The organism is Nonomuraea turkmeniaca, from assembly GCF_005889735.1.
GTDB lineage: Bacteria > Actinomycetota > Actinomycetes > Streptosporangiales > Streptosporangiaceae > Nonomuraea > Nonomuraea turkmeniaca.
Map to the genome: position 1 here is coordinate 1 of NZ_VCKY01000004.1, position 56,429 is coordinate 56,429.

At 71.5% G+C, this 56,429-nt stretch carries 48 protein-coding genes (1 of these 48 running past the window's edge); 21 read left to right on the forward strand and 27 right to left on the reverse strand.

Features of this window, described 5'->3' with window-relative positions; translation table 11 throughout:
- A partial coding sequence (locus ETD86_RS01805; protein ID WP_138664300.1) for an MFS transporter occupies positions 1-496 on the reverse strand: 496 nt, incomplete at its 3' end.
- A 75-nt stretch (positions 497-571) separates the two neighbouring features.
- Between ETD86_RS01805 and ETD86_RS01810 the strand changes: the two genes are divergently transcribed.
- Together ETD86_RS01810 and ETD86_RS01815 are read left to right on the forward strand one after the other, a co-directional pair.
- Positions 572-1,192 (forward strand): TetR/AcrR family transcriptional regulator, encoded by a 621-nt coding sequence (locus ETD86_RS01810; RefSeq protein WP_246147514.1) that lies wholly within the window; start codon positions 572-574, stop codon positions 1,190-1,192.
- Positions 1,193-1,389: 197 nt separating this feature from the next.
- Positions 1,390-1,776, forward strand: a complete 387-nt coding sequence (locus tag ETD86_RS01815) for a DUF2255 family protein (RefSeq protein ID WP_170222828.1) — start codon at positions 1,390-1,392, stop codon at positions 1,774-1,776.
- On the opposite strand, the gene ETD86_RS01820 is transcribed toward ETD86_RS01815, so the two are convergent.
- Positions 1,744-4,428, reverse strand: coding sequence for an ATP-binding protein (locus tag ETD86_RS01820; protein ID WP_211369774.1), 2,685 nt, complete (start codon positions 4,426-4,428; stop codon positions 1,744-1,746). The genes ETD86_RS01815 and ETD86_RS01820 overlap by 33 nt on opposite strands.
- Before the next feature lie 197 nt (positions 4,429-4,625).
- Between ETD86_RS01820 and ETD86_RS01825 the strand changes: the two genes are divergently transcribed.
- Genes ETD86_RS01825 through ETD86_RS01835 form a run of 3 tightly spaced genes read left to right on the forward strand, consistent with a single transcriptional unit; the run spans position 4,626 to position 7,810 of the window.
- Positions 4,626-5,984, forward strand: coding sequence for an MFS transporter (locus tag ETD86_RS01825; RefSeq protein ID WP_170222829.1), 1,359 nt, complete (start codon positions 4,626-4,628; stop codon positions 5,982-5,984).
- 20 nt (positions 5,985-6,004) lie between these two features.
- Positions 6,005-7,360, forward strand: a complete 1,356-nt coding sequence (locus ETD86_RS01830; RefSeq protein WP_246147517.1) for a carotenoid oxygenase family protein — start codon at positions 6,005-6,007, stop codon at positions 7,358-7,360.
- 12 nt (positions 7,361-7,372) lie between these two features.
- On the forward strand, positions 7,373-7,810 hold the full coding sequence (locus ETD86_RS01835; protein WP_138664304.1) for an SRPBCC family protein: 438 nt from the start codon (positions 7,373-7,375) through the stop codon (positions 7,808-7,810).
- 494 nt (positions 7,811-8,304) lie between these two features.
- Here the strand turns inward: ETD86_RS01835 and ETD86_RS01840 are convergent, their stop codons facing one another.
- The 5 genes from ETD86_RS01840 to solA all read right to left on the reverse strand — a co-directional run bounded on the left by ETD86_RS01840 (position 8,305) and on the right by solA (position 13,394).
- Positions 8,305-8,580 carry a hypothetical protein gene (locus tag ETD86_RS01840; protein ID WP_138664305.1) on the reverse strand — a complete coding sequence of 92 codons (276 nt, stop codon included), beginning with the start codon at positions 8,578-8,580 and terminating at the stop codon, positions 8,305-8,307.
- A 28-nt stretch (positions 8,581-8,608) separates the two neighbouring features.
- Positions 8,609-10,495: a multicopper oxidase family protein gene (locus tag ETD86_RS01845; protein WP_138664306.1), complete on the reverse strand. Its 1,887-nt coding sequence runs from the start codon at positions 10,493-10,495 to the stop codon at positions 8,609-8,611.
- Positions 10,496-10,500: 5 nt separating this feature from the next.
- Entirely contained in the window at positions 10,501-10,746 is a 246-nt protein-coding gene (locus ETD86_RS01850; RefSeq protein ID WP_138664307.1) for a hypothetical protein, read from the reverse strand.
- A 113-nt stretch (positions 10,747-10,859) separates the two neighbouring features.
- Positions 10,860-12,206, reverse strand: a complete 1,347-nt coding sequence (locus ETD86_RS01855) for a lanthionine synthetase LanC family protein (protein ID WP_138664308.1) — start codon at positions 12,204-12,206, stop codon at positions 10,860-10,862.
- Between the two features lie 84 nt (positions 12,207-12,290).
- Complete coding sequence (solA, locus tag ETD86_RS01860; protein ID WP_138664309.1) at positions 12,291-13,394, reverse strand: N-methyl-L-tryptophan oxidase; 1,104 nt, start codon at positions 13,392-13,394, stop codon at positions 12,291-12,293.
- A gap of 326 nt (positions 13,395-13,720) precedes the next feature.
- Here solA and ETD86_RS01870 point away from each other — a divergent pair, with 326 nt between their 5' ends.
- Entirely contained in the window at positions 13,721-14,881 is a 1,161-nt protein-coding gene (locus ETD86_RS01870; protein WP_138664310.1) for an acyl-CoA dehydrogenase family protein, read from the forward strand.
- A 185-nt stretch (positions 14,882-15,066) separates the two neighbouring features.
- On the opposite strand, the gene ETD86_RS01875 is transcribed toward ETD86_RS01870, so the two are convergent.
- Positions 15,067-16,029, reverse strand: a complete 963-nt coding sequence (locus ETD86_RS01875; protein ID WP_138664311.1) for a LysR substrate-binding domain-containing protein — start codon at positions 16,027-16,029, stop codon at positions 15,067-15,069.
- Between the two features lie 85 nt (positions 16,030-16,114).
- Between ETD86_RS01875 and ETD86_RS01880 the strand changes: the two genes are divergently transcribed.
- Positions 16,115-17,125: a YeiH family protein gene (locus tag ETD86_RS01880; protein ID WP_138664312.1), complete on the forward strand. Its 1,011-nt coding sequence runs from the start codon at positions 16,115-16,117 to the stop codon at positions 17,123-17,125.
- A gap of 69 nt (positions 17,126-17,194) precedes the next feature.
- Here the strand turns inward: ETD86_RS01880 and ETD86_RS01885 are convergent, their stop codons facing one another.
- Positions 17,195-18,502, reverse strand: coding sequence for an alpha/beta fold hydrolase (locus ETD86_RS01885; protein WP_211369763.1), 1,308 nt, complete (start codon positions 18,500-18,502; stop codon positions 17,195-17,197).
- A gap of 121 nt (positions 18,503-18,623) precedes the next feature.
- On the opposite strand from ETD86_RS01885, the gene ETD86_RS01890 reads away from it, so the two are divergent.
- Positions 18,624-18,893 carry a metal-sensitive transcriptional regulator gene (locus ETD86_RS01890; RefSeq protein ID WP_138664314.1) on the forward strand — a complete coding sequence of 90 codons (270 nt, stop codon included), beginning with the start codon at positions 18,624-18,626 and terminating at the stop codon, positions 18,891-18,893.
- A 14-nt stretch (positions 18,894-18,907) separates the two neighbouring features.
- On the opposite strand, the gene ETD86_RS01895 is transcribed toward ETD86_RS01890, so the two are convergent.
- Both ETD86_RS01895 and ETD86_RS01900 read right to left on the reverse strand, forming a co-directional pair.
- Complete coding sequence (locus tag ETD86_RS01895; protein ID WP_211369764.1) at positions 18,908-19,171, reverse strand: glycoside hydrolase family 6 protein; 264 nt, start codon at positions 19,169-19,171, stop codon at positions 18,908-18,910.
- A gap of 63 nt (positions 19,172-19,234) precedes the next feature.
- A complete protein-coding gene (locus tag ETD86_RS01900; protein WP_138664316.1) occupies positions 19,235-20,080 on the reverse strand; it encodes a metallophosphoesterase family protein in 846 nt (281 codons plus the stop codon).
- Between the two features lie 184 nt (positions 20,081-20,264).
- Here ETD86_RS01900 and ETD86_RS01905 point away from each other — a divergent pair, with 184 nt between their 5' ends.
- The 3 genes from ETD86_RS01905 to ETD86_RS01915 all read left to right on the forward strand — a co-directional run bounded on the left by ETD86_RS01905 (position 20,265) and on the right by ETD86_RS01915 (position 23,683).
- Positions 20,265-21,794, forward strand: coding sequence for an alpha-N-arabinofuranosidase (locus ETD86_RS01905; RefSeq protein WP_138664317.1), 1,530 nt, complete (start codon positions 20,265-20,267; stop codon positions 21,792-21,794).
- 101 nt (positions 21,795-21,895) lie between these two features.
- Positions 21,896-22,885, forward strand: coding sequence for a LacI family DNA-binding transcriptional regulator (locus ETD86_RS01910; protein ID WP_138664318.1), 990 nt, complete (start codon positions 21,896-21,898; stop codon positions 22,883-22,885).
- A gap of 102 nt (positions 22,886-22,987) precedes the next feature.
- Complete coding sequence (locus tag ETD86_RS01915; RefSeq protein WP_342779210.1) at positions 22,988-23,683, forward strand: enoyl-CoA hydratase/isomerase family protein; 696 nt, start codon at positions 22,988-22,990, stop codon at positions 23,681-23,683.
- A gap of 71 nt (positions 23,684-23,754) precedes the next feature.
- Here ETD86_RS01915 and ETD86_RS01920 read toward each other — a convergent pair whose 3' ends face one another.
- The 5 genes from ETD86_RS01920 to boxC are packed head-to-tail and all read right to left on the reverse strand — an operon-like array spanning position 23,755 to position 29,161.
- Positions 23,755-24,603, reverse strand: coding sequence for an amidohydrolase family protein (locus ETD86_RS01920; RefSeq protein WP_211369765.1), 849 nt, complete (start codon positions 24,601-24,603; stop codon positions 23,755-23,757).
- A gap of 8 nt (positions 24,604-24,611) precedes the next feature.
- On the reverse strand, positions 24,612-24,944 hold the full coding sequence (fdxA, locus tag ETD86_RS01925; RefSeq protein ID WP_138664321.1) for a ferredoxin: 333 nt from the start codon (positions 24,942-24,944) through the stop codon (positions 24,612-24,614).
- Positions 24,945-24,969: 25 nt separating this feature from the next.
- Positions 24,970-25,947 carry an NAD(P)/FAD-dependent oxidoreductase gene (locus ETD86_RS01930; RefSeq protein WP_211369766.1) on the reverse strand — a complete coding sequence of 326 codons (978 nt, stop codon included), beginning with the start codon at positions 25,945-25,947 and terminating at the stop codon, positions 24,970-24,972.
- Positions 25,944-27,482 (reverse strand): benzoate-CoA ligase family protein, encoded by a 1,539-nt coding sequence (locus ETD86_RS01935; protein ID WP_138664322.1) that lies wholly within the window; start codon positions 27,480-27,482, stop codon positions 25,944-25,946. Before ETD86_RS01935 ends, ETD86_RS01930 begins: the two co-directional genes overlap by 4 nt.
- A gap of 2 nt (positions 27,483-27,484) precedes the next feature.
- The gene (gene boxC / locus ETD86_RS01940; protein ID WP_138664323.1) at positions 27,485-29,161 is read right to left on the reverse strand and encodes a 2,3-epoxybenzoyl-CoA dihydrolase; all 1,677 of its coding nucleotides are present in this window, start codon (positions 29,159-29,161) and stop codon (positions 27,485-27,487) included.
- 127 nt (positions 29,162-29,288) lie between these two features.
- Here boxC and ETD86_RS01945 point away from each other — a divergent pair, with 127 nt between their 5' ends.
- Complete coding sequence (locus ETD86_RS01945) at positions 29,289-30,212, forward strand: PaaX family transcriptional regulator (protein ID WP_138664324.1); 924 nt, start codon at positions 29,289-29,291, stop codon at positions 30,210-30,212.
- An 81-nt stretch (positions 30,213-30,293) separates the two neighbouring features.
- On the opposite strand, the gene boxB is transcribed toward ETD86_RS01945, so the two are convergent.
- From boxB to ETD86_RS01960, 3 genes are read right to left on the reverse strand one after another with little or no spacing between them, the layout of a single operon-like run.
- On the reverse strand, positions 30,294-31,772 hold the full coding sequence (gene boxB / locus ETD86_RS01950) for a benzoyl-CoA 2,3-epoxidase subunit BoxB (protein ID WP_138664325.1): 1,479 nt from the start codon (positions 31,770-31,772) through the stop codon (positions 30,294-30,296).
- The gene (gene paaZ, locus ETD86_RS01955) at positions 31,769-33,334 is read right to left on the reverse strand and encodes a phenylacetic acid degradation bifunctional protein PaaZ (RefSeq protein ID WP_138664326.1); all 1,566 of its coding nucleotides are present in this window, start codon (positions 33,332-33,334) and stop codon (positions 31,769-31,771) included. Before paaZ ends, boxB begins: the two co-directional genes overlap by 4 nt.
- Complete coding sequence (locus ETD86_RS01960) at positions 33,331-34,188, reverse strand: 3-hydroxyacyl-CoA dehydrogenase family protein (protein ID WP_138664327.1); 858 nt, start codon at positions 34,186-34,188, stop codon at positions 33,331-33,333. Before ETD86_RS01960 ends, paaZ begins: the two co-directional genes overlap by 4 nt.
- Positions 34,189-34,482: 294 nt before the next feature.
- On the opposite strand from ETD86_RS01960, the gene ETD86_RS01965 reads away from it, so the two are divergent.
- The 5 genes from ETD86_RS01965 to ETD86_RS01985 are packed head-to-tail and all read left to right on the forward strand — an operon-like array spanning position 34,483 to position 39,035.
- Positions 34,483-35,676, forward strand: a complete 1,194-nt coding sequence (locus ETD86_RS01965; protein WP_138664328.1) for an ABC transporter substrate-binding protein — start codon at positions 34,483-34,485, stop codon at positions 35,674-35,676.
- A complete protein-coding gene (locus tag ETD86_RS01970) occupies positions 35,673-36,545 on the forward strand; it encodes a branched-chain amino acid ABC transporter permease (RefSeq protein ID WP_138664329.1) in 873 nt (290 codons plus the stop codon). Before ETD86_RS01965 ends, ETD86_RS01970 begins: the two co-directional genes overlap by 4 nt.
- An 11-nt stretch (positions 36,546-36,556) precedes the next feature.
- Positions 36,557-37,561, forward strand: a complete 1,005-nt coding sequence (locus tag ETD86_RS01975; protein ID WP_138664330.1) for a branched-chain amino acid ABC transporter permease — start codon at positions 36,557-36,559, stop codon at positions 37,559-37,561.
- The gene (locus tag ETD86_RS01980) at positions 37,558-38,331 is read left to right on the forward strand and encodes an ABC transporter ATP-binding protein (RefSeq protein ID WP_138664331.1); all 774 of its coding nucleotides are present in this window, start codon (positions 37,558-37,560) and stop codon (positions 38,329-38,331) included. The genes ETD86_RS01975 and ETD86_RS01980 overlap by 4 nt, the downstream gene beginning before the upstream one ends.
- The gene (locus ETD86_RS01985) at positions 38,331-39,035 is read left to right on the forward strand and encodes an ABC transporter ATP-binding protein (protein ID WP_211369767.1); all 705 of its coding nucleotides are present in this window, start codon (positions 38,331-38,333) and stop codon (positions 39,033-39,035) included. The genes ETD86_RS01980 and ETD86_RS01985 overlap by 1 nt, the downstream gene beginning before the upstream one ends.
- Positions 39,036-39,169: 134 nt before the next feature.
- Here the strand turns inward: ETD86_RS01985 and ETD86_RS01990 are convergent, their stop codons facing one another.
- The 4 genes from ETD86_RS01990 to ETD86_RS02005 are packed head-to-tail and all read right to left on the reverse strand — an operon-like array spanning position 39,170 to position 43,482.
- Positions 39,170-40,378, reverse strand: a complete 1,209-nt coding sequence (locus ETD86_RS01990; RefSeq protein ID WP_138664332.1) for a hypothetical protein — start codon at positions 40,376-40,378, stop codon at positions 39,170-39,172.
- A 29-nt stretch (positions 40,379-40,407) separates the two neighbouring features.
- Positions 40,408-41,676, reverse strand: coding sequence for an ABC transporter substrate-binding protein (locus ETD86_RS01995; protein ID WP_138664333.1), 1,269 nt, complete (start codon positions 41,674-41,676; stop codon positions 40,408-40,410).
- A gap of 28 nt (positions 41,677-41,704) precedes the next feature.
- Positions 41,705-42,529 (reverse strand): carbohydrate ABC transporter permease, encoded by an 825-nt coding sequence (locus ETD86_RS02000; protein ID WP_138664334.1) that lies wholly within the window; start codon positions 42,527-42,529, stop codon positions 41,705-41,707.
- Entirely contained in the window at positions 42,529-43,482 is a 954-nt protein-coding gene (locus ETD86_RS02005) for a carbohydrate ABC transporter permease (protein ID WP_246147520.1), read from the reverse strand. Before ETD86_RS02005 ends, ETD86_RS02000 begins: the two co-directional genes overlap by 1 nt.
- A gap of 247 nt (positions 43,483-43,729) precedes the next feature.
- Here ETD86_RS02005 and ETD86_RS02010 point away from each other — a divergent pair, with 247 nt between their 5' ends.
- Together ETD86_RS02010 and ETD86_RS02020 are read left to right on the forward strand one after the other, a co-directional pair.
- Complete coding sequence (locus tag ETD86_RS02010) at positions 43,730-44,773, forward strand: LacI family DNA-binding transcriptional regulator (RefSeq protein ID WP_138664335.1); 1,044 nt, start codon at positions 43,730-43,732, stop codon at positions 44,771-44,773.
- 108 nt (positions 44,774-44,881) lie between these two features.
- On the forward strand, positions 44,882-47,941 hold the full coding sequence (locus ETD86_RS02020) for a prenyltransferase/squalene oxidase repeat-containing protein (RefSeq protein ID WP_170222830.1): 3,060 nt from the start codon (positions 44,882-44,884) through the stop codon (positions 47,939-47,941).
- A gap of 15 nt (positions 47,942-47,956) precedes the next feature.
- Here the strand turns inward: ETD86_RS02020 and ETD86_RS02025 are convergent, their stop codons facing one another.
- The 4 genes from ETD86_RS02025 to ETD86_RS02040 all read right to left on the reverse strand — a co-directional run bounded on the left by ETD86_RS02025 (position 47,957) and on the right by ETD86_RS02040 (position 54,479).
- A complete protein-coding gene (locus ETD86_RS02025) occupies positions 47,957-50,203 on the reverse strand; it encodes a glycosyl hydrolase family 95 catalytic domain-containing protein (RefSeq protein WP_138664337.1) in 2,247 nt (748 codons plus the stop codon).
- Complete coding sequence (locus tag ETD86_RS02030) at positions 50,200-52,956, reverse strand: glycosyl hydrolase family 95 catalytic domain-containing protein (protein WP_211369768.1); 2,757 nt, start codon at positions 52,954-52,956, stop codon at positions 50,200-50,202. The genes ETD86_RS02025 and ETD86_RS02030 overlap by 4 nt, the downstream gene beginning before the upstream one ends.
- 250 nt (positions 52,957-53,206) lie before the next feature.
- On the reverse strand, positions 53,207-53,503 hold the full coding sequence (locus ETD86_RS02035; RefSeq protein WP_138664339.1) for a hypothetical protein: 297 nt from the start codon (positions 53,501-53,503) through the stop codon (positions 53,207-53,209).
- Between the two features lie 145 nt (positions 53,504-53,648).
- Positions 53,649-54,479 carry a TIGR02452 family protein gene (locus ETD86_RS02040; protein ID WP_138664340.1) on the reverse strand — a complete coding sequence of 277 codons (831 nt, stop codon included), beginning with the start codon at positions 54,477-54,479 and terminating at the stop codon, positions 53,649-53,651.
- Positions 54,480-54,738: 259 nt separating this feature from the next.
- Here ETD86_RS02040 and ETD86_RS02045 point away from each other — a divergent pair, with 259 nt between their 5' ends.
- A complete protein-coding gene (locus ETD86_RS02045) occupies positions 54,739-56,325 on the forward strand; it encodes a flavin monoamine oxidase family protein (protein ID WP_342779212.1) in 1,587 nt (528 codons plus the stop codon).
- A gap of 14 nt (positions 56,326-56,339) precedes the next feature.
- Positions 56,340-56,429 carry the 5' portion of a Rid family hydrolase gene (locus tag ETD86_RS02050; protein ID WP_138664342.1) on the forward strand. Its footprint extends 540 nt past the window's final position, so 90 of the gene's 630 nt are visible here — the first part of the coding sequence; the start codon lies at positions 56,340-56,342; its stop codon lies beyond the right edge, outside the window.

Below are 56,429 nucleotides of genomic sequence, written 5' to 3' on the forward strand. Positions count from 1 at the left end.
CCACCCCGCCCAGCAGCGGCCCGGTGAGCTGGCCCACCCCCGCCAGAGCGGACACCTTGCCCCGCTGGAGGATCGGCACCTGGTCGGGAACGGTGGCGATGGCGGTGGCCAGCGCGGCGGTGAACGACAGCTGGGCGGCCGCCCAGCCGATGACCAGCCCGGCCAGGGAGTCCTGCAGGGACAGGAAGGCCAGCGACGCGGCGCAGACCAGCGCGCCCCCGATGATCCAGGGCCGCCGCCTGCCCAGCCGGGCACGGGTCCGGTCGGACAGGGCACCGAACAGCGGGTTCGCGATCATCGTGCAGACGGCGCCGACGGCGAACACCACCGCCAGGGACGCCTCCTTGTGCGCCGGATCGAGGCGCGCCACATGGGAGGGCAGCAGGATCTGGTTCCCGACGGTCATCGCCATGATGACCCCCATCTGGGCCAGCGCCAGCAGGGACATCCAACCGGCGGATACCCGGGTGACGGGCGTGATGCCCACGTCGGTCATGCGTGTCCCTCCCGAAGGGCCCGAAACATGAGAGGGTGCCACGTTAGAACATGACAGGGTGTTATGTTAAGGCGCGTGGACAATCCAGGCCTCCGGCGGCGGCCGGTCCAGAAACGCAGCATCGACCGGGTCGAACGCATCCTCGACTCCTGCGCGCAGCTTCTGGACGAAGTGGGCCTCGACGCGCTCACCACGCTCGAGGTGGCCAGGCGCGCCGGCGTGCCCAACAGCACCATCTACCAGTTCTTCGACGGCAAATCCGGCGTCCTGCGCGAGCTGGCGCTGCGTAATCTCGAGCTGCTGCTGGTGCGGCTGCGCCGCAGGATGGCGGAGGAGGACACCCTCACGTGGCCGCGTGCGGTGGAAATCGTGCTGGCGGAGACGGTCGAGATGCGCAGGACCGTCCCCGGCTTCACCGTGGTCGACTTCGCCGACACCCGGCCCGGCGGGGCGTCGTTCCTGCCGCCCGGCGAGGCGAAGGAGGGCGGGGACGTGCTGGCCGAGCGGCTCTACCACTTCGCGCTGGACGAGGCCGGGCTGCCGCCGTTGCCCGACCCGTACCGCGTCATGCGGCTGGCCATCCAGGCCACGGGGGCGGCACTCCGGCTCGCCTTCACCGACTGCCGGGAGGGCGACCCCGCCATGATCGAGCAAGGCCGCAGGCTGCTGCGCGCCTACTTCGCCGACCTGGCCTGACCCGGCCGGAGAACGCGTCGCCGTTCACGTGGTCGGGCGTGGCGCCCGGGAAACAGGACGCGCCCCGCTCGACATCGAGCAGTGTGGCCCACGCCGGGTCGGGCGGTCGGCGAGGCCGTGTGGTGCCCGTGCGCGAGCCCTCGAATACGTGAACATCACCGATGCCGTCCACCGCCCGGCCGCGGGAGCCTCAGGGCGTGAACGAACTGTCGGAGCGGTCCGAGATCGTGATGTGGGTGCGGCGGGCGGACGGCTCGTGGTCGAGCAGGCCCATTTGGGTGGTGGTGACCGGCGGCGACGCGTACGTACGCGCCGCCTTCGGGGCCCGCAGCGCCTGGCACCGGGAGGTACGCGGCGGCGCGCAGGTGGCGGTCCAGGTCGACGGGGCGATCCTCCCCGCCCGCCTGGAGGCCGTCAGCGACCCCGAGCTGGTCGAGCGGGTCTCCGCGTGTTACCGCGCCAAATATGCCCTGAGCTGGCCCGGCCCCGTGGAGGCGATCGTGATCAGCGAGATCGCGGCCACGACGATGCGGCTGCGGGTCGAGACCGCGTCACAGATCGAGATCCCGGAGCTGCCTGCGTGAGGTGATGCCGAGCTTCCTGAAGATGTTGCGCAGGTGCGCGTCGACCGTGCGCGGGCTGATGAACAGCCGGGCGGCGACCTCCCTGGACGTCTCGCCGCCGGCCACCAGCCGGGCGATGTGCGCCTCCTGCAGGGTGAGCTCGTCGTCGGCCGCGTTGGCGCGGCTGCGTACGTGCTCGCCGGTCGCGCGCAGCTCCGTCGCCGCGCGGGTCGCGAACGCCTCCATGCCGATGTCGGAGAACATCTCATACGACGCGCGCAGCCGCTCGCGGGCCTCGCGCCGCCTGCCCTCGCGCCGCAGCCACTCCCCGTAGACGAGGTGCGCCCGCGCGCGGGAGACGGTCGCGGGGCAGCCGTCCAGGTGCTCGACGGCCGCACGGTACGAGTCCTCGTCGCCGGTGACCATGCCCCGCGCGTACGCCTCGACGCCGAGCCCCCAGGAGGTGCCGGCGGCCTGCGTGCGCTCGGTCAGGGAGCGCAGCGCCGAGGCGGCCTGCTCCTCCTCGCCGCACCGCATCGCCGCCTCGATCAGCTCGGGCAGCGCGAGCCCGGCGTTGGCCAGGTCACGCGAGGCGACGGCCCGCTGGGCGGCGGCCAGCGCGGCGGGGTAGTCGGCCAGGCCGTTGTTCAATGCCGCGGTCGCCCAGTGCACGCTGATCGTCATGAGCTGGCTCGCCGCGAGCACGCGCTCGAACAGCTCCATGGCCTCCTGCTTGCGCCCGCGCAGGGCGGCCAGGTGGATGCTGGGGTAGACCAGCGGCGACGCGCCGGTCGCCTCGACGATCGCGGTGCCTTCCGAGATCATCTCCATGGCCGCGCGGAAGTCGCCCGCGTGCACGCCGGCCGTGGCCGCCATGGACAGCCCGATCGGCAGGGTGAAGAACGAGCCCTGCCGGCGGCCCAGCTCCACGATCCGGCTGGCGATGCCGCGCATGGAGTCGAAGTCCCAGAGCTCCGCCGCGAGGATCAGGGCCAGCGACGGGCGGCGCGTCCACTCCTCGCCGTCCACGTCGGAGATGAGGGGCCGCAACACGGGCACGGCCGCCCGGTGGCCCTCGGTGACCAGGCTGACGATGGCGTCCAGGAGCACGTCGGTCCCGTCGCCGGGGGGCGTGTCCCTGGCCGCCGCGACGATCTCGTCGAGGCCGCCGGTCAGGATGCCCATCTCGATCGCGTCGAGATAGCGGGCCCGCGACCACGCCGGATCCACGTCGGCCAGCCGTCGTGCCGCGCCGAGCAGGTAGGAGGCGGCGCCCTCGGCGCCCCGGTGGCGGACGAACGACAGCCGGCCGCGCAGCACGTCGGCCCGCGCCATTTGGTGCGGCGAGCCGGTCGCCACGGTGCTCAGCAGCCCGGCCGTACGCTCGTAGTCGCCGACCTCCAGCTTGGCCTGCGCCGCAGCGAGGACACGCTCGATCCGGCGCTCGGGGTCGGTCGAGAGCTCCGCCGCACGTTCGAGAAAGGCCGCTGTGGCCGCCACGCCGCCGCGCGACTGGGCGCGAGCCGCGGAGCCGTCGAGCTCGGCCGCGATCCCTTCGTCCGGCCCCACGCTGGCCTGGGCGTGGTGCCAGGCCAGCCGGTCGGGGTCCGTCGCCGGGTCGGTGGCCGCGGCCAGCGCCTGGTGCGCCCGCCGCCGGTCTCCCGGGTCGGCGGAGTTGTAGGCCGCCGAGCGGGCGAGGGGATGGCAGAAGCGAATCCGGGTGCCGAACTCGATCAGCCCGGCCCCGGCCGCCGTCTCCGCGCTGCCGGGCTCGACGCCCAGCTGCTCGGCCGCCTTCCACAGCAGCACCGGGTCGCCGACGGTGTCGGCGGCGGCGACCGTCAGGAGCAGCCGTACGCCGGCGGGCAGGCGCTCCAGCCGGGCCTGATAGCTGCGCTCGATGCGACTGGACAGCGGCGAGGCACCCGGGAGCGCGAACCCGCCCGCCATGCCGCCGAGTCCTGCGCTTCGGGGTAGTTCGAGCAGCGCGAGCGGGTTGCCGCGGGCCTCCGCCAGGATGCGATCGCGGACCCGCTCGTCCAGGGGCGCGCGTACCTCCGCCTTCAGCAGGGCACGCGCGTCGGCCTCCGCCAGCCCGCCGAGGGCGAGGGCGGGCAGCCGATCGAGCTCGGGCAGCCGGCCCTGCTCGGACGAGGGCTCACCCGGCTGCTCGCGGAGCGCGAACAGCACGGCGACCGGCTCGGCGGCGACCCGGCGGGCGACGAACGCCAGCGCCTTGGCCGAGGCGTGGTCGAGCCACTGCGCGTCGTCCACCACGCACAGCAGCGGCCGCTCCCGTACGGTCTCGGCCAGCAGGCCGAGCGTGGCGATGCCGACCAGCAACGGGCTCGGCGTGCCGGTGTCAAGGCCGAACGCGATCTCCAGTGCCTGGCGATGCGGCCCCGCCAGACCGACGAGGTGGTCCAGGACGGGCGCGCAGAGCTGGTGCAGCGCGGCGAACGGCAGCTCCATCTCGAATTCGGCCCCGGCGGCCTCCATGACCTGGAAACCGGACGCCGCCTGCCGCGCGTAGCCCAGCAGCGTGCTCTTGCCGATGCCGGGCTCGCCCCGCAGGACCATGGCCCCGCCCTTACCCTGTCTGGCCGCGTCGATCAGGGCGTCGATCTGACGGATCTCGGCGTGCCTGCCCATGAGGGAGCCGCCCGGGGACATCTGAATCACCGCACAAGGCTAGTGGTGTCGTGCCTGGTGGGAGGGGGCGGGCTAGGCATTGCGGCGACTGCCGCCGTTCGCCGATGCGGCGGCGGAGGGCGGATCGGCGATTTCTACCGACGCGAAGGCTTCGGCGCCGGTGGGAGCGTGGCGGCAGCGGGGAGAACCCGAGCCCTCTCGCTGAAGGAGCAGTCACCGTGGACACGTTGGACACCGCCGCCCCGGCGGGCCGGAGCACGACGAGCTCGCCCGGGCGGGCTCTGGCGGTGCTGGCCACGGCGCAGTTCCTCGCCGTGCTCACCACGTCGATCGTCAACGTCGCGCTGCCGCAGATCCGCGGCGGGCTCAACCTGTCGGCGACCGGCCTGTCGTGGGTGGTCAACGCCTACGTGCTCGTCTTCGGCGCCCTGCTGCTGCTCGGAGGCAGGCTGGGAGACGCGTACGGGCTGCGGCGCGTGTTCCTGTCCGGCACGGCGTTGTTCGCGGCGGCCACGCTGGTGGCCGGCCTGGCTCCCGGCGCGGCCGTCCTGATCGCCGCCCGCAGCGTGCAGGGCGTCGGTGCGGCGCTGCTCGCCCCGACGGCCCTCGCGCTGCTGCTCGCCCTGTACCCGGCCGGGCCGGGCCGTGGGCGGGCGCTCGGCGTATGGGGCTCGGTGTCCGGGGCAGGGGGCGCGGCAGGAGTGCTGCTCGGCGGCCTGCTCAGCGGCGCGTACGGCTGGCGCGCGGTCTTCCTCGTCACCGTCCCCGCCGCCGTCGCCGTCCTGGCGGCCGGCTGGCTCCTCCTCCCCGCAGACCGGCCACGCGGCGGGCGCCTCGATGTGGCCGGCGCACTGACCTCGGCCGCCGGGCTCATAGCGGTCACCTATTCCCTCTCGTCCCTGTCCTCCCTGCCGGAAGGGGGCGGCGTGAGCGCCTGGGCGACCCTGGTCGCCGGGGCGGCGATGCTGGCGGTCTTCGCGGCCGTGCAGCGGCGTGCCGCCGAGCCGCTGGTGCCGCCCCGGTTGCTGCGGGCCGGCCTGGTGCGGGCGGCCAACGTGCTGATGAGCCTGGTGGGCGCGGTCTGGATCGGCCTGTTCTTCTTCCTGCCGCTCTACCAGCAGCGCGTGCTGGGATACACGCCTCTGGAGGCGGGTCTCACCCAGCTCCCCCTGGCTCTATCGATCATCGTCTCCTCCTGGGCCGCACCACGTCTGGACCGGCGGCTGCCGGGCCGGGCCGTCCTGGCCGGCGGGCTGGCCGCGCTGACGGCCGGCCTGGCCTGGTTGTCACGCGCCCCAGCCGACGGCACGTTCCTCGCCGACCTGCTCGGCCCCTCGCTCCTCATCGGAGCGGGCCTCGGCGTGGCCTTCGTCCGGCTCACCGCCCTGTCGTCGACGGGTGTCGCCCCGGCCGACAGCGGCGTGGCCGGCGGCCTGGTCAACGCCACCCGCCAGATCGGCGGCGCGGTCGGGCTGGCGGTCCTCACCGCCGTGTCGGGCGGCAGCGCGTACGGCGCCGCCTTCGCCGCCGCCGCGGTGATCGCCGCCCTGACCACATTGCTCTCCCTCGTCCTTTGACCACCACAGAAAGGTTCGCCATGAGTTCCGACAAGATGAGCATCGACTTGGCCAAGCCGTACCTCACAGGCCACTACGAGCCGGTCGCCGACGAGACGACCGCCCGTGAGCTGACCGTGCACGGCGCGATCCCGCCCGAGCTGGAGGGCCGTTACCTCCGCAACGGCCACAATCCCAAGCCCGGCGTCACCCCGAGCCACTGGTTCAAGGGCACCGGCATGATCCACGGCGTGCGGCTGAGCGGCGGGCAGGCCGAGTGGTACCGCAACCGGTGGGTACGCACCCCCTACCTGGAAGGTGTCCCGTTCACCGGCACGAACCCCGAGGTCAGCGCCGCCGGGACCAACATCATCCACCACGGCGGCCGGTACCTCGCGCTCCAGGAGGCCAACCTTCCGTGGGAGGTCACCGCCGAGCTGGAGACCGTGGGTCCGTACGACTTCGGCGGCAAGCTCACCACCGCGATGACCGCCCACCCCAAGGAGGACCCGGTCACCGGTGAGCTGTTCTTCTTCGGCTACAGCCCGTTTCCGCCGTACCTGACCTTCTACGTCGCCTCCCCCGCCGGACAGATCACCCGCGCCGAGGTCATCGACGGGGCCGGGCCGTCGCTGATGCACGACTTCGCCATCACCGCCGACCACGTCATCTGGCTGGACCTGCCCGTGGTGTTCGACATGTCCGAGCAGTCCGGCATCCCGTACCGGTGGAGCGATGCGTACCAGCCGCGCATCGGCGTGATGCCCCGCTCAGGGCCGGCCCAGGTCACCTGGTTCGAGGTCGAGCCCGGCGCGCTCCTGCACGTCTCCAACGCCTACACCGATCAGCACGGCCGCGTCGTCGTCGAGGGCCCCCGGTACGACCGGCCGGCGTGGGAGTCGTCGTGGAAGTGGTGGATCGGCGCACCCGGCCACGGCGTCACCCCCGAAGCCGGTTCGGTGCACCACCGCTGGATTCTCGACCTGGCCACCGGCCGCGCCTCCGAGGAGCCCCTGGACGGCCTGGTCACCGAGTTCCCCACCATCAACGAGACCGTGCTGGGGCGGCCCAGCCGCTACAGCTACGCCGTCGCCTTCCCCGGCGCGGGCCTGGATCGTTTCGCCGTCGTCAAGTACGACACGTCGACCGGCGAACGCCACCTCCACCCCTTCGCCCCGGACCAGATGCCGGGCGAGGCCGTCTTCGTCCCCGCCGAAGGCGGCACGGCGGAGGACGACGGCTATCTGCTCACCATCACCAGCGACCTGCGGGCGAACGCCTCCCAGCTTCTCATCCTCGACGCCTCCGACCTGCGCGGCGGCCCCGTCGCGACGGTCGAGCTGCCCCGCCGCGTACCGGCGGGCATCCACGGCAACTGGCTCCCCGACAACCACTAAGGAGACTTTGAAATGATCACTGGAATCGACACCGAGGCCGCCGTCGTCGTGCGCGTCGACACCACCGTCGACGCCCCCATCGAACGGGTCTGGAGCCTGCACACCGACGTCACCGCGTGGCCGACCTGGCAGACGGACATCACCACCGCCAGCGCCCCCGGCCCCCTCGCCCCCGGCGAGACCTTCCACTGGACGACGTTCGGCCTGGACATCGCCTCCACCGTGCACACCGTCGACGCGCCCCACCGGATCCTGTGGGGCGGCCCGGCCCACGGCATCACGGGCATCCACCAGTGGACGTTCGAGGAGCGTGACGGCACGACGTACGTACGCACCGAGGAGTCCTGGGACGGGGACCCGGTCCGCGCCGACGCCGAGAACATGCGCGCCGCCTTGGAGCAGTCGCTCACCACCTGGCTCGCGCTCCTCAAGAAGACCGCCGAAGCCTGATCGCCCACCAGGGGCGGCCCGCGAGCCGGGCCGCCCCTTTGTCATGCCCAAACCTGGCCAGGCCTGCGCGCGACGGCAGTCGCGCGCAGGCCTTCCGCCGTACCGACCGCTCGTCCCACGCCGTGGTGTTCCCGGCAGAGCCGTGTGGACGGCCCCCAGCACTCCAGGTAGACGCCATGACGATCCAAGGCGCACACCCACCGTGGTGAGTGAGGGGCCACACCCGACGATCGTGTTGTTGTGGCGTGGCTTGCGGCGAGGATCGAGACCCACCCGGACTTTCACTGTGCGCATTTGGCGCGAACCAGTCGTGGCCGGTTGCAGCCCTGAGCCGGACGGAGGACGTCCACTCCGCGCCCAGCAATGCCCGGCGCGACGGTGGCGGCCCTCGCGGTCTGCCGGCCGCAGGTCGCCGGCCAGGAGGATGCCCGACCCGCCCACGCGAAAGCGGGCGCGCGCCGGTTCAGTGGCGCGCGCCCGCTCGGGTGGGCGTTTCAGTGACGGTCGTCGGCGGAGCCTCGGGCACGATTGCGGAGAAGCAGGCTCACCAGCGCGGTGACGACGGATATCAAGGACAGTCTGACGGCCCATTCCGCCCACGCTCCCCCACCGACCGGCCCCATGACGCCGAAGAGCCAGGTGCTGATCGGATAGGTGACCAGAGCGACGACAAGGACGACCCAGAACGGCGGGTCATGCCGGATGCTCAACAGCAACGCGGCGACCCCTGCGGCACTGATCAGTCCCACGATGATCAATGACATTTCCATCACTCAAGCTCCATTCAGACAAGACGCGTCACTCGGGGATGCGGTCCTCGGTGTACGGGGTGGTGACGCCCGCGTAGCCGAGGTGCATGACCATGCCCTCCGAGCCGTGCTTGAAGTTGTGGCAGTGGTCCATCCAGATGCCCGGATTGTCGGCCGTGAAGGCGACCTCGAACACCTCGCCCGGCGCCACGTTCAGCGTGTCGGTCCACCAGGGGCTGCCGGTGGCCGGCACGCCGTTGCGGGACAGGACGCGTACACGGTGGCCGTGCAGGTGCATCGGGTGGTCGATGAGGCTGCGGTTGGCCATGCGCATCTTGACCCGGTCTCCCTCGCTCACCATCAACATGGGGACTGCGGGGTAGAGCCGCCCGTTGATCGAGCTGCTGACGTAGTTGAACCGGCCCATGGCAAAGCCGAATCCGTCGTCCGTCCCGATGTCGAAGGTCCGGTCGTAGCGCCCTTCCCCGGCCGGGGTCGCGGTGCCGTACGTGAGGGGGTCGAACAGCGGACCCGTGCCGAGTGTGGCGGGCGGGGCGGTGCCGTCGGGGCTGAAGGCCAGTGCGGCGGTGTTGGGGATCTCGTTGACGTCGATGGACAGGGTCACCGAGCCGCCGGGCATGGTGAAGGCGATGTCGTACCGACCGCCTGCCGCCAGCAGGAGGTCGGTCCCGGCGGTCAGCGGTGTCGCTCCCTGGACCGGGTTGCCGTCGATGGCGGTCACGGTGTACGTCGTGCCGCCGACGTGGATGCGATGCGGCTCCTCCGAGCTGTTGATCAGCCTGAGCAGCACCGGCTCGCCCACGGCGACGGCCTCGCGGGCCGGCCGGTCGGCGGTGCCGAAGGCGGCGATCGGATCCTCCGCGCCGGGCCACAGGTGGGTGAACACCGTCTTGTCCACCCCCGCGTGGGTGTCCTCCACGATCAGAGCGCCGAACAACCCACGCTCGACGGTCTCCGCGGCGTCCCGGTGGGTGTGGTACCAGAACGTGCCCGGACGGTCGGGGACGAAGCGGTAGACGTGCCGGCCGCCCGGCATGACGGCCTCCTGGGTGACGCCGGGCACGCCGTCCTCGGCGTTGGGCACGTCGACGCCGTGCCAGTGCAGCGTCACGCCCTCCTCGACATCGGTGTTGATCAGGGTCACCTCGACGAGCGACCCCAGCCGTACGCGGAGCTCGGGGCCGGGCGCGTGGCCGTTGAAGGTGAGGGCGTCGATCTGCCGGCCAGAGCCGAGCAGGACCTTGCCCCGCGCCGCGGTGAGTGTGAAGCGCGCGTCAGGCGCTTTGTCGCGCGGGCCGGTGAGCTGGTCGACGGTACGGGCCTGGGGAGGGTGGTGTGGCATGGCGCCGGTCCCCCAGTCCATCGTCCCGCCGTGGTGACCGGCGTGCGCCGCGGCGACATTGGACTGGTACGCCATGCCCAAGACCACGGCAGGCGAGAGCACGAACACCACGGCCGCCCAAGGCAGGCGCGCCAGCCGCGCACCACCGGTGCGCCACCTTCCCACGAGGGCGGCCAGCCCGACCGCCGGCATCGAGACGATCAGCTGGATGACCGGGTCGAAGGGGATGAACAACCACACGGCCGACAGCAGGACGCCGCCCGCGGCGGCGTGGGCGGCCACAACGGGGGTGTGACGGCGAAGCATGATCAGGGCCCAGGCGACCGGCAGCACCGCCAGCGGAACCTGCACGATCAGCCGGGACCCGGCGAGGGGCAGGCCACCGGTGAGGACGAGGCCGGCCACCGCCAGGCGCAGGACGACCAGGGCAGCGGTGCAGTACAACGCGAAGCGCAGGGGCCGCGCGGCGGCGGGACGCCGTGCCAGGCGTCCCGCCAGCCCTCCGGTGGCCGCTGCCGCGACGATCGCGGCGATGGCCAACAACATGTCGATGAGGAAGAGGGGCTCGAACATCGGCGTCAGTCCCACAGCGCCAGTGCGAGCACGAGCGCCGCCATCGGCAGCAGCAACCACGGCTCGGCCAGCACCAGCAGTGCGGTGACGATCAGGGCGAACCAGGCCAGGCCCTTGGCCGCCAGCCGCTTGGCCTTACGCTTCCCGCGCTTCTCCTTCGCCTGCTCTCCGGTCACGTTCTCTGCGGTCATGGACTCGTCAGCCGGAGCGTCCTGAGGGACTTCGGCGAGGATCTCCTGCGGAGTGGACATCGTTTCCTCCCAAGCTCGTTTCGTGCCACCACAGTGGCGAAGGAGCGGGAGGACTCGCGTCGGCGACAATCGCCTACTCTCCGCGTATCGGCAGGCTCGGTGGCCTGCCGGCGCTACTCGTTCTCGGAGTCGCGGAGCCGGGCCGCCGGCACCGGTATGGCGGGGAACGGGTTGTCCGGCAGGAGGATGACCCGGCGTGCCTGGCGCGGCTGCAGGGCGGCGTCGAGGTGCAGCAGGGCCGCGCCGATGCCGGCCGCGCCGACCATGTAGCCGGTGTCCGCGCTCACCTCGCCGGGACGCAGCCGACGGTATGCCTGGTACCAGCGCAGTCCACGGCCGTCGTGGTCGGTGGCGGCGCCGATGAGGTGCTCGGCGAGCCCCTGGGCGAAGGTCAGGTAGGCGTCGTCCCCGGTGTCCGCCCACAACCCGACGAACAACTCCAGCAGCCCGGCGGTGCCGCAGCACTGGCAGGCCACATTCCAGAACCCGTCCGTGCGCCGCGCCGGGACGCCGCTCTGCACGATGCCGCGGGCCAGCCGCTCCACCCAGTCCAGGTGCCCCCGGTCGCCGGTCACCCGGTACAGCTCGTAGAACATCCGCGCCACGCCTGCCGAGCCCGAGCAGAACCCGAGGTAGTGCAGCCCGCGCCCGTGCGGCACGTGGTGCGGGACGGCGGCGCACTTGCCGGCCACGACGCTGACCTCGCGGACGAAACCGGCGCCCCGGCCGGCCGCGTCCAGGAAGCGCCGGTCACCGGTGGTCCCGTACAGGCGGGCCAGGAGGAAGGCGGTGCCGGCCGTGCCGGCGAGGAAGCCAGGGGTGACCGCGTCCATGGGCAGATCGGGGCAGTCGCCGAAGCGGTGGCCGGGAACGGCCAGGCCGGCGATGCGCTCGCCCGCCGCCATTGCCGCCTCCTCCAGACCGGGCACGCCCAGGGCGGTAGCGGCCCGGAGCAGCCCGAGCACGATCCCGCCGTCGCCGCGCTGCGCGGGGTCGCCCGTCCAGCCGGGGCCGCCCTCCAGCGGCCGGGCCGCCTGGACGATCCGCTCGGCGGCCGCCCTGGCCTGCTCCTCCAGGCTGTCGTCGCCGAGTGCCCAGCCTGCCTCGACGAGCGCCACGACGGTGCCGGTCAGGCCGTGATAGAGGGACAGGTCGGCCTGCTCACGCCAGGTGGCCGCGAGCCGGCGCGCCCCTTGCCTGGCGTCCTCCAGATAGGCCTCGTGCCCGGTCGCCGCGGCCAGCTCCACGAAGAACAGCACGATCCCGGCCGCGCCTGCGTAGAGGGAGGCGGGCTCGGCCGCGGTGAGCGCGGAGCGCCCGCGGGCGTCGGGGTTGGCGAGCCAGGTACGCCCGCGCGCGTCGTCCACGGCGGCGGCGCGGATCCACTGTCCGGCCAGGATGGCGGCGGTCAGGGGCGTCTCGGCGCGGTCGCTCGGTGAGCGGGTGGTGTCCAAGCCCATACTCCAGTGTCCCACACTTCTGGTAGGGAAATAGGTCAATCTGCCCATCCGCTGAACCCGGCAACCTACTCGTCCGGGTGGCCGTCACCTCGGGGTTGCGGTGCGGGGCAGCGCGAAACGCGGGTGCGGGCCGGCCTGGCCGAGTGCCAGGTCGGCGGCCATCCGGCCGATGAGCGGGGCGAACTTGGCGCCGTGCCCGGAACAGGGCGAGACCACCACGACGGGACCGACCCGGTCCAGGATGAAGTCCTCCGTCGGCGTGATGGTGTAAAGGCAGCTGGCCTCGGCGACGGGCACAGGGTCGAGCCCGGGCAGCCACTTCTCCACCCACGCCGAGACGGCCCCCCGCGAGGCGGGATTCACGACGCCGTCGCGGGTGCTCGCGGTGGCAGGCGTGCCGCGGTCGTGCTCCGCGACCTTGACGGCGGGCGCCGTTCCCCCGTCGCCTCCCGACGGCAGGCCGTAGATTTCCAGGTCGTCCGTCGCGACCAGGGTCGGCCACGAGTGGCCGGGGTCGCGCTGGCGGAAGTGGAACACCTGCTGCTGGGTGACCCGCAGCCGCGGCAGGCCGAGCGGCACCCCGATGCCGTCCGCCAGCTCCGGCAACCACGGTCCGGCCGCCACCACGACCGTGTCCGCCGCGAGCTCCGCGCCGTCGTCCGTGCGCACCCGCACGCCGTCGCGTACGTCGATGCCGGTCACGCGGGTGTTCGTGCGCACGTCGGCACCGAGTTCGGCGGCCCGCCGCACGCAGGCCGCCACCGTCGCGTCGGCGTCCACCACCCCGGCCTCGGGGTGGAACAACACCGGACCGTCGAACCTGAAGTACGGCCAGCGCTCCGCGGCCGCGCTCGCGGGCAGCAGCTCGTGCGGCACTCCGGCGCCGGCGAGCAGCCGCGCCAGGCCCTCGGGGTCGCGACGCACGCCGAAGTCGAGGCCACCGGTCATGCGGAGCAACGCGGTGCCGGTGTCCGCTTCCAGTTCGCGCCAGCACTCCCCCGCCCGCCCGGTCAGCTCGACGTAGAGGGCGTCGCCGTAGGCGCGGCGGAAGATCCGCGAGGTGCCGTGCGAGCTGCCGTTGCGGTGCCCGATCTCGTACGCCTCGATCAGCATGACCTCGACGCCGCGCCGGGCCAGCTCCCAGGCGGTGGCCGCGCCCATCAGCCCAGCACCGACGATGACGATCATTGAGGGCTCCAGGGATGAAATCGGTGCCCGCGAAGGGACGCGGGCCATGGCCGCGGACTCGACGGTCGGCGCGACCAGGTCTTCGGGTCGGGGTGGTGCGGGTGTGACATGTCGCAGCCGCGAGTGACGGTCTGCGCCTCCATCGTAAGCACCCGCAGGTAGTTGGCAAGGCGGCGTGGGCCGGGATGACCGCGGCAAGGTCGTCGTGGACACCGGCGGCTGCGTCCGGCGAGTCCTGAGGACGCGGAGACCGCTCTGGACAACATGGCCTATACGTGATCTGACGGAAGGAGAGCGTCGACGATCACGAACAGGAGCTCCTGCAAATGAGCGAACGACTGCACACCGCCGGCACCACCATGCTGGACAGAGCCCGCGACCTGCGCCCGCTGATCGAGCGGGAGGCGGACACGGCCGAAGCGCAAGGCAAGCTCACTACGCCCGTCGTTGACGCCCTCCACGAGGCGGGACTTTTCGGGATAAACGTGCCCGTGCCGCTCGGTGGCGCCGAGCTGTCCCCCAGGGAGCTCCTGGCCGTCTTCGAAGAGCTCTCGTACGCCGACCCCTCGACCGGCTGGGTCGTCATGGCCACCACACTGGAGAACGGCACGGCCGGCGCCTACCTGGGCGACGACGCCGTCGAGCGTATCTTCACGGGCCCGCGCATGCCGCTCTTCGCCGGCCAGGGCACCCGGCCGGGCACCGCCGTCCGGGAGAACGGCGGCTTCCGCCTCAGCGGCCAGTGGAGCTTCGCCTCGGGCATGCTGCACGCCCAGTACGTCCACAGCCTGGGCGCCATCGAGGGCACCGACGACGTCCGGATCTTCATCACCCCCATCGAGGACGCCAAGATGCTCGGCAACTGGGACGTCCTGGGCCTGCGGGCGACCGGCAGCATCGACTACTCCATCGACGGAGCCTACGTACCGGAGTCGCAGACGCACGTCTTCACGGCGAACGAGCCGCTGCGCGGCGGCGCGATCTACCGGCTCGGCGTGCTCGACCAGGCGCTGATCTGCCACTCCGGCTGGGCCATCGGCGTCGGCCGCCGGCTGCTGGACGAGCTGAGCCGCCACGCCGTGGCGCGGGCCGGGCGGACCGGCCAGATCGCCGGCAGCGACGCCTTCCACGCCGGCTTCGCCCGCGCCGAGGCGGCGTTCCGCGCGGCGAAGGCCCTGGTTCACGAGACGTGGGAGGGCGCCGAGCGCACGCTCGACTCGGGCCGGGTGCTCGACGTACGCGAGGAGACGATGGTGCGGCTGGCGCTCAACCACGTCACGTGGACGGTCGCCGACGTGGCCCGGTTCGTCTACGCGTCCGGCGGCACGTCGGCGCTGCGCGACGGCCTGATCCAGCGGCTGTTCAGGGACGTCAACACCGGGACGCAGCACATCACGTCGAGCCCGCAGGTGCTCCATGAGTGCGGCCGCGAACTGGCCGGCCTCGCTCTGGACCAGTCGTGGGTGATCTTCGCTCTGGAGGGGTGAGCCTTCCGGGCACGGCACACCTTCCCCCTCGCCGAGGAGCCCGCCCACGTCATCGACCCCCTCCTCGACGTCGAACGGATCGCCGCCCGGCATGCCGGGCGGCCGCCTGCCCGGTCGCGCCGGCGACGCGTACGAGGGAGAGGTCGACGAGGGAGAGGTCAAGGGCGTCAGCACACGCGCACCCATCAGGAGGAACCGCCGCCCGAAGCACCGGTCGGCCCCCTTGTCGGGGTCCGTCCAGAGGCGCGGCGGAGGGCGATGGCGAGCAACATCGCGCCGGCGCCGGAGGGAGGTTCCTCCGGACGCCACACCGCGCGGAACCATCGGCGCAGCAGCGCCGGCTCGGCGAGCGGCACCGCGACGAGCCGGCCGTCGTCGAGCTCGCCGCGGACCACGAGGCGGCTGAGCACCGCCGGTGCCTCCCCCGCGGCCACCGCGGCCTTGATCGCGGCCGTGGAGCCGAGCTCGGCGGCGGGGGACACCGGCTCCCGTACGCGGCTCAGCACGTCCCACACCGCGTCACGTGTCCCCGAGCCCGGCTCTCGCATGATCAGGGGTGTGCCGGCCAACGTCGCCATGGACAGCCGGCCGCGCCGTCGCGCCCACGGGTGCCCCGGGGCCACCACCGCGACCAGCTCGTCGGACTCGACCACCCGGCTACGCAGCCCGCGCGGGGCGTGCGGCCCCTCGACGAAGCCGAGCTCCGCCGAGCCCGCTTGCACCAGGGACGCGACCTGCTGCGAGTTCCCGACCTCGAGCGCGACCCGCACGTCGGGTGAGCGGGCACGCAACGCGACGAGCCAGCCGGGCACGCGATGATCGGCGATCGTCAGCGACGCGGCCACCCGCAGCCTGCCCTTGCCCTCCGCGTGCAGCGCGGTGACCCCGTCGACGAGCGCCCGCGCCGCGTCCAGGACCGGCAGCGCCCAGTTCACGACGGCCGCGCCCGCGGTGGTCAGGCGCGAGCCGGTCGGGCCGCGTTCCAGCAGCACCAGCCGGAGCCGGCGTTCCAGGGCAGTGATCCGCATGCTGGCCGCCGGCTGGCTGATCCCATGCCGCTGCGCGGCCTGGCCGAGGCTGCCGGTCTCCGCGACCGATACCAGGAGGTCGAGGACGTCCAGGTCGGGTGTGCCCGGCGGCAGAGGCATAAGTGGAGCTTATGAGGTCCTCTCGACTACGTCTCTACCGGGGGCGACCCGCCACCGCGAAGGTGGGTTGCGGGAAGGAGGCGGCATGGGACACCAAGGTGTGGTTCCCGGTCTCGCGCTCGCCGGCGCCCTTGCGGCCCTCGCGATCGGGCTCGGCTCGCTCGTCCCGGTGGTCGGCGGGCCGGTCTTCGGGATCATGGCCGGGGTGGCCGCGGCATGGGCGCTACGCCGCTCGGCGCCGGCGCTTCTCGATCGCTGCCGTCCGGGGTCGGCCGTGGCCGGCCGGCACGTTCTGCAGGCGGCGATCGTGGTCATGGGCCTTGGGCTGCCGCTGACCGAGGTGCTGGGAGTGAGCGGTACGACGCTTCCCGTCATGCTGGGCACACTCGGCATCGCCCTCGCGGGGGCGTGGCTGCTCGGTGGGCTGTTGCGCCTGCACCCCGAGACGCGTCTGCTCATCGGCGTGGGCACCGGGATCTGCGGCGCCTCCGCGATCGCGGCCGTCGCGGCCGTCGCGCGGCCGGCGCAGGAGCGGGTGGCCCAGGCCATGGGCACGATCTTCCTGTTCAACGTGCTCGCCGTACTGGCCTATCCGCTGTTCGGCCGCCTGCTCGGACTGTCGCCGCAGGGCTTCGGGTTGTGGGCGGGCACGGCGATCAATGACACCTCCTCGGTCGTGGCGGCCGCCTACTCGTTCGGGACCGAGGCCGGCCGGCACGCCGTGGTGGTCAAGCTGGCACGCAGCCTGATGATCGTCCCGATCTGCCTGGCCGTGCACGCATGGCGGCGCGGACGCCGCGGCCCCGGCCCGGGGGTGCGAAGCGCCGGGGTGCTGCGTGCGTTCCCGCTGTTCATCGTGGCGTTCCTGGCCGCGTCCGCACTCGCCGCCGGCGGCGCGATCCCGTCGTCCTGGGCTCCGGTCCTGTCGTGGCTCGGCAGTTCTTTGATCACCGTGGCGCTCACCGGGATCGGTATCACCCTCGACCCCGCCGGAGTCCGCCGCTCGGGCCCGCGATCCCTCCTGCTGGGCGGCTTGCTCGGCATCGCCGTCGGTGCGACCTCCCTGCTCCTGCAGGCCTGCACCGGACGGCTCTGACAGCAGACGTACTGCCCTGCCCTTGCCGCGGCCCGCCGCCCTGGTGCTCGCGGGCCGCACGGCCGCGGGTCATCGTGGGAGCGCTCGCCACCCGCTCCCGGCGGCGCCGATGCGCTCACGGATTGCCCGGGCCAGCTCCTCGCCGTGGGTGAGCTGGGGGTGGTGGCCAGCCCCGCTGATCGTGGTCACCGTCGCCCGCGTGCCGAGCGCGTCGACCAGCTCCTGGCCCTCGGCCGACAGCGGATCCGCACTTCCCACGATCACGTGGACGGGGCCCGGGTAGCGCGCGAGTCCGGCCCGGAGGTCCTGGCGCCGTCGTTCGCGTCCGGCAGCGGACAGCAGCTCCGCCACGTGGCCGGCGACGCGGCCCCGGCGCAGGTCTTCGGCGCTGGACGCGAGCTCATCCGCATGGGACGTATCGCCGGTGAGCAGCCGCGACAAGGCGTCGGGACGTATCCGGCGGAGGTACAGGCGGGTCAGCGCAGCCAGTCGCGTGGCGACTCCGGCGCGAGCCTGGAGGAAGAACGGCGACACCAGCGTGAGCCGCTCGACCCGATCCGGATGCGCCAGGCCCGCCTCGACGGCGGCGGCGGCCCCGATGGAGTGGCCGACCAGGTGCACGGGGCCGGTCTCCTCGACAAGAGCGGCCAGCCAGGCGGTCAAGTCCCAGGGGCGACCGGCGCTCAGGCCGAGGCCGGGAAGGTCCAGGACCCGGGTGTGACCGAGCGCGGCGGCGACCGGAGCCCAGGTGTCGGCGTTGACGGGAAGACCGGGCAGCACCAGGGCCTGCGCGTCCGGTTCGCCGATCCCGAACGTCCGTACACCCGCGTGCGAGGTGAACCGCCGTGCCGGCCCCTGGTCGGGAGCGGACCCGAACCGGTGGGCCGCGAGGTGGTCGGCCCATCGCAGGATCGACCCGACGGTGTCGGGGAAGGCGAGCCCGCGACGTCCGGCGAACTCACGGGCCGGACCCGTGGGGTAACGATCTGACGACATGAACGTCAGCGTCTCCGGGTCCGCCTTGGTCAGCGCGGACGGCAGGCGCCGTACCACCGGCACGGGGACCCTCAGCCGCGGGACCTTGACCTGGTAGTGCCGCCCCACCAGCGAGAGAAGATCCGGCAGCGGCGGGGTGTCGTCGTCCAGGATCCAGAACGCGGTGCGCGCGGCGGCCGGATCCTCCGGGAGCAGCGTCATGAACCGGGCCAGGTAGTCCACGGGGATCACGGGGACGAACGTCCCCGCGTTCCCCGGCAGGGCCGCGAGCGACCCTCGCCAGAGCTCCTTGAGGTTCGCGGCCAGGCCAAGCTGCTGGTCGGACTCGCCACTGGTGCTGACCCCGATGACGCTGGCGGGATTGACGATGGACCAGGGCACGCCCAGCCGGTCGGCGGTGACCCGCAGGACGGCGTCCGAGGAGCCAAAATAGACCGGTCTATATATTTTTGCAACCGGAGCTGGCGTCCTCTATAGATACCCGGAGGGGTATTCTGGAGGCATGGAGTTGACCGAAGGCATGGTGGGTGACGCGCTGATCCGGCTGAAGCGCGCGCACGGCCAGCTGGCCGGGGTGATCGCGATGATCGAGGCGGGTGAGGACTGCTCGAAGGTGCTCACCCAGCTGGCGGCGGTCTCCAAGGCGCTGGACCGCGCCGGATTCAAGATCGTGGCCACCGGGTTGCGGCACTGCCAGGACGCGCAGGATCGCGGCGAGCAGCCGCCGATGAGCGTGGCCGAGCTGGAGAAGCTCTTCCTCGCCCTCGCCTAGACCAGCGGCCGCGGCTACCCGGTCGCCGTCGCCGGGGTCAGCGGCGGGACCGCGTTCTTCGCCCGTTCGAGGGCCTGGTCGGGCCACCACTGACCGGCGGCCGGGGTGACGACGCCGTACGCCGGGTCCGCCGGCCCCGGCGTGCCGCGGGTGCACTGACCGTTGGACGACCCTGGGCTGTTGAGCCACAACAACGCGTCGGCCAATGGGCTCCCCGCGTCGGCGGTCGGCCGGGCGCCCGCGCCTCTGCCAGGCGGATTGCACCATTCGTCCGGCACGCGGAACCGCCCGGCCGGCGGTTCCCACTCCCCCGCCCCGTGGCAGTGCTCAGCAATATACCCCTAGTCGGTATCAGCGGCCGTGGCGGACTGGGGAAGGATCGTCGTCAGCCCAGGCGCGGTCGGGCGTGGCTGCCACTCCTTCGGGTAGCCGAGCGAGACCTCGTGGTGCGGCACCCCGTCCTGGACGATCAGCCTGGGGATGTGCAGGTGCCCGTAGACCGTGGCGGCCACGCGGTGGCGCCGCAGCCAGGCGGCGGTGGCGTCCGTGCCGCACCACAGGGCGAACTCCGGATATGTCAGGATCTCGGTGGGCTCACGGATGAGCGGGAAGTGGTTCACCAGGATGATCGGCAGGTCTCCGGGGAGCTCAGCCAGCCGTGCCTCGGTGATCTTCAGCCGGGCTCGGCACCACGCCTCCCGGCTCGGGTACGGGTCCGGATGCAGGAGGAACTCGTCCGTGCACACCACGCCCGACTCGTAGGCCGCTTCCAGCGCGGCCTCCTTGGTCAGGTGCCCGGTCCTGAAGGTGTAGTCGTACAACACGAAGAGCGGCGCGATGGCCACGGGGCCGCCGTCCCCGCGCCAGATCGGATAGGGGTCCTCCGGAGTCACGACCCCGTACCGGCGGCACGTCTCCACCAGGAGCCGGTAGCGCTCCTCGCCGCGGAGCCGCACCGGGTCGCGTGGATGGGTCCACAGCTCGTGGTTCCCCGGCGCCCACACCACCGTCGCGAACCTCTCGCTGAGCAGTTTCAACGCCCACTCGACGTCAGAGACCATCTCGCCGACGTCGCCGGGAATGAGCAGCCAGTCGCCGTCAGACTCCGGCCGCAACGCCTCGACGACGCGCCTGTTGTCCTCGTAGTGAACGTGCAGATCGCTGATGGCCAGCAGCTTCGCCGTCATAGACCACCGAGTCTCGCAACCTTGCCGACTTCCGGACAACCCCTACCAGGACTGGCGAACTCCATCATCCCCCCGCCAACCCGGAACCCGGCCCTTGACAGTCCTGGCTGTATCGATAAAGTTGCCTCGCTTTACCGATCCATTTATCGATAAAGTCACCCACTTGATCGCAAGGGATTCATCCATGAGCAACGCCGTCGTGCCTGCCATCATCAACGTCGACGTCGAGGGTCCGCTGATCAGCCGGCATCTCTACGGCCACTTCGCCGAGCACCTGGGCCGCTGCATCTACGGCGGGTTCTACGTGGGCGAGGACAGCGACCTGCCGAACGCGGGCGGCATCCGGCTGGACGTCGTAGAGGCGCTGCGGGCCCTGAACATCCCGAACCTGCGCTGGCCGGGCGGCTGTTTCGCCGACGAGTACCACTGGATGGACGGCATCGGGCCGAAGGACCAGCGTCCGGCGATGGTCAACACCCACTGGGGCAACGTCGAGGAGAACAACCACTTCGGCACCCATGAGTTCATGGCCCTGTGCGAGCTGCTCGGCGCCGAGCCGTACATCAGCGGCAACGTCGGCTCGGGCACCGTCAAGGAGATGAGCGACTGGGTCGAGTACCTCACCCGGGACGGCGACTCCCCGATGGTGCGCCTGCGCAAGGCCAACGGCCGCGAGGAGCCCTGGCAGCTGCGCTTCTGGGGGCTGGGCAACGAGGCATGGGGCTGCGGCGGCAACATGACCGCCCAGCACTACGCCGACGAGGCCCGCAGGTACGGCACGTACTGCCGCGACCACGGCGACAACCGCCTCTACCGCATCGCCGCCGGCGCGAACACCGACGACTACGCCTGGACCGAAACGCTCATGAAGACGCTCGGCGACTTGGGCTGCGCCTATCGCCCCCAGCCGTTCTACCAGGCACTGTCCCTGCACTACTACACCATCCCAGGCACCTGGCAGGACAAGGGCGACGCCACCGTGTTCGGCACCGACGACTACTACGCCACGATGGTCAAGGCCGCCCGCATCGACGAACTGCTCACCGGCCACTCCAACGTCATGGACTGCTACGACCCGGGCAAGACCGTGGGCCTGGTGCTGGACGAGTGGGGCACCTGGTGGAACGTCGAGCCGGGCACCAACCCCGGCTTCCTCTACCAGCAGAACACCCTCAGGGACGCGCTGGTGGCCGGCCTGCACTTCGACGTCTTCCACCGCCACTCCGACAGGCTGGTGATGGCCAACATCGCCCAGACCGTCAACGTGCTGCAGGCCATGATCCTCACCGACCCCGATTCCGGCGCCCTCGTGCTCACCCCCACCTACCACGTCTTCGAGATGAACAAGGGCCACCACGATGCCGCCTCGCTGCGCGTCGACATCCCCTCCGGCGTGCCCACCCGCCAGGTCGGGGAGCAGACGCTGGCGACGGTCTCGGTGTCGGCCAGCCGCAAGGACGGCAAGGTGCTGGTGTCGCTGTCCAACCTGGACGCCGCCGAGCCGGTCGACGTCGAGCTGGACCTGCGCGGCGGCACCGTGACCGGCGCGCGCTCCCGGATCCTCACCGCCGAGAAGCTGCAGAGCCACAACACCCCAGAGACGCCCGACGCCGTCGCCCCCCGCGCCCACGAGCAGGTCACGGCCACCGCGACCGGGCTGCGGGTGCACCTGCCCGCCCACTCCTTCGTCACGGTGGAAGCCCGCCTCGCATGACCGGCCAGGGCCGCCGAGCACACCGCGATAGGCTCGGTGGGACGGCGGCGGCCCGCCTTGATCCGACCCGCATGACAGAACGTGGGGCACGCATGGTGACGATGAGCGACGTCGCCCGGCTGGCCGGGGTGTCGAAAATGACGGTCTCCAACGTGGTCAACAACCGCGCCGGAGTCAGCGACCCCGTCCGCCGCCGCGTGCTCGACGCCATCCAGCAGTCGGGCTACCGCGTCAACCTCTCCGCCCGGACGCTCAAGTCCGGGCGGACCGGCATCATCGGCCTGGCCGTGCCGGAGATCCACAGCCCCTACTTCGGCCACCTCGCCGCCCACGTGATCGCCCGGGCCGCCCAGCAGGGCTTCCACGTCGCGATCGAGCAGACCGGCGCCGCCGCCGCCGGAGAGATCGACGCGATCGCCCATTCGCACACGCTGCACTTCGACGGCCTGATCCTCAGCGCGGTCGAGCTCGACCGCGCTGATCCCCGGCTGGCCGGCGCCGCCTACCCCATCGTGATGCTCGGCGAGCAGGACTTCGGCGGCCGCTTCGACCACGTCGCCATGCCCAACGAGGACGGCACGTACGCGGCGACCACGCACCTGATCGACCGCGGATGCCGCGACATCGCGATCGTCACCGGCAACGCCCTCGAAGGCGTGAACGTGGTGACCCGCCGCTACCAGGGCTACCTCGCCGCCCTCGCCGAACGCGGACTCCAGCCCGACCCCGCACTGCTCGTCACCGTCGACACCATGACCATGGACTCGGGCCGCGCCGCCGGCCACCGCCTGGCCGACTCCCGCCACAAGGTCGACGGCGTGGTCGCGGTCACCGACACCGTCGCCCAAGGTGTGCTCCGCGGCCTCGCCGACCGCGGCCTCCGCGTCCCCGGCGACATCCGCCTCATCGGCTTCGACGACATCCCCCAGGCCGAGTTCATGGTCCCCTCCCTGTCCACCGTGGCGCCGGACCACCAGTGGATGGCCGCGAAGGCCGTCGAGCTGCTGACCGGCCGCATCGGCGCACCCGCACGCGAGACCACCGAGTACACCGCTCCCTTCGAGCTCATGGTCCGCGAATCCACCACCTGAGCATCTCTCCACGCTAGAGTGTCGTAACATCGTGAATCTGTAGCACGTTCTGAGGAGCGTCCGCTGAGCGACACACTGAGGATCGAGGACGGGCGGGATCGAGTGCTGATCCGGCTCGACCGCCCGCACGTGCGTAACGCGATCGACGCGGCGATGGTGGCCGACCTGCACGAGGTGTGTGCCGAGCTGGAGCGCCGGCCCCGGATCATGGTGATCACCGGGACCGGCGGCGTGTTCGCCGCGGGCGCCGACATCCGGGAGCTGCGCGAGCGCCGCCGCGAGGACGCCCTCGCCGGCATCAACAGCGGCCTGTTCGACCGGATCGCCCGGCTGCCGATGCCCACGATCGCCGCCATCGACGGGCCCGCCCTCGGCGGCGGCGCGGAGCTGGCCTACGCCTGCGACTTCCGCCTCGCGACCCCGCGGGCCAGGTTCGGCAATCCGGAGGCGGGGCTCGGCATCATGGCCGCCGCGGGCGCGTGCTGGCGGCTGCGCGAGTTGGTCGGCGAGCCGCTCGCCAAGGAGATCCTGCTCGCGGGGAGGGTCGTGTCCGCCGAGGAGGCGCTGGCCGTCCGGCTGGTCAACGAGGTGGTCCCCGAGGACGAGCTACCGGCCGCGGCGGACCGGCTGGCCGCCCGCATCGCCAAGAACGCGCCGCTGGCGCTGCGCCTGACCAAGCTCGCCCTGGCCGCGCCTCCCGGCGCGCATCCGCGCTTCGACGACGTGGCGCAGGCCGTGTTGTTCGAGACGGAGGAGAAGCACGCGCGGATGACCGCGTTCCTGGAGAAGCGCCGCTAGCGGTTCAGCCTGCGTGGCTCGTGCCATGGGACCGGCCGGAATCTCCAGTCCGTCCGGTACGAGCGCATCGGTCACTCCCCGGCCGGCAGCCCGGCGTAGACCTTCATGGCGTTGCCCGCGAGCACGGCCGCCGCCACCTCGGCGGGCAGCAGTCCCGCGACGGCACGCGCGTTGGCGGCGATGCCGGGCACGCCTGGCCAGTCGGTGCCGAAGATCCACTTCCGTGCCAGCCGGGTGAGGTCGTACCGCGCGTAGTACTCGGGCAGCCGCTTGGGCGGCAGGCCGGACAACTCCAGCCACACCGTGTCGTTCGACAGCGCCAGGAAGGCCGCAGCGTCGTACCACCAGCCGCGCCCGCCGTGCGCGAGCACGACGTTGAGTCCGGGGAAGTCGCGCACGACCGGTACGAGGAAGCGCGGATCGGCGTTCTCGTTCATCGAACCGGGGAAGGAGCTGGTGCCACAGTGCACGACGAGCGGCACGCCCCGCTCCTCGAGCACCTGGTACGCCGGGTACAGGGCGGCGTCGTCGCAGCGGAATCCGCCGTGCACGGGATGCAGCTTCAGCGCGGCGGCCCCGAGGTCGAGCTGCCGACGTACCTCGGCGGCGATCGGGAAGTGCAGGTGCGGGTTGACGTTCGCGACCGGGCGGAACCTGGACGGGTTGTGCTCGACGATCGGCAGCAGGTCGTCGAACTCCTGCATGCCGGTCGACTTGGGGCTGTACTCGCAGAACAACAACGCCACGTCCACGCCCTGAGCGGCGAAGATCTCATCCAGGCGGTCCGGGCGCGGCCTGCCGTCCGCGTCCCAGGCGTCCTCGATGAGGCCGTCCTCGCCGAAGTCGCGGGCCCACGTCAGCCAAGCCGGCTTGAGGGTGCCGAGCACCGGGATGTGCACGTGCGCGTCGATGAGTCGCATGCCATCGATCATGACCGGTCCGCCACCATGGGGGTGTCGACGCCGATGCGGCCCGTCTTCCCGGAACCGCCGGGCGCGCCGATCGGCGCCTCGCGTCCCGGCAGCACCTCGGCGAAGAAGCGGCGGTTGTCCTCGACGAAGCCGGCGTGCTCGGGATCGACCCGCCGGTCCTGGCTGATCGCCTCGACGGGACACACGGGCTCGCAGGCGCCGCAGTCGATGCACTCCTTGGGGTTGATGTACAGCTTGCGGTCCCCCTCGTAGATGCAGTCGACCGGGCACTCCTCGACGCAGGATTTGTCCATGACGTCGATGCAGGGTGCGGCGATGACGTACGGCATGTGAGAACTCCTGATCAGGCCGTGACTAGACCGGGGCCGGATGGTCGGTCGAGTGCCCCGGGAAGAGCTGGGCGGCGGGGTCGATGTGCACGGCGGCGTTGTTGACGGCCGTCGCCACCTCGCCGAACCCGACCGCGATCAGCCGGACTTTGCCGTCGTAGTCGGCGATGTCGCCGGCGGCGAAGATGCCGGGCACGTTGGTGCGCATCGCCGAGTCGACGACCAGGTGCCGGTTGTCGTGCAGATCGAGCCCCCATTCGCGCAGCGGCCCCAGGTTGGCGGTGAAGCCGAGGGCCGCGACGAGCCGCTGGCACGGGAGGGTGGCCCCCGTGCTGAGCTCGACGCGTTCCAGCCGGTGGCCGCCGTGGGCGGCGGTGACCTGGGCGTTCGTGATGATCTCGACCGGCGCGGCCTTGAGCCGCTCGACCGAGCCGTGGTGGGCGCGGAACGCGGCACGCCGGTGCACCAGCGTGACGCTGCTCGCGATGGGGTGGAGCATGAGCGCCCAGTCCACGGCGCTGTCGCCGCCGCCGACGACGACCACGTCCCTGCCCGCGTAGTCCGCGCCGTCCGGCACGAAGTACTCCAGGCCCCTGCCCAGGAACTCCTCGCCCGCGGGGAGCGGGCGCGGTGTGAAGGTGCCGATGCCGCCCGTCACGACGACCGCACGGGCGGTGATCTCGGTCCCGCCGCCGGTCTTCACCACGAGCAGGCCCCCGGGCACGTGCTCGAGCCGCTGGGCCTCCTCCCCGAGGACATACGCCGGCCGGTACGGCGCCGCCTGCTCCACCAGGCCGGCGATGAGGCGGCGCCCGGAGACGGCGGGGAACCCGGCGATGTCGTAGATCTCCTTCTCCGGGTACATCGCGCTGACCTGCCCGCCGACCTGGCTCAGCGCGTCGACGATCGCGGTGCGCAGCCCGCGCGCTCCCGCGTAGTAGGCGCCGAAGAGCCCGACGGGCCCCGCTCCGACGATCAGCACGTCGACGTCGAGCACGCTCATCCCCCCACCTCCTGGGCGAGCAGCTCGCGGACCTTGAACCTCTGGATCTTGCCGGTCGCGGTCTTGGGCAACTGGTCGAGGAAGACCACCTGCCGGGGACGCTTGAACGCGGCCAGCCCGTCCCGGCACCACTGGACGAGCTCCTCGGCGGTGACGTCGCCCCGGGTGACGACGCAGGCGACCGGCTTGTCGAGCCCGTGCTCGTCGGCCACGCCCACCACGGCCGCCTCCTCGACCCGGGGGTGCTCCAGCAGGCGGCTCTCCACCTCGGCCGGCGAGACCCAGATGCCGCCCGCCTTGAGCAGGTCGTTGCTGCGGCCCAGGCAGGTGTAGTAGCCGTCCGGCGCGCGGACGTACGTGTCGCCGGTGTTGAGCCACTCGCCCGCGAACACGGTGCGGCTGGCGCCGGTGCGCCGCCAGTAGCCCAGGGCGATGGACTCGCCGCGCACGTGCAGGGCGCCCGGCACCCCGTCGGGCACCCGCGCCCCTTCGGCGTCACGCAACTCAATGTCGTAGCCGGGCACCGGGACGCCCGTCGTGCCGGGGCGTACCTCGCCCGGCCGGTTCGACAGGAAGATGTGCAGCGCCTCGGTGGAGCCGATGCCGTCGATGACCTCGACGCCGAAGCGGCCGGTGAACCGCTCCTGCAGCGGCGCGGGCAGCGCCTCCCCTGCCGAGGCGGCCAGGCGTACCGACGCGAAGGTGTCCTGCGGCAGGTCGGCGGCGAGCAGCGCGGCGTAGAACGTGGGGACGGCGAAGAACAACGTCGGCTGGTCCGCGGCCATACGCCCGGCCGTCACGGCGGGGGTGGGACGGCGTGGCTCCAGCACGGTCGCGGCCCCGGCCGAGAGCGGGAAGAACATCGAGTTGCCGATGCCGTACGCGAAGAAGAGCTTGGCGACGGAGAAGCAGACGTCGCCGGGGCCGATGCCGAGCACCTGGTCGCCGTAGGTCTGGCAGACGTGCCGGATGTTGGCGTGGCGGTGCATGGCGCCCTTGGGGATGCCGGTGGTTCCGGAGGTGTAGAGCCACAGGGCCCAGGAGTCCTCCAGCGTGACGGCCGGCTCGCGGGGCTGCCCGTCGCCTCCTTTGAGCAGCTCCGCCCAGGTCAGGGACGTGCTCTCCGGCGGCGCTTCGCCGTCCCACACCAGGTGGCGCACTTCGGGCGCCAGGGTGAGCGCCTCTTGGACCTGGGGGGCGTAGCCGGCGCTCGCCACGACCACGGCGGCGCCGGAGTCGGCGATGATCGCGCCGAGCTCCTTCGCCCCCAGCATGGTCGAGACCGGCACGGCCACGAACCCGCCGCAGAAGGCGGCGAGGATCCCGGCGAACATGGGCACGTCGTCGTTGGTGACGAACACGACGCGGTCGTCGCGCCGCAGGCCGAGGGCGCGCAGGCCGGCGGTGACGGTCCCGACGAGGTCCGCGAGCTCGGCGTACGTGAGCGTGGCGGCGCCGCGCACGGCGACCCGGTCGCCGTTGCCTTCCCGCACGTGGCGGTGGAGGAGCCACGTTCCCGCGTTGAACTCGGTCATGGTCAGATCCGCTCGAGGTCGTAGTCGCCCTTGCGGCCGGTGCCGTAGCGGCGCAGGGCGCCGTCGGGGCCGGAGGCGTTCGGGCGGATGAAGATCCAGTTCTGCCAGGCGGTGAGCCGGCCGAAGATCTTCGTCTCCAGCGTCTCGGGGCCGACGAAGCGGTGGTTGGCCTCCATGCCGGTCAGCGCGTCGGGCGAGAGCGAGGCACGTTCCTCCAGGACGATCCGCAATTCCTCGTCGAAGTCGATGTCGTCCAGTGCCAGGGTGACCAGGCCGAGCTCCACGGCGGCGGCGGCGTCCAGCGGCTCGCCGATCCTGGCGCGGACGGCTTCCAGCTCCTCGTCGTGACCCCAGAATCTCGATCGGAGGCGGGACAGGCCGTTGCCCATCGGGTAGTCGCCGTCATTGGCCGGGGTGAGCACGATGGTGGCGGGGACGGCGTCGTCGTCGCGGTCCTCGTAGACGCCTTCCAGCATGTACTGCCGGTCGGCGGCCAGGGCCAGCTCGGCCAGCAGGCCGGCGAAGGCCGTCCCCGGCTCGATGACGGCGAGGAGGCTGCGGCTGGTGACGTCGAGGCGCTTGAGCGTGCGCTTGTAGTAGTGGCGCACCTCGTTGACGAACCAGTCGCCGGCCCGCTCGCGCAGCTGGGCGTCGTGGGCGAGCACCCGCTCGTGGTCGCCCACAGCGCGCAGAACCCAGATGCCCAGGTCCAGCTCGTTGGTGCGCAGATGCAGGATGAGATCGTCCAGCGCCCGGGTCACGGCGAGCGGCCAGTAGTCGGCGCCCTGGGCCGCGGGGTCGGCCGGCGGGGCGTCGTGCGGGCCGGACACGGTGATCTCGACCAGATGCTTGGCCCGGTCGATCCGCGCGGACAGGTACGGGTAGGTGATGGCGTCGCCCTCGTCCTTGCGGTCGAGCGGCGGCAGCGCCACGCCTATCGCGCCCGCGGGCCGCGTGGACGCCGCGGCGGCCTCGGCGGCGCGCCTGGCGACCTCCCCGTCCAGGGAGTTACGCGGTACGGCAGCGTCGACCAGGCCCCACTCCACCGCCGTGCGGCCGCGGAACCCCTCGGACTTGGTGGCGAACACGTCGGCGCGGTCCTTGCGCACGTGTCGCTTGTCCACGACGCGGGTCAGGCCACCGGTGCCGGGGAGCACGCCGAGCAGCGGCACCTCGGGCAGGGACACGGCCGATGAGCCGTCGTCTACGAGGACGATCTGGTCGCAGGCCAGCGCGAGCTCGTAGCCGCCGCCGGCGGCGGTCCCGTTGAGCGCGGCGATCCAGGTCTGGCCGGAGTGCTCGGTCGCGTCCTCGATGCCGTTACGGGTCTCGTTGGTGAACTTGCAGAAGTTGACCTTCCAGGCGTGCGTGGACTGGGCCAGCATCCTGATGTTGGCCCCGGCACAGAACATCCGGTCCAGGCCGCCGGTCATCACGACCGCCTTGACCTCCGGGTGTTCGAAGCGCAGCCGCTGGACGAGGTCGTACAGCTCGATGTCGACGCCGAGGTCGTAGGAGTTCATCTTGAGGTCGTAGCCGGGGACCAGGCCGCCGTGCTCGTCCACGCGCAGCGTGACGGTGGCCACCGCCCCGTCCACCTCGAGCTTCCAGTGACGGTAGCGGTCCGGGGAGGTCGCGAAGCGGACCACCGGCGGCGCCGAATGCGTTGTTTCACTCAATGCGCGCTCCAGGAGGTGCAGGGGGCTTGCGTCTTCAATATTCGACGTTTCTCAGATGTATCGTCAAGTGTTTGTAGCATTAAGGCTCGTGGCGGGCACTACGCACAGGGGTGCCCGACCTGGCAGAATGCGCCTCACCAGTGAGACCGACGACAGGAGGGCGGACGTGGCCCCGCGCGAAGCGCGCACGGAGACCGGCACGGAGACCGGCCGCACGGTGGACCGCCAGCGTGACAAGGCGTCCGCCAGCGCCCGCTCGCTCCTGCTGACGGTCCTCGGCGAGTTCGTGCTGCCCCGTCACGGCGAGGTCTGGACGGGCACCCTCGTCACCGCGCTCGGCGCCCTCGGCGTCGAGGAGAAGTCCGCGCGCCAGGCCCTGTCCCGCACCGCGGCCGAAGGCCTGCTGGCGTCGGTGCGTCACGGCCGCAAGGTGCGCTGGACCCTGACCGAGGCCGGCGACCGGCTGCTGCGCGAGGGCACCGAGCGCATCTACGGCTTCATGCGCGGGCCGCACGGCTGGGACGGCCGCTGGCTCGTCCTCACCGCCGGCGTGCCGGAGACCCAGCGGCAACTGCGCCACCGCCTGCGCACCAAGCTCACCTGGCTGGGGCTCGGCTCGCCCTCCCCCACGCTCTGGGTCGTCCCCGACGCGTCCAAGGAGGCCGCGGTCCGGGACGTCATCCGCGAGCTCGACCTCGCCGACCGGGCCTACGCCTGGACCGGTCCGTCGGCGAGCATCGGCGACACCGCCAAACTGATCAACGCCGCGTGGGACCTCGACGACGTGGAGAAGCGCTACCTGGACTTCATCGAGCACTTCGAGGGTCTCGCGGTCGAGTCCGGCCGCGACGCGTTCGTCAACCAGGTGCTGCTCATCCAGGAGTGGCGGCGCTTCCCGTTCCTCGATCCCGACCTGCCTGCCGAGTTGCTCGAGCACGACTGGCCGGGGCCCCGGGCGGCGGCCGTCTTCCACGACCGGCACAACCGGTGGCACCGGCGTGCCCAGGCCGAGTGGGACCGCATGGACGAGGGCGCCGCCGCCCGTTCCTAGCCGCCGTCCTTTCCTGGCCGCCGTCCCTTCCTGGCCACCGTCCCTTCCTGGCCACCGTCCCTTCCTGGCCGTCGCCCGTTCCTAGAGGAGCCCCTCGTCGGCCAGGTGCACGTAGTCGAACTCGACGGGCTGGTCGTTGATGCCGGTCTTCGGCGGGGCGATCCAGCCGGCGAACTTGCCGTACTCGTACTCGGGGACCATGAGGTCGGCCACGCTCTGGCGATCCTCGGCCGTGGGCAGCCACTCGTCGGCGCGGACCTGCCAGGTGGCCTCGTCGACGACCTCGCCCTGCGGGGTGACGTGGTGTCCGGCGTACACGCCGACCTTGCGGTTGAAGCCCTCGTGCGGCAGGTACAGCCGTTCGCTGAGCCCGGCGTCCTCCAGTGCCTGGTTCCAGCGGCGTACGCCGTTGGCGCAGTCGGCGGCGTACTCGTCACGCAGGTCGAGGTTGAGCGCGCTGAGCATCGGCACGGTCTTGGTCCTGATCTGCCCGTCCTCGACGTACCGCAGCTCGCGGGTGGCGTCGAGCAGGACGTGGTCGTCCTTGCGCCGGGTCTCCATCCACCTGCCCTTCAGGCCGGAGCTGTAGTAGTTGCCGGCGTTGGTCGACTGCTCGGAGCCGAACAGGTCCATCGACACCGAGAACTGGAAGTTCAGGTACTTCTGGATGATGTTCAGGGGGATGCCGCCGTGCGGGAGGATGTCGGCCGTGCCGTGCTCCTTCATGAGCTCGGCGGTGCGCTCCAGGGTCCGCTGCACGCCGGTGGTGCCCACGAACATGTGGTGGGCCTCCTCCTTGAGCATGAACTCACAGGTACGCGCCAGCGGGTCGAACGCCGACTCCTTCAGGGTGCCGAGCTGGTACTTGCCGTCCCGGTCGGTGAAGTAGGTGAACATGAAGAACTGCAGCCAGTCGGTGGTCTGCTCATTGAACGCGCCGAGGATGCGCGGCGCGTCGAGGTCGCCCGAGTTGCGCTTGAGCAGCTGCTCGGCCTCCTCGCGGCCCTCCCTGCCGAAGTAGGCGTGCAGGAGGTAGACCATCGCCCACAGGTGGCGGCCCTCCTCCACGTTGACCTGGAAGAGGTTGCGCAGGTCGTAGATGCTGGGCGCGGTGTTGCCGAGGACACGCTGCTGCTCGACCGAGGCGGGCTCGGTGTCGCCCTGCACGACGATCAGGCGCATCAGGTCGGCGCGGTGTTCGCCCGGCACCTCCTGCCAGGCGGGCTCGCCCTTGTGCTTGCCGAAGTTGACCTTGCGGTCGGGGTCGCGTTCGGCCAGGAAGATGCCCCAGCGGTACTCGTCCATGGGGACGTGCTCGAAGTGCGCCCACCCGTCGCGGCCCACCGCCACGGCGGTGCGCAGGTAGACGTCCTTGGTCGGCAGGGCCGGGCCGAGCGTCTTCCACCAGTCGAGGAACTTCGGCTGCCAGCCTTCGAGCGCACGCTGCAGGCGGCGGTCGCCGGCCAGGTTGACGTTGTTGGGGATGCGCTCGCTGTAGTCGACGCGGCTGAGCGGTCCGCTGGGCGTGGGGGCGGCGCCGGTGCGGGAGTCGGTGGTCATCGCTGCTCTCCTGACTGCATGTCTCTGTTGACGATCGAGTCGAGAATCTCTGGGCCGCCCTGGAGGGCGGTGCGCTGGAGGTGGGCGTGGACGGCGCGCAGCCCGCCCTCCTCCTGGCCGCCGCCGGCGCGGCCGGGTCCGCCGTGGACGAGCTGGGGCATCGGCGTGCCGTGCCCGGTGGACTCGGCGGCGCTGTCGCGGTCGAGCACGAGGAGGCGGCCGTGGCAGGCGGCGGCGCCGAGCACGACCCGCCGGACGAAGTCCCGGTCGGCGGAGACGACCGACCCGGCCAGCGAGCCCTCTCCCCGGGCGATCAGCTCCGTCAGCTCCGCCGGGTCACGGTAGGGCATGAGCGTGCTCACCGGCCCGAACGCCTCCACCTCGTGGGGCTCGGGGCGGTCCACGTCGTCGGCACGCAGCAGCAGCGGCGACAGGAACGCGCCACGCTCGGCGTCGGCCCCTGTCACCTCGACCTTGTCCGGGTCGCCCCACACGATCGACCCCGCTGCCGAGAGCCGGGTGACGGCGGCGCGGACGTCGTCACGCTGCGCGAGGCCGACGAGCGCGCCCATGGTGACGCCCTCCGCGCCAGGCGCGCCGACGACCACGCGCGCGAGCCTGGCCTCGACCGCCTCGGACACCGCGTCGATGAGGTGCGCGGGCACGAACGCGCGCCGGATGGCGGTGCACTTCTGCCCGGCTTTGACCGTCATCTCGGTGACCAGGGCGTCGGCGAACAGGTCGAACTCCGGCTCTCCCGGCACGGCGTCCGGGCCGAGGACCGAGCAGTTGAGCGAGTCGGCCTCGGCGTTGAAGCGCGCCGATCGGCGCGTGACGGCGGGGTCGGCACGCAGCCGGGCGGCCGTGGCCGCGGATCCGGTGAACCCGATGTGGTCCTGGCCACCGAGCAGGTCGAGCAGGCCGGGGACGCCGCCCGCGACGAGCTGGATCGCGCCCGGCGGCAGCGCGTCCGCGATGACGCGCACGGCGTGTGCGGCGATGTACGCGGTCGGCGTGGCCGGCTTGACGATGGTCGGCAGCCCGGCGAGCAGCGCGGGAGCGAGTTTCTCCAGCATGCCCCAGACCGGGAAGTTGTAGGCGTTGATCTGCAGGGAGATCCCGCGTGGTGTGGTGAGGACGTGCCGGCCGGCGAACGTGCCGCCCTTGCCGAGCGGGATCGGGTCGTCCTCGACGATCAGCGTGTGGTCGGGCAGGCCCTTGCGGGCGAGGCTCGCGTAGACCAGAGCCGTGCCGATGCCGCCGTCCACGTCGACGGCCGCGTCCTTGCGCGTGGCTCCGGCCCGCGCCGACAGGTCGTACAGCTCCTGCTTGCGTTCCTGCAACGCCAGCGCGGCGGCCTTGAGCGCGGCGGCCCGCTGCGGGAAGGTCAGCTCGCCGAGCGCGGCCAGGCCGGTGCGGCGCGCGTACGCCACCGCGGCGGCCAGGTCGAGCCCTTCGCTGCTGACCCGGGTGACGAGCTCGCCGGTGACCGCGTCGGCGACGGGCGTTCCTGCGCCGGCGCCGGCGCGCCAGGCGCCTTCGAGGTAGCTCGGCAACGTCATGCGTCACTCCAGTCGTAGAAGCCCTTGCCGGTCTTGCGCCCGAGATGGCCCTGCTCGACAAGCCGGACTAGCAGGTCCGGCGGGGCGAAGCGGGGGCCGAGCTCGCGTTCGAGGTAGCGGGCGATGCCCAGCCGCACGTCCAGGCCGACGAGGTCGGTAAGGCGCAGCGGGCCCGTCGGGTGGCCGTAGCCGAGCGTCATCGCGGCGTCGATGTCCTCGGCCGTGGCGACGCCGGACTCGACCATGCGTATCGCTTCGAGGCCGAGGATGACGCCGAGCCTGCTGCTGGCGAAGCCGGGCGCGTTCCTGACGACCACGGCGGTCTTGCCGATCGCCTCGACCCACGCCACGGCCCGGTCCCGCAGGTCCGGTTCGGTGGCGGCCGCGATGACCACCTCGACGAGCCTGCTCGCCGGGACGGGATTGAAGAAGTGCAGCCCGAGGAGACGGCCGGGCCGGGCGAGCGCCTCGGCGAGGGTGTCGAGCGAGATGCTGCTGGTGTTGGAGGCGAGGACCGCGTCCGGCTCGACCGCGTCCTCGACGGCGCGGAGCGTGACGAGCTTGAGGTCGAGGTCCTCGGGCACCGCCTCGATCACCAGCCCGCATCCGGCCAGGCCGGCGGCGGCGGTGACGGTGCGCAGGCGGGTCATCGGCGCGTCGGCGTCCTCGATCAGGCCGCGCGCGGCGCTGCCCTGGACGGCGCGGGCCACCCGGTCGCGGGCGGCGGCCGCCGCCTCTCCGTCACGCTCCACCAGCGTGACCTCACATCCGGCGAGAAGCAGGGCGTGCGCGATGCCGGCGCCCATGCGCCCACCGCCCACCACGCCGCACCGGTCCGGCAACGTCTCGGTCATCGCAATCCTCCGCTCACATCCCAAACTTGCCACACCTTCATCGCGATGCGAAAGACATATGTAGCAAATCGACCTGCCGCCAATGTGCGTCGCACCTGCGTGACCTGCGCCGATCTGCCAAGGTAGACCTCACCGCAGGACGGGCCTGCTCCCCGCATGTGCCCGCGCATGACACCTGACGCGTCAACGAGGTATCGATTTGTTACAGACTCTTGACGACACAACACACGTCTGTGGATTCTGTGCGGACCGTGTCAGCGCAATGACGCCGACGTCATCCCCCGGGAGTCGCACATGGGTGTTCTTTCCACTGTCCTCCACACGCTACGACCCGGCGCCGCCGTCGTCCTGCTCGCGCTGTCGGGTTGTGCGGGTTCGAGCCTGACCCAATCCGGCGGCGAGCAGACCGCCGGCCCCGTGAAGATCGGTTTGCTGGTGCCGTTGTCGGGTGTCTACGCGCCCCTCGGCGAGGACATGCGCAATGGTTTCCAGTTCTATCTCGACCAGCACAGCGGCAAGCTCGGCGGACGCACGGTCGAGGTCGTGGCCGCAGACGAGGGCGAAGGACCGCAGACCGGCGTGCCCGCCGCGCAGAAGCTGGTCACCCAGGACCAGGCCACCGCGGTCGTCGGAGTGGTCAACTCCGCCACCGCGCTGGGCATGCGCGACTTCTTCCACGAGTCCAAGAAACTGCTGCTGATCGCCAACGCCGGCGCCGACGCCATCACCGGCGCGAGCAAGTCCGACTACGTCTGGCGCACCAGCTTCTCCAACGGCAAGGTCGCCGCCGCGCTCGGCCCCGCGGTGGCCAAGGAGGCCGACGGGCCCGTCTACCTCATCGCCGCCGACTACGCCGCCGGCAAGGAGATGGTCGCCGGGTTCCGCAAGACGTTCGAGGCGGCCGGCGGCAAGGTCGCCGGCGAGAAGTACACCCCGTTCGGCAAGACCCAGGACTTCCAGCCGTTCCTGTCGGCGATCCGCGGCTCCGGCGCCAAGGCCGTCTACAGCTTCTACGCCGGCGCCGAGGCGGTCAGCTTCGTCAAGCAGTACCGGCAGTTCGGGCTGGCCGACAACACCCCGCTGTACGGCACCGGCTTCCTCACCGAAGGCGGCGTCCTTGATGCCCAGGGCGAGGCTGCGGTCGGGGTGAAGACCTCCCTGCACTACTCCACCGAGCTGGACAGCCCGCGCAACAAGGAGTTCGTGGCCGCCTACCGCAAGGCCTACGACGAAGCGCCCACGGTGTACGCGGTGCAGGCCTACGACGCGGCCGCCGTACTCGACAAGGCCCTGGCCAACGCCCCCGGCGGCACCGGCGACGAACTGGTCAAGGCATTGGGCGCGGTAGGCCCCGTCGACAGCCCCCGCGGCCAGTGGAGCTTCGACGCCAACCACGACCCCCAGCAGGCCTACTACCTGCGCGAGGTTCGATCCAGCGGCGGCGCCGTCGTCAACGCGGTCGCGAGCCAGCTCAGCGCGGCCCAATGACCGGTCACCTGGTGAGCGTGCTCAACGGGCTGGCGATGGGCTCGCTGCTGTTCGCCATCGCGCTGGGGTTGTCCCTGGTGTTCGGCATGATGGACGTGCTCAACCTCGCGCACGGCGCGGTCTACCTGGCCGGCGCCTACGTCGCGGTGGCGCTGGTGGCCGACGGCGCGAGCCTGGCGGCCTTCGTTCTGGCGGTGCTGCTCGCCGCCGTGCTGGGAGCCGTGCTGGGCGGCGTGCTCGCGGGCATGACCCGCACCACGCCGCACCATCTCGACCAGGCCCTGCTCACCCTCGGCGTCTCCCTCGTGGTCGCCGAGACGTTGTCGGTGTTCTTCGGCAACGACGTGCACTCCATCGCCGCGCCCGCCCCGGTCGCCGGGAGCGTCGTCGTGTTCGGCGAGACCTACCCGGTCTACCGGCTGCTGCTGATCGGGTTCGGGGTGGTGCTGGCGGTGGCGGTCTACGTCCTGGTCGAGCGGAGCGTCCTCGGCTCGGTGATCCGCGCGACCGTGGCCGACCGCGGCATGGTGTCGGCGCTGGGCATCAACACCGGACGGGTGCTGGTGGGGGTGTTCGCGGCGGGCGCCGCGCTGGCGGCGGTCGGCGGGGTGCTGGCCGGGCCGGTCCTGGGCGCCCAGCCGGGGCTGGACGAGAAGGTGTTGCTGCTCGCGCTGGTCGTCGTCGTCATCGGCGGTCTGGGCTCGGTCCGGGGCGCGTTGCTCGGCGCCGTGCTGATCGGGCAGGTGCAGGCGCTCGGCGCCTCGCTGCTGCCGGAGTACGCGTCCTTCCTGATCTTCGCCGCGATGGGTCTGGTGCTCCTGCTGCGCCCGGCCGGTCTGCTGCCCGCTCGCGGGGCGGTGCGCGCGTGAAGGTCACGACCATGGAACGGGCGGAAGCCGGGGCCACCGAGGTGACCCGCTCCTCGCCGCGCAGGCTGGTGCTCGCGGGGGCCGTCCTCGCGGTGCTGGTGGCGGTGCCGGTGGTGCTCGGGGCGTACCCGGTGACGACGATGACGCGGATGCTGGCCTTCGCGGTGCTGGTGCTCAGTGTCGACCTGCTGACCGGGGTCGCCGGCCTGCCCACGCTCGGGCAGGCGGCCTACTTCGGCGCCGGCGCCTACACGGCCGTGCTCGTCGGCCTCCACCTCACCTCGGACGCGATGGCGCAGGTGGCCGCCGGGCTCGTGGCCGGGCTGGTCGCCGCCGCGGCCACCGGGTGGGTCGCCGTGCGTGCCCGGGGCATCGTCTTCCTCATGCTGACGCTCGCGATCGGCGAGTCGGTGCATCAGGTCGCCGACACCTGGTCGGCCGTGGGCGGCAGCAACGGCCTGGCGGGCATGCCGCCGATCAGCCTGTTCGGCAGCCCCCTGCTCGCCAGCGGGTTCGTCTACTGGTGGGTGCTGGCGGTGGCGATCGCCGTCTTCGCCGGAGTGGCGCTGGTCGTCCGGTCCCCGTACGGCAGGACGCTGCGTGGCGTCCGCGACAACGAGGCCCGGATGCGGGCGCTCGGGTATCGCCCGGCGCTCGCCAGGTATGGCGTGTTCTGTCTGGCGGGTGCGGTCGCGGGCGCGGGCGGCGCGTTGTGGGTGGCGCAGGCGCGGTTCGTCTCACCCGGGGACCTGGGCTTCGAGGTGGCGGCGCTCGCCCTGCTCAGCGTCGTCATCGGCGGGGCGGGCAGCCTGTGGGGGCCGTGCCTGGGCGCCGCCCTGGTGCTGCTGGTGCGGGACAACCTGTCGGCCTCCATCGGCGGCCACGGGCCGCTGGTGCTGGGCCTGGTGTTCGTCGCCGTCGTCTTCCTCATGCCGCGCGGGCTGGCCGGCGCCGGACGCGGAAAGGGCCCCAGAAGGGGACGCGGCAAGGGACGCGGAAAGGAGCGCCCGTCGTGACGCCTCTCCTGGAGCTGCGCGGGCTCACCCGCGCCTACGGCTCGCTGACCGCCGTCGACCACGTGGACCTGGCGGTGCTGCCGGGCGAGCGGCACGCCCTCATCGGGCCGAACGGCGCGGGCAAGTCGACGTTGTTCGCGACCGTGGCAGGCACGCTGCCGGCCACGGGCGGGAACGTGGTGTTCGACGGCCACGACGTCACGGCCCTGGCCGAGTCCGAGCGGGCCCGGCGCGGGCTGCTGCGGACCTACCAGCATTCCAGTCTCTTCCTGGACTGCTCGGTGCTGGACAACGTCGCGCTCGCCGTCCAGCGTGTCCACCGGGTGGCGCACCGGTTCGACCGGGCCGCGCGGCGCTTCCGGCGGACCGAGGCCGAAGCCTGCCGCCACCTGGAGTCGGTCGGGCTGGCCGGGCGGGCCGGCGACCGGGCCTCCGCCCTGTCCCACGGCGAACGCCGGCAGCTCGAAGTGGCGATGGTGCTCGCCGCGCAGCCGTCGCTCGTCATGTTCGACGAGCCCACCGCCGGCATGTCCGCCGCCGAGACCGAACGCTTCGCCGAGCTGGTGGAACGGCTGCCGGACGACCTGACCCTGCTCATCGTCGAGCACGACCTCGACGTGGTGTTCCGGCTGGCCGATCGGGTCACCGTCCTGCATCTGGGGCGGGTCCTGGCCACCGGGACGCCGCAGGAGATCCAGGCCGACGACGAGGTGCGGCGCGCCTATCTCGGCTCGGCCAGAGCCGAAGAGCTTTTCACGGGAGGTCTCTGATGGCGGACGTGCTGAGCGTGCGCGACCTGCGTGCCGGCTACGCGGGCAGCACGGTGCTCGACGGAGTCGACCTCACCGTGCCCGCCGGCGGTGTCGTGGCGCTGCTGGGCCGCAACGGCGCGGGCAAGAGCACCTTTGTGCACACTGTGATGGGCATGCTCAAGCCGTACTCGGGCAGCATCCGCCTCGGCGACCGCGAGCTCGCGGGGGCGGCCGCGCACACGGTCGCCCGCGCCGGCGTGGCGATCGTCCCCCAGGGCCGCCGCGTGTTCGCGCCGCTCACCGTGGCGGAGAACCTGCGGATCGCCTCCACGCGCGGGCGGGACGGCTGGACGCCTGAGCGGGTCTACGAGCTGATGCCGCGGCTCGCCGAGCGCCGCGACAACCGCGGCGACCAGTTGTCCGGTGGGGAGCAGCAGATGCTGGCGATCGGCCGCGCGCTGCTGCGCGGCCCGCGCCTGCTGCTGCTCGACGAGCCGTCCGACGGCCTCGCGCCCGCGGTCGTCGACCAGGTCGCCGAGCTGCTGGAGGGACTGCGGGGCGAGGGCATCGCGGCCGTGCTCGTCGAGCAGGACCTGCACCTGGCCTTCCGCCTGGCGGACGAGGTGGCGGTCATGCAGAAGGGACGCATCGTGCACCGGAGTTCGACCGCGGACTTCCGGGCGGACCGCGCCCGCGCCCATGCACTTCTCGGCGTCGGCTGACCGACGTCCCCGCGCTTCTCGGCGTCGGCCGGCCCACACGCTTCTCGGCGTCGGCCGACGGCGCCCAGCCGGTCCTGGAGCACCTCGCCGAGCAGCTCGGCGACACAGACCCTCTACCTCTGACACCCCGTGTGTCAGCCGTATTCGGCCTTTCTCGCCACCTCCAGGGTCAGGGCCAACTCGGGTTCCGGTACGAAATGGCCGAAGGTGTCGTTGGCGAAGAAGGAGACGCCGGCCACCGCGGCGGCGTGCGCGGCCAGCACCTCCCGCTGGTAGAGGTACGTGCGCCGGTCGTCGAGGTAGGTGCGGTACCAGTACCACGGGTCGACGAAGTCCAGGCCGAGCAGCGGCCGCGGTCCGCCGAGCGCGGCCTTGCTCAGCAGGTTGGGCACGATCTCGGTACGCTCCACCAGCACGGCGAACGTGCTGACCAGGATCGCGTCGAGCGACCGGTAGGCGGCGTCCGTCATGCCCCAGGCCGACCGCTCCACTTCGGCCCGCCAGTACGTGTCCATCCAGTAGACCAGGCCGTCCCCCATGGCCTCGCGCAGGCGCAGGAAGAACCGTTCGATCCCGGCGGACCGCTGCGGCGTGAGCGGCGGCGCGTTGTCCGGATGCCAGAAGCCGACCAGGCCGAACTGGTTGCCGAGCATGACGCCGTCCAACCCGAAGTCGGCGACGAACGCGGCCGTCTGGGCGGCGACGAAGTCCCCGGCCGGCAATCGGCCCGGGATGCCGCCGGGGAAGGCGGCGTACGGCCGCGGGTCGGCGGAGAGCACGGCCGTCACGTCGATCACGCCCGGGACCAGGTGCCCGCCGGCGTCGGCGGTGCCGGCGGCCACCTCCGGGTGCCGTGCCGTCTTCCACTCGCTGCGGCAGAACTCCGGTCCCGGCTCCAGGTACTCCAGCAGATTCACCTGGAGCCCCCGCCGCGCGGCCTCCGCGCGTACGGCCGCGTAGATCCCGGCCAGCGTGCGGTAGTCCATCGGCTGCTCGGAGAGGATGACCATCGGCCCGGCGGAGTACGGGTTGGCCGAGCGCTCCCCGCCGTCGCGCACCCGGGCCAGCCAGTCCCGGTTGTGTGCCCTGGCACTGGCGGAAGGCCCGCCCGGGGCGAGCGCGAAGCAGTTGTAGCGGGCCCAGTCGAAGCGGTCGTCCCACGACTGGAGGCCCGCGTAGTTCAGCACGTGGTCGCCGTTGCCCGCGCAGAAGACCACCGTGACCGGCCGGTCGGCCAGCCAGTCGGCGTGGTGGTCGAAGAACGCCGATACGCCGGGCGCGGGGTCACGCAGGTCGTCGAAGATCTTGGGCGTGATCCACAGGCATGCCTCCATCGCGGTCATGGCCGAGCCCCCCGAAACGCGCGCGCCGGTCACTTGGCCTCGCCGAACGCCTTGTCCATGCGGCCGAGCAACGTCGGCACGTCCACCGTTCCGTTGAACAACTCCTGGATCGAGGTCAGGTGCTCCTGCTGGACCTTCGGGCTGGGCCAGCCCTGGTCCGGGTAGAGCGTGGACTTCCCGGCCTCGACCGCGTCGAGCACCGGCTGCTGCAGCGCGTCGGCCTTGAAGGAGGGGCTGGAGAGCGCGGGGCTGCTGCCGGACTCGGTCGCGTACAACGCCTGTCCTTCCGGCGAGGCGAGGAACTCCATGAACTTCTTGGCCAGGGCCGGGTTCTTGGCCTTGGCGTTGACCCCGTACACGATGCCGACCGACACCGGCACATAGGTGCCCTCGGCGCTGTCGGTGGCGGGGAACGGGGTCATCGAGAACGTGGTGCCCTGGGGCGCGGAGTTGAGCGCCGACTGCACGGCGGACAGGACGTGCACGGCGCCCAGCGCCTTGCCCTGGCCGAGCAGCTGCATCTGCTCGTCGTACCCGACGCCGTTGGGACTGTCGTTGAAGCAGCCCGAGTCCCGCATCTGCAGGTACTTGTCCATGGCCTGCTTCCACTCCGAGTTCGCGAAGGTGGCCTTGCCGTCCTTCTGCTGCTGGGTGAAGCCGGGGTCGGGGCCGTAGACGAGGGAGGCGGTCAGCGCGTACGGCACCAGCTGGGTGACCCACGCGGACTTGAGGCCGAGCGCGAACGGCACGACGTCCTTGGCCTTGGCGGCCTTGCAGAACGCCAGCACCTCCGGCCACGTGGTGGGCTTGGTGAGGCCGCTCTTGGCCAGCGCCTGGTCGTTCCAGATCGCGCCGATGGCGCCGATCGTCACGGGCACGGCCGTGACCTTGCCCGCCGGGTCGCTGGTGACGGCCTTGAGGTCGGCGCTCAGCCCGCCTGCCCAGCTCTCGCCGGACAGGTCCATCAGCATGCCGTCGGCCCCGAGGTCCCGTACGGCCATGGTGTTGCCGCCGCCCGGCCACATGCGGAACACGTCCGGCGCGGTCCCCGAGGCCAGCTGAGTGCGCAGTTGCTGCTGGTAGGAGGCGTCGTCTTCGGTGAATGTCGTCTTCACCGTGACCCCCGGATTGGCCTTCTCGAACGCCTTCACCGCCGCCTCGGCCGGGCCCTGGCCCGCGGCGGCCAGCGTGAGCACCTGCCCGGTCGGCGCGGCGGCGCCACCGCCGGCCGAGGTCGAGCAGGCGCCGGCCGCCATGGCAAGGCAGCACACGGATGTGAACGTTTTAACAGACTTCATGAGAGCCTCCGAAATGAGTTGAGGGCGGCTAGCCTTTGAGGCCGCCGGCGAAGCCCTTGATGATGTGCTTCTGCAGCGCGAAGTAGACGACGAGGATGGGGATCACGCTGATCACCAGGCCGGCGAAGATGAGCGGCCACTGGGACACGTACTGGCTGACGAAGCCGTAGATCGCCACCGGGGCGGTGGTGGTGTCGCTGCCGCCCAGGTACAGCAGCGGGGTGAAGAACTCGTTCCAGATGCCGACCGCGTTGAGGATCACCACCGTGCCGGTGACCGGGCGCAGCAGGGGGAACACCACGGTCACGAAGGACCGCAGCGGGCCGCACCCGTCGAGCAGCGCGGCCTCCTCGTAGTCGAGGGGCAGCTCGCGCAGGAACATCGTGTAGAGGAACACGGAGAACGGCATCTGCTGCCCGACGTTGATCAGGATCACCGACCAGAGCGAGCCGAGCAGGTCGAGGTCGCGCATGGTGGCGTACAACGGCAGCAGCGCGAGCTGGCCGGGGACGAGCAGGCCGCCGATGACGAAGGAGAACGTGTACCGCGACCAGCCGCGGGTCACGCGGGCCAGCGGGTAGGCGGCCATCGCCGCGAAGGCGATGATCAGGGCGACGCTGAGGGTCGTGATGAGGAAGCTGTTGGCCAGCGCCGCGCCGAGGCCGGCCTGGTTCCAGGCCGCGGCGTAGTTGTCGAAGGTGGGCGGGAAGGCGAAGGCCAGCGCGCCGGTCTGGCTGTCCTGCGGCTTCAGCGACACGTTGACCAGGCCGACGAGCGGCACGAGGAACACCAGCGCGAGCAGGATCAGGCTCACTTCGCGCAGCAGCGTCCGCCAGGTGTAGCGCGCGTGCATCAGGAGACCTTCCTCTGCGTCAGGCGGAACTGGACGGCGGCCAGGACCGCGATGACCACGGTCATGACGACGGCCAGCGCGATCGAGAACGGGAAGTCCCCGAGGGAGAAGGCGCTCTTGTAGATCGCCGTCGAGATCGTCTCGGTCGCGGTGCCCGGCCCGCCGCCGGTCATGGCCATGACCTGGTCGAACTGCTTGAGCCCGCCGATCAGGCAGAGCATCACGTTGATCACGACCGCGCCGTTGAGCAGCGGCAGCACCACGCTGCGGAACTTGCTCCACGGACCGGCCCCGTCGATCGTGGCCGCCTCCAGCACCTCGGCGGGGATCGCCTGCAGCCCCGCCAGGTAGATCACCATGGAGTAGCCGGCGAACTGCCAGACGATCTCCACGACGATCGCGTACAGCGCGGTGTCCGGATCGCCGAGCCAGTCGTGCGCCAGCCCGCCCAGCCCCACGGCACGCAGGGCCTCGTTGATCGCGCCGTTGGGCGAGAGCAGGAAGCTCCACACGTACCCGGCCACCAGCGGTGTCAGCACCACCGGCGCGAAGAAGATCACCCGGAGCACGTAGCGGCTCTTGACCAGGCTGTTCACGCCCAGGGCCAGCAGCAGGCCGGCGACGTTCTGCGCCACCATGGCCACCGCCGCCAGGACCAGGGTGTTGACCAGCGCGTCCCGCGCGGTGCGGTCGGAGAAGACGGAGGCGTAGTTGTCCAGGCCGACGAACGACCAGCCGGGGCGCAGGCCGTTCCAGTCGGTGAAGGAGAACACCGCGCCCCGGGCACTGGGCACGACGACGACGAAGAGATAGATCGAGATCGCCGGCACGACGAACCACCACGGCGCGCGGACCCCGACCTTGCGGCGGGACCCGCCCGCCCCGTCGCGAGGCGGGCGGGTGGCGGGTTCACGCACGTCAGGCGGTGTCGTCGTGGCATGCGGCACAGCCACGGGGGACTCCTCTCGCAGTCGCCGTGATCGCGTCCGCCGGTGTTCTGCCGGACGTGAGGAGGCGGGGTGATCGGCGGCCGTCTTGGGCCATGGCTTCAAGATCGTGAATCGATTCACGGCGTTTCGGGCAGATTACGCGCGCCGTCGAAGGCATGTCAATGGCGTCACCGGCCTGGAGAGCGGTTTCGTGAATCCATTCACGCGTGCGCTAGGCTGACAGGCGCCGACGTACGCAGTGAGGAGCCCGATGACCTCTGGACCCGCGCCGAAGAAGGCCGACGCCGCCGCCGCCACGGTCGGCGACGTCGCGGCGCGCGCCGGGGTTTCTCGAGCGACCGTGTCCTACACCTTCACCCAGCCGAACCGGGTCTCCCCCGACCTTCGCCGGCGCGTCCTCGCGGCGGCCGACGAGCTCGGCTACGTCGGCAACGACGCCGCGCGGCGGCTGCGGGTCGGCCACAGTCTCGCGCTCGGGCTGCTGGTCTCCAACATGAGCAACCCCGTCTACGCGGAGCTCGCGGCGGGCGCGGAGGCGGAGGCCGCGGCGCACGGTCGTTTCATCCTCGTCGCCAACAGCGACGAGAGTCCCGCACGCGAGCGCGCCTACCTCAACTTCTTCGAGTCCCAGCAGGTGAGCGGCATCCTCGCCGCTCCCGTCGGCGACGTGCCCGCGGAGTTGCTCGGGCTGCGGGAGCGCGGCACGCCGTTCGTCCTCGTCGGCGTCGCGCCCGGCCCGCACAGCTATCCGGCGATCTCGGGCGACAACGAGCGGGGCGGCTATCTCGCGGCCTCGCACCTGCTCGCCCAGGGCCGGCGGCGCCTGATCTTCATCGGTGGCGCGCACCCCCACGTCGACCTGCGGCTGGCCGGGGTCAAGAGGGCGGTCGCGGAGTCTCCCGAGCCGGCGGCGCTGGAGATCATCCGCATCGAGGTGCAGACCGCGAAGGTCGGCGAGGCGGTCGCGCGCACGCTGCTCCGGCGCTCGGCGACCGGCTTCCCCGACGGCATCGTCGCCGGCAACGACCTGCTCGCGCTGGGCCTCCTGCACGGGCTGATCGTGGGCGGGATCCGGGTGCCCGAGGATCTCTCGCTGGTCGGCTATGACGACATAGAGTTCGCCGACTTCGCGATCGTGCCGCTCACGACCATCCGCCATCCGTCCGCGGCCCTTGGGGCGAGCGCCGTCCGGATCCTGCTCGGCATGGAGAGCGAGCAGGACACGGAGGGGCGTTTCGAACCGGAGCTCGTGGTCCGCGCGACGTCCCTTCCCGCCCCGGGAGACGACGCGTAACAGGCTGTTGACACGGCCGCAACGGCGTCACTACGCTCCGGCTGTCGTGAATCGATTCACGATCATGAAACTTCGTGGCGGTCCACACCGCGTCCTGGAGGCACGATCATGAGATCGAAACGTCCCCACGCTCATGGCGGCCGCCGGATCGCCTCGGTGGCCGCCACCGCGGCTCTGGCGCTGACCCCCGCCGCCCCCGCCGCCGCGGTCGGCTCCGGCCCGTTGCCCGAAGTCGCCGCCCTCGACCCGAGCACGATCGACCTCGCCGACTTCACCGGCCTGGAGCAGCAGATCGCCCCCTATCTCGCCAACCTGGCCCGGCTCGCCAACAGCGTCAACGACGACAGCACCTCGAACTACGGGTACATCACCTGCAACTGCTGGCGTACCGGGCAGGGGCCCAGCGACGCGCGGGTCATGGAGAACGTCCTCACGCTCGCCTACTTCTACACCGCCGACCGCCCGTGGAACCCGTACCACCGGGACGCGGCCCTGCGCCAGCGTCTCGAAGCGGCCCTGCGGTTCCTGCTCGGCACCCAGAACGCCGACGGATCGTTCCCGCAGGGCGGTGGCGACCTGCATTCACGGGCCGCGACCGGGTTCGCGCTCGAACTGTACGCGATCATGCTGGAGCTCCTCGACGCCGACGGCACGCTGGATCCAGCGCTGGTGTCCGGCCTGACCGGCGCCATGCGCAAGGCGACCACGTGGTTCCTGGAGGACGAGGAGGTCTGGGGGCCGCGCGGCGCGCAGTTCGCCAACCAGGTCGCCGGCGGGCTGGTCGGCATCTCCCGCCTCCTCCGCCGCTTCGACGACGCGGCGTTACGCGCGAGGTTCGAGCAACGCCTCGCCCACCACGAGCGGATTTCGCAGGGGGAAGCCGGTTTCTTCCGCGACGGTACGGTCGCCCACCGCTACAGCCTCGAAGTCGAGGCGGAAGACCTCGCCGGCTGGGCCGACCCCGCGACGCGGGCGACGATCGACCGGATGCAGACGCGTTACCTGGACTGGGCCCAGTACAACCTGCTCTACGACAAGCGGCTCGACGGCTATTTCATCAACACGGCCGCCGACTCGCGGCACCGCGGCTGGAACTACGCGAGCGAGCTGCCGATCGGCTCCAACAACCTCTGGGGTGCGGTGATCCCGCAGGCCCGCGCCTACTCGGCCACCCAGGAGGAGATGGACGAGCGCCGTGCCGCGTTCGCCGCCGCGGGGTGGCAGACATCCGTCGCGCCGCTCATCACCCCCACGTGGGCCTACCTCGATCCGTCGGTCATCCGCGACGTCGCGTTGCGGGAGGAGTACTACCCGGCCGCGGCCGAGCGCCGGGCGGCCATCGGCACGCTGCGCCCCTATGCCGGCGCCCCCTACACCGAGCACCGCGCGGACGCGGCCACGGGCCAGCAGTTCGTCTTCGCCAAGCGGCCCGGCTACGTCGTGGGCATGGGCTTCGGCAAGCACGTCAACACCCAGTACGGCTTCTGGGACAACCAGCGGTTCGGGCTCAGCTACCTCTACGACCCGAAGCTCGGTGTCGTCGTCCAGGGGCAGAACGCCCCGCAGATCGGCGCGCCTCGTACTCGTCCGGTGGACGCGGAATTGTCGTGGGGCACTGGCTGGACCGCGGCGGACGGTGTGCATTTCGACGCCTATGACCAGCCCGTTCCCACGTTCTTCCGCGACGGCTCCCCCGTCGATCCCGCGACCGTGGGCGATCTCGATCCGCTGGAGATCCGTTACACCGCGGCGGGCAGCCCCGTGTCCAAGTCCGTGACCCTCGGGGACCGGCTCGAGGTGCGGGTCGAGGCCGGTTCCGCGCCGTTCTTCGAACGTGTCCCGCTCATCCTGGAGAAGGGGGACACGCTGCAGTGGATCGGCGGCGATCCGGCCGCCGCGCTGGAGGCCGGGTCCCGGGCGACGGCCGAGAACGTCACCGGGCTCGTCGTCAACCGGGACGGCCGGAGCGTGGAGATCCGCTGGTCCGGCGCGGGCACGGCTACGTTGTGGCCGTCGGCCTTCCCCGTCGCGGACGGGAACCGTACCCTGCACATCCTCGACCTCAAGGCCACGGGCCGGCTCGCCTACGACATCCGGATCGTCGACGACACCTGCCCGGGATCGGACGAGCGGGCGACCGTCTTCATCGGCGACCAGGACACCGGTGTCGCCAACCCCGACGACGGCGCCGGCTGCACGGTCGCCGACCTCCTGCGGGCCGGCGAGCAATGGGAGAGCCACGCCGCCTTCGTCGCCCACGCCACGAAGACCGCCGAGACGCTCGCCCGCAAGCGCGTGCTGAGCCGCCGCGACGCCGCGCGCCTGGTGGTCGCCGCGGCCCGCTCCGACGTGGGGCGCGACCTCGTCACCGCCGCACCCAGCCAGGCGAGCGTCGTGGCCGGGCAAGAGCTCGCGGTACGGATCTCGGGGCGGAGCATCGCCGCGGTGACGGTCTCGGGACCGTGCCTCACCGGCGCCGCCACCGCCTCGGGCGCCGGCGAGGTCAAGGTCGCCATCCGGGAGACGATGCTCCCCGGACGCTGCCGGCTCACCGCCGGAACGGTGCGTGACTCCGGGACGACCGAGATCGACGGCTTCGAGGTGGAGATCGTGCCGGATGCCCAGGGTGTGGTGTTCCGCGACAGCTTCTCGTCAGCGGCGGCGACGTCCGAGGCGTGGAGCGCCGTCGACGGCGTCTGGACCGTGGCCGACGGCGTGTATCGCCAGCAGGACACGTCACGGACGGGCTGGAAGTCCGTCGTCGACGACCTGAAGATCGGCGACGGCTCCGTCGAGGCCGGCATGCACTTCCGGACGCTCGCGACCTCGACCGCCTTCGGCGGCATCCAGGTGCGGACGGCGCAGCCCGGCGACGCCTACACGCAGTCCGGGTACATGGTCTATCTCCGCGCCAACGGCTCGGTCGACGTCTTCCGCGCCGGCACGGGCGTCATCGCGACGGGCACAGGGGCGGCGATCACCGGACCGACGACTCTTCGGGTCGAGCTACGCGGGGCCGAGATCCGCGCCTTCGTCGGCACGGACCCGGCACCCCGCGTCACCGTCGCCGACCCGAACCCGATCATCGGGCCCGGATACGTGCAGCTCGTCACGGGCCGCGCGGCCGTCGACTTCGACAACGTCCGCGTGTCCACCCCGCTCCCATGACCGGCCGACCGGCGTTCACGCGGGCGGGAGCCCCCATGGCTGGGCGCTCCCGTTGGCGGGGACGTCGCGCGGCCGTGACGGGCGCTGGCCGCTCCGGGTGACGACGGCCGTCTCGCCTCGGCGCAGCGGGATATCGATCGTGTCCGTTCCCCGGTACGGCAGGGGCCTGCCCTGCTCGTCGCGGACCTCGAAGGGGCCCTCGACGCCGTGCCGGAGCCGCAGCGGCTCCCCGGCCTCGCTCCGCACCCTGACCCAGTCGGTACGCCCCGCGCTCCGCGAGGCGTCCACCAGGAACGCCCCCTGCGTGCGCAGCCGTTCGACCGAGACGTCGGCCCAGGTGGCGGAGACGGCGGGGAACACCTTGACCACCCCGCTGTGGCTCTGGATCAGCATGTCGAGCATCGACTGGGCGGCGGCCAGCGGGCTCTCGATGGCGAGGTTGCTCCCCTCCCTGTACATGGTGTTGGGGGTGATGGCGCAGTTGTCCACGACATTGCCGTCGATGAAGAAGCGCAGGTAGGACAGGGCCTCCTCGGGGTTGCCGAAGAGGGTCTCCATCGAGGAGGCCGCTGCGAAGCTGTAGCCGTGCCACCGGTCGCGCATGCTCGTCCAGTGGTCGAAGCTGCGCCGGTCGAGCGACTCCTGCAGCGGATAGAGCCAGAGCAGGTGCGAGTAGTGCCGGTGCGACTCGGCCAGCGGCACGTTCGCCCCGATCATCACTCCCTGCTCGTTCCTGTGGTACGGCACCAGCCGCGCGAGGATCTCCTGCCACCGGCCCTTGCGCGGGTCGTCGATGCGGAGCCGCTCGGCGCTGTCGAGGAGGGTGCGGCAGCCCCAGCGGATGAGCGACAGGTCGTAGGTGGCGTCGGAGGCGTTCGCGTACTCGGGTGAGCGGGTCTCGGGCAGATGCAGCCGGCCGTCCTGGCCTTCGACGAGGAACCGCTCGTAGTAGGTGATCGCCCCGGTGAGGATCGGGAACAGCACGTCACGGAGCACGCGGTCGTCCATGTTGTGGCGGTACGCGAGCCAGACGTTGTGCATGCCCCAGGTGAGGTTGCCGGTGTGGTCGTTCGGGCTCACGCCGGGCACGCCGACGTACCGCGGCCCCGGCCGGAGCATGCGGTCGCCCGGATGGCACAGCGCGTAGGACTTCCCGTCGCGGTAGGCCGGGTTGACGTTGAGCTCAAGATTCTCGTGATATTTCCGGAAGGTCGTCGTCACGGCGTCCAGTTCCGGGTGGTTCGAGCCGTTGATCAGCGGATAGGCGACCTGGACGTTGAGGTTCCACCAGATGTTCGTCCAGCTGTTGCCCACCTCGGGGAACCACGGTCCCCACTCGGTCACCACGGGCGCTCCGTCCCTGGTGGCCGAGGCCATCTTGTAGAGCTGGATCCAGTAGAACCGCTGCAGCCGTTTGTCCGGGACCGACACCAGGCTGCGCCGGTAGAAGCGCTGCCACCAGAGCCGGTGGACGAGCACCTGCGCCTCCGGATTGCCGTCGAGCACCTGGCGCACGGTCCGCACCGCGTCCTCGACGCCCGTCGAGTCCGGGTATCCGTACACGATGGTGGCCGCGAGCACGCGCTGGCTGCCGTTCCTGACCTCGCGCCAGGCCGTGGTGTAGCCGCCCCCGGCGTGCATGGACTGCTCGACGTGCCCGTCGGCGACCACGGGCTCGGGGTTGCCGGTGTAGTCCGGCGGGCGGCGGATCGTCCTGGTGGTGTGGGACGGCAGCGGCGTGAACCCCCACGCCACCGCCTCCTCCCCCGGCGTCGGCGTCATGGACACCAGCAGCACGCTGCGCTGGTTGAGCACGAGCGCGCTGAATCGCACACCGCCCTGGGTGGTCGTCACGGTCCCGGTCAGCTCGGCCCGCTCCAGGTCCAGCCGCCAGTCCACCTCCGTGACGGTGCCGGCGAAGGTCAGCGTCAGGTAGCCGATGGGCAGCCGCGAGTACCCGATCGCCGCCTCCCACTGCCCGCGCTGGTCCTGCACGAGCGAGTGGTTCAGCATGAACCGCAGGACGTTCCCCTCGCCGCCCTTGTTGTAGAGGTGCACGCCGAGGAACCCGTTGCCCAGGAAGGGCCCGTTCTGCCAGCCGCTGGGCAGCCGCTTCCACACCATGGCCGCATCCCGCAGCACGTCGCCGTACACGTCGTCCTTGCCGTCGGGCGCGGCCTGGGCCCACGCGGCGGGGGACGTGGCGACCACGGCGGCGGCTCCTGCGCCGGCCACGAACGTGCGGCGGGTGATTCCGGTCATCGGGCGGGTCCTTCCAGGGAGAGCGCGAAGAGGTGCAGCTGGGGCCGGGTGAGGGCGGGCAGGGCCACGGACCGGAGCTCCTTCGACGGATCGAGGGTCACGGGCGCGGCGAAGAGCGCCACCTTGGACGTGCTCGATCCGGCACGGCCGTGCCGGTGCGTGCAGCGCAGCGCCTCGAAACCGCCCGCCGGCGGCTGGCCGGTCCAGTTGGGAACGGTGAACGGCACCTGGCCGGTCGAGCCGTCCGCGTAGGTCGCGGTCAGCGTTCCGGAGGCGTCACCGAAGGTGGCCGACCCGAGCAGCCAGGCTCTGGCGTAGCGGCCCGCCGGGACGGCGATCGTCTGCCCCTGGGCGGTCACGTTGTTCTTGGCGCCGTCGCCGTAGGCCGGGAAGGTGAAGGTCAGCCCCTCCACCGCGTACGAGCCCGCGGGCGGGAGCTCCTCGGCCGGATAGGTGTAACCGGACCCGTCGTAGTCGCCGTCGGTCATGGACTCGTGGGCCGAGACGCCGTCGTTGTCGAGGTGGGACGACAGGTCGACGGGCGTGGTCGGGCCGGGCGGCGGGATCGGCGGCAGGCCCCAGGGGTCGCCGGGTTCGGTGATCTTCACGGGCCCGACGGTGAAGTCCCGGACGCCCTGGGCGAACACCAGCGCCTCCTGGTCCTTGCGCAGGTCCAGCTCGATGACGCCGTCGCCGACGTCCTTGCAGCGGGCGCCGAGCACGGTATACCGGCCGCCGCTGATGCCGTGCCGCAGCCGGCACGGTTGCCCCGCCAGGCTGCGAACCCGGACCCACCGGGTCGTGCCCGCCTGCCGGACCGCCGAGACGAGGAAGGCACCTTCGGTGCGGAAGTTGTGGACGGTGACGTCGGCCCAGCTGCCGGGCACGGCGGGAAATATGCGGATGAGTCCGCCCCAGCTCTGCACCAGCATGTCGTGCATCGACTGGGCGGCGGACAGCGGGGTCTCGATGACGGGCCCGCCGCCCTCCCGATACATGGTGTTGGGCCTGATGAAGCCCTGGCGCATGAGCTCGCGCAGATAGTGCAGGCTGTCGTCGCCCTTGCCCTGCTGGGCGGCTATCGAGGCGGCGCCCGTGAAGCTGTAGCCCTGGAGCGCGCCGGTGAATCCGATCCAGTGCTTCAGCGACCTCTCGATGAGGTCGCGTTTGTCCGGCTGCTCCCAGGTGATCTCGTAGAGGGGGTAGACCTGCAGCAGGTGCGAGTAGTGCCGGTGCGACTTCGCGAACGGCACCCCGGTGCCGATCATGTAGCCGTTCTCGTCCACCGGGTAGTCGACGAGCGTGTCGAGCACCTCACGCCAGCGGGTCTTGAGCGGGTCGTCGATCTTCAGGGTGTCCGCCGACTCCAGCAGCGTCTTGCAGCCCCACCTGAGGAGCGCCAGGTCGTACGTGCAGTCGGGCGCGCCCCCGTACTCGGGGGAGAAGGTCGTCGGCAGGTGCAGCCTGCCGTCCGCGCCGGGGGCCAGGAAGTGCAGGTAGTAGTTGATCGATCGGCGCAGCAGCGGGAACAGCACGTCGCGCAGCACGTCCGTGTCCATGGTGTGCCGGTACGACAGCCAGACGTTGTGCAGGGCCCACGTGAGGTTGCCGATCTCGGGCGCGCCCTGGCCGGGGATGCCGAGCCGGGCGCCTCGGGCGTACATGTCGGAGCTGCGCGAGACGCCGGCCGAGTCGGATCGGTACTGCTCCGGCACGTGGTCGATGAGGACCTGCCGGTTCTCGTCCAGCGTCCGGGTGAGGGCGTCGAGCTCGAGGTGGTTGGAGCCGTTGATCATCCAGTATTCGAGCTGGACGTTGAGGTTCCACCAGATGTTCGGCCAGCCGGTGGGCTGCAGCCACGGCCCGGTGGTGGCCATGACGGGAGCGTGCTCGCGGGTGGCCGAGGCGATCTTGTACAGCTGGATCCAGTAGAAGCTCTGCAGTCGCTGGTCCGGCACCGAGATGAAGCTCTTGGGGTAGAACGCGTGCCACCAGTCGCGATGCGTCTTCACCAGCAGGCTCGGCGGGCGGCTGCGCGCGCTCGTGATCGTCCTTACGGCGGGGGCCTCAGCGGTCTCCTCGGGGTGGGAGTGGGCCACGGTGACGTACATCCAGCGCTCGTCGTCGCGGGTGACCTCCTGATAGGCGGTGACGTAGTGGCCGCCGACCAGCAGGGGCTGGACGCAGAGCTGGACGTCGCCGTCCTTCTTCAGCGTGCTGGGCGGGTTCGGCTGGTAGTTCGGGTCGGGGTTGGTGATCTGGCGGGGACTGATCGAGGGCGCGGCGGTGAACGTCCAGGCCGCCTCCCGCTCGGCCGCGTCCGGCTTGACGCGGATCAGCATGACCTCGCGTTCGGCGTGCACGAAGGCGGTGACCTCGATGGTGCCCAGGTCTGTGGTGACGGTGCCCTTGAGCTCGGCGTTCCACAGGTCCAGGCGCCAGTCGACGGCGATGATCGTGCCCTTGGGCTGGAGGGTCAGATGGCCGATGGGTAAGCGGCACAGGCCGTATTTGGCGTCGATGTCGGGGCGGTGGTCCTGGACCTCGCTGTGCTGGACGTCGAAGCGCACCCCGTTCTGGCCTTCGGGAACGTAGACGGTGGAGGCCAGCAGGCCGTTGCCGAGGAACGGGCCCTCGTGCCACTGGCGCGGGAGGCGTGCCCACACCAGGTCCTGATCGCGCAGGAACTTCGCCCATGGGCCGTCGTGGCGCATCTCGTCGCGGATGGGCAGGAGGCCTGACCGCTCGAACATCTCGGTGGCGGATGCGGCGGCGGGGGATGCCGGGGCGAGCGCGGCTGCGGCCCCGCCTAAGGCGAGACCTCCGAGGAATGTGCGCCTAGAGGAGGGATTTTCCGACATCGCGACTCCGAGAGAGGGTGCTTGAGGAGTATACATCCGATAACTGAGAAGATCTAACTCAGCAGCCGCCTCTGTCAACCCCCTTCTCACCGCTTGACTGCGTTTGTGGTGAGCGGCAGGCGTCGGATGAGTGCGCGCTCGCCTACGGGGAGCGGCGGGCCCGCTCCAGCTCTGCGCGCAGCCGGACCAGCTCGGCCCGCGCCTCGGCCAGGTCCGCCTCCAGCCGGCTCCGGACGGCCCTCTCCCGCTCGGCCTCGGCCCTGGCAGCCGACACGATCTCGTCGGCCTGCCCGTGGGCTTCGGCGAGCAGCCTGCCCGCTTCTTCCTTGGCCGCGAGCAGCAGAGCGTTGACCTGACTCATCGCCTCGGCGGCGCGCCGCTCGGTCGCCTCGTCCCGCTCACGACCCGTCCTGGCTCGCGTCTTCCTGAAGAAGCTCATCACGTCTTCCTCAACGCCCTGCCGCACGATTCCGCTCCCGGGGAGTACGGAAAACGTTGCCCTGACCACCGTGCTCAGCGTCATCGGCACGCTGCAGATCTTCAGTGAACCGATGCCCTTCCGGTCCATCGATCGACACCGACAACTAGGACTCAAGGAAGCGCTCGGCGAACGCGGCTCGGTTGGCGGACTCCGGCGCCCGATCCCAGACCGCGAAGACCACCCGCTCGAACACCCCCGCCAGCGCGCCGCCCGTGGCCAGGTGGGCGTGGAACGCCTCCGCCACCTCGCGTGGGTCGTTCCGGAAGACGCCGCACCCCCACGCCCCGAGCACCAGCCGGCGCGCGCCGTGGTGCGCGGCGACGGCGAGGACCCGTTCGGCCCGTTCGTGTAGCACCCGCCGGATGCGCTCACCCATGCCAGGATCATGGCGCAGGGCCTGCCCCGCGTTGGGGGCGGCCGAGGTCAGGAACGAGACCGCGTACGGCTCGCTCAGCAACCGGCCGTCGCCGCCCCGATGCACGGGCACGTCGGGGGACCAGATGACGCGGTGGCTGTAGAGCAGATCGGGAGAGGCCCGGTGGGCGGCGTAGTAGTCCGGCGCCTGGAGGAGGCAGGGGTACAGCAGGCTGTGGCGGCACAGGTCCTCTTCCTGCGCCTTCGCGCCGTTGACATAGCCGCCTCCGGGGTTGCGCGCCGACGCGAAGTTCAGCGCGGCGATCCGGCCGGCGCCGGCGAGGTGGAGCCGGCGGGCGGCCTGGAGCGTGTCCTCGGCGGTGACCTCGAACGAGGTCACCTGCCCCGGCACGGCAGGGGGCACGGCGACGGACAGGTCGGCCAGATGGCTCACGGTGCCGGCGATGGCCGCCTCGAGGGCGGGGCTCACGGTGACGAGCGTGCCATCGGCGGCGGTGTACCGGCCGTCGGCCACGATCTGTTCGTTGGCGGCGGCGATGCCGCGCAGTCTTCTGCTCACGCGCCCGCATGCTAGATGCCGCGCGGCTCTTTGGGCACCGGCATGGCGGCGACCTGCGGCTGGACAGGTGTCCAGTAAGGAGACAAGACCAGACGAGGCCAGACGTGGTCACGACACCACTCCCGCGCCTGGCGGAACTCATCTCACTTTTGCCGCGAAAGCCTGATGACCGTGCCGAAACGCATTTAGAACATCCGTCCGGATCGTTGGCAACATGACTTCTCCAGACTCGCCTCCAACAAGACCGTGGAGGTATGTGTTGGGGTACAGCAGACGCGACTTCCTGTCCGCCGTCGGGGTGTCAGGCGGAGCAGGAGCGCTCTTCGCGACCATGGGGGCGCTCGGGCTCGCACCGACCGCCGAGGCGTCCGCGAAGGGCGCCTTCGACCCGCCGCAGCCGTCCGACTTCTCGCTCACCGGGCGGTCCGCGAAAAAGGTGGTGATCCTCGGCGCGGGAGTGGCCGGCCTGGCCACGGCATACGAGCTGGGCAAGGCGGGCTACGACTGCACGGTCCTGGAGGCCCTCGACCGGGTCGGCGGGCGCAACTGGACCATCCGCGGCGGCGACCGCGTGACGGAGCTGGACGGCTCCACGCAGGTCGCGCGGTTCCGGGACGGCGTCTATCTCAACGCGGGACCGGCGCGGCTCGCGCAGTGGATGATCACCGTGGACTACTGCCGCGAGTTGGGCGTGGACCTGGAGGTCTTCACGAACTCCAACGCGCAGGCGTACATCTACCACCAAGGCATGCAGGCGCCTGTCCGCTGGCGGACGGCCAAGGCCGACGTCTACGGGCACGTGTCGGAGCTGCTGTCGCGGGCGACCGACGCGGGCGCGCTGGACGGGGCGCTGACCGCGCAGGACAAGGAGCGGCTGATCGCCTTCCTGTCGAGCTTCGGGGCGGTGGGCAACAAGGCGAGCGGGTTCAAGTACACCGGGAGCTCGCGCCGCGGCTACAGCGTGAACCCGGGAGCGGGCGAGCAGCCGGGCACGGTGCTCGGGCCGGTGCCGTCGCTGTCGGAGGTGTTGTCGAGCGGCGTCGGGCAGCGGTTCGCGTTCGAGTTCGGCTACGACCAGGCGATGCTGATGTTCCAGCCGGTCGGCGGCATGGACCAGGTCCCGAGGGCGCTGGCCGACAGGATCGGGCGGCAGCGGATCAAGTTGAGGTCCGCGGTCACCAAGATCACTGACCTGCCGGACGGCGTGGAGGTGGAGTACAAGGACCGGCACGGCCGTACTCAGAAGATCAAGGCGGACATGTGCGTCGCGGCGATGCCGCCGCACCTCCTCGCCAAGACCCCGCACAATCTGGGCGCGGAGCTGCAGACCGCGCTCGCCACGCCGACCGTGACGAACTCGGGCAAGATCGGGCTGGAGTACCGCCGCCGCTGGTGGGAGACCGACGAGGACATCTACGGCGGCATCACCAGCACCGACCTGGACCTCGCCACGATCTGGTACCCCTCCTACGGGTACGGCTCGTCGCGCGGGCTGGTCGTCGGCTACTACAACTTCGGCGCGCAGGCCGACGCGTACGCCGCGCTCAAGCACGCCGACCGTGAACGCCGCGCGGTCGAGCAGGGCATGCTCATCCACGGTGCGAAGTACCGCGACGAGCTGGCGTCGTCCGTGTCCATCGCCTGGAAGCTGCAGCCGTACATCGAGGGCGCGTGGGTGGGCTGGCCGTCCAGGCAGGGCGCGTACCAGCTGCTCAACAAGCCCGCCGGCCACGTGTACTTCGCGGGCGACTGGCTGAGCCACATGATCGCGTGGCAGTCGGGGGCTTTGGAGTCCGCCCGCAAGGTCGTCACCGAGCTGCACCAGCGCGTCCTGAGCACCTCCTGAGAGGACACCTCCCCATGAAGATCCGCACCGCCGCCCTCGCCGCGGCCGCCGTCCTCGTCCTGAGCACGGGTACGGCCGCCGCCACCACCTGGTGGTCACCCAGA

What these genes read in the sequence shown, in the direction of transcription:
- ETD86_RS02035 (WP_138664339.1), bottom strand. Translation starts at nt 53,503, where the DNA reads ATGAGCTTCTTCAGGAAGACGCGAGCCAGGACGGGTCGTGAGCGGGAC.
- ETD86_RS01900 (WP_138664316.1), bottom strand. Translation starts at nt 20,080, where the DNA reads ATGACGGCGAAGCTGCTGGCCATCAGCGATCTGCACGTTCACTACGAG.
- ETD86_RS02010 (WP_138664335.1), top strand. Translation starts at nt 43,730, where the DNA reads ATGACCTCTGGACCCGCGCCGAAGAAGGCCGACGCCGCCGCCGCCACG.
- ETD86_RS01890 (WP_138664314.1), top strand. Translation starts at nt 18,624, where the DNA reads ATGGAGTTGACCGAAGGCATGGTGGGTGACGCGCTGATCCGGCTGAAG.
- ETD86_RS01905 (WP_138664317.1), top strand. Translation starts at nt 20,265, where the DNA reads ATGAGCAACGCCGTCGTGCCTGCCATCATCAACGTCGACGTCGAGGGT.
- ETD86_RS01870 (WP_138664310.1), top strand. Translation starts at nt 13,721, where the DNA reads ATGAGCGAACGACTGCACACCGCCGGCACCACCATGCTGGACAGAGCC.
- ETD86_RS01965 (WP_138664328.1), top strand. Translation starts at nt 34,483, where the DNA reads ATGGGTGTTCTTTCCACTGTCCTCCACACGCTACGACCCGGCGCCGCC.
- ETD86_RS01960 (WP_138664327.1), bottom strand. Translation starts at nt 34,188, where the DNA reads ATGACCGAGACGTTGCCGGACCGGTGCGGCGTGGTGGGCGGTGGGCGC.
- ETD86_RS02020 (WP_170222830.1), top strand. Translation starts at nt 44,882, where the DNA reads ATGAGATCGAAACGTCCCCACGCTCATGGCGGCCGCCGGATCGCCTCG.
- ETD86_RS01830 (WP_246147517.1), top strand. Translation starts at nt 6,005, where the DNA reads ATGAGTTCCGACAAGATGAGCATCGACTTGGCCAAGCCGTACCTCACA.
- ETD86_RS01910 (WP_138664318.1), top strand. Translation starts at nt 21,896, where the DNA reads ATGAGCGACGTCGCCCGGCTGGCCGGGGTGTCGAAAATGACGGTCTCC.
- ETD86_RS01975 (WP_138664330.1), top strand. Translation starts at nt 36,557, where the DNA reads ATGGAACGGGCGGAAGCCGGGGCCACCGAGGTGACCCGCTCCTCGCCG.
- ETD86_RS01875 (WP_138664311.1), bottom strand. Translation starts at nt 16,029, where the DNA reads ATGCCTCTGCCGCCGGGCACACCCGACCTGGACGTCCTCGACCTCCTG.
- ETD86_RS01970 (WP_138664329.1), top strand. Translation starts at nt 35,673, where the DNA reads ATGACCGGTCACCTGGTGAGCGTGCTCAACGGGCTGGCGATGGGCTCG.
- solA (WP_138664309.1), bottom strand. Translation starts at nt 13,394, where the DNA reads ATGATCGTCATCGTCGGTGCTGGGCTGATGGGCGCGGCCACCGCCTGG.
- ETD86_RS02030 (WP_211369768.1), bottom strand. Translation starts at nt 52,956, where the DNA reads ATGTTCGAGCGGTCAGGCCTCCTGCCCATCCGCGACGAGATGCGCCAC.
- ETD86_RS01920 (WP_211369765.1), bottom strand. Translation starts at nt 24,603, where the DNA reads ATGCGACTCATCGACGCGCACGTGCACATCCCGGTGCTCGGCACCCTC.
- ETD86_RS01855 (WP_138664308.1), bottom strand. Translation starts at nt 12,206, where the DNA reads ATGGGCTTGGACACCACCCGCTCACCGAGCGACCGCGCCGAGACGCCC.
- ETD86_RS02025 (WP_138664337.1), bottom strand. Translation starts at nt 50,203, where the DNA reads ATGACCGGAATCACCCGCCGCACGTTCGTGGCCGGCGCAGGAGCCGCC.
- ETD86_RS01840 (WP_138664305.1), bottom strand. Translation starts at nt 8,580, where the DNA reads ATGGAAATGTCATTGATCATCGTGGGACTGATCAGTGCCGCAGGGGTC.
- ETD86_RS01850 (WP_138664307.1), bottom strand. Translation starts at nt 10,746, where the DNA reads ATGTCCACTCCGCAGGAGATCCTCGCCGAAGTCCCTCAGGACGCTCCG.
- ETD86_RS01990 (WP_138664332.1), bottom strand. Translation starts at nt 40,378, where the DNA reads ATGACCGCGATGGAGGCATGCCTGTGGATCACGCCCAAGATCTTCGAC.
- ETD86_RS01930 (WP_211369766.1), bottom strand. Translation starts at nt 25,947, where the DNA reads ATGAGCGTGCTCGACGTCGACGTGCTGATCGTCGGAGCGGGGCCCGTC.
- ETD86_RS01845 (WP_138664306.1), bottom strand. Translation starts at nt 10,495, where the DNA reads ATGTTCGAGCCCCTCTTCCTCATCGACATGTTGTTGGCCATCGCCGCG.
- ETD86_RS01945 (WP_138664324.1), top strand. Translation starts at nt 29,289, where the DNA reads ATGCGCCTCACCAGTGAGACCGACGACAGGAGGGCGGACGTGGCCCCG.
- ETD86_RS01985 (WP_211369767.1), top strand. Translation starts at nt 38,331, where the DNA reads ATGGCGGACGTGCTGAGCGTGCGCGACCTGCGTGCCGGCTACGCGGGC.
- paaZ (WP_138664326.1), bottom strand. Translation starts at nt 33,334, where the DNA reads ATGACGTTGCCGAGCTACCTCGAAGGCGCCTGGCGCGCCGGCGCCGGC.
- fdxA (WP_138664321.1), bottom strand. Translation starts at nt 24,944, where the DNA reads ATGCCGTACGTCATCGCCGCACCCTGCATCGACGTCATGGACAAATCC.
- ETD86_RS01835 (WP_138664304.1), top strand. Translation starts at nt 7,373, where the DNA reads ATGATCACTGGAATCGACACCGAGGCCGCCGTCGTCGTGCGCGTCGAC.
- ETD86_RS01880 (WP_138664312.1), top strand. Translation starts at nt 16,115, where the DNA reads ATGGGACACCAAGGTGTGGTTCCCGGTCTCGCGCTCGCCGGCGCCCTT.
- ETD86_RS02000 (WP_138664334.1), bottom strand. Translation starts at nt 42,529, where the DNA reads ATGCACGCGCGCTACACCTGGCGGACGCTGCTGCGCGAAGTGAGCCTG.
- boxB (WP_138664325.1), bottom strand. Translation starts at nt 31,772, where the DNA reads ATGACCACCGACTCCCGCACCGGCGCCGCCCCCACGCCCAGCGGACCG.
- ETD86_RS01935 (WP_138664322.1), bottom strand. Translation starts at nt 27,482, where the DNA reads ATGACCGAGTTCAACGCGGGAACGTGGCTCCTCCACCGCCACGTGCGG.
- ETD86_RS01995 (WP_138664333.1), bottom strand. Translation starts at nt 41,676, where the DNA reads ATGAAGTCTGTTAAAACGTTCACATCCGTGTGCTGCCTTGCCATGGCG.
- ETD86_RS01820 (WP_211369774.1), bottom strand. Translation starts at nt 4,428, where the DNA reads ATGTCCCCGGGCGGCTCCCTCATGGGCAGGCACGCCGAGATCCGTCAG.